A 56370-nucleotide genomic window follows, 5' to 3' on the forward strand; every position below is an offset into this window, starting at 1 on the left:
ACAGGATGACGATGGGCACGACCATGCCACCAGAGCGCCAGCGTCCGAGCAGCTCCAGCCCGGAGATATCGGGCAGTCCCAGGTCGAGGATGACGAGATCCGGACGTAGGGTCTCGATCGCCTGACCTGCCGTCCGCCCGTCTTCGGCCTCATGCATCTCGTAGCCCTGGGTGCCGAGGCCGGCGCGCAGCAGCCTGCGGATGGGCGGCTCGTCGTCGACGACGAGAATGCGCACGGCCGGCGCGCTCATGGGATTGCTCCGGGGCGACCCGGCTGGTCTGGGACCGGCATCCGGATCGTGAAAATGGCTCCGGTCCCGTCGGTGCGGTTAGCCGCTTCGATGGTGCCGCCCATCGCCTCGATGAAGCCGCGACAGATGGCGAGCCCGAGGCCGGTGCCGGCCCGCACCTGGTCGCCCTTCTGCACGCGATAGAATTTATCGAAGATCTGGTCGACTTCGCCGGGCGGAATGCCCGGACCTTCATCGAGCACCTGCAGCAACACGTGGTTGAATGCGGCCCAGCTGCGCAGGCGGATGGTCGAACCCGCCGGCGCATATTTCGCGGCATTGTCGAGCAGATTGAAAAGCACCTGTTCGAAGAGCACGGGATCGAGCTTCAGCATCGGTAGCTCCGCCGCAAGGTCGAGCTCGACGCGATGCTGCTTCAGGATGCCGTCGGCGCGCCTGAGAGCGCTGCCCACGAGCTCTGAGAGGTCGTGCAGGCCGGCGTTGGGTGCAATGGCCCCGGACTCCAGCCTCGTCATGTCGAGAAGATTGGCGATGAAGCGGTTGAGGCGGCCGGCCTCCTCCTCGATGGTCGTGAGCAATTCCGTCTTGGTGTCATCGGCCAGTACTTGGGGAAAGTCGCGCAGGGTGCCGGCCGCCCCCATGATGGAGGAAAGCGGTGTCTTGAGATCATGCGAGATGGAGGTCAAGAGCGCCGAGCGCAACCGGTCGGTCTCGGCCGCGAGCTTCGCCCGTTCGAGATCCTCGACGAGATGCACGCGCTCGATGGCGAGCGCCGCCTGGTCGGCAAGCGCATCGAGCAGGCGTTTTTGTTCGGGCGTGAGCAGGGCGCCCTCCTTGTCGCGGTCGATGCCGATGACGCCGACGGCGCCGCGGCCCGTACGCATGGGCAGGAACAGGCGCTTGGCGCCGGGTAAGGTATCCGCGCCGCGCCCGGCGGGGCGATCGTTCTCGAAGGCCCATTTAGCGGCTGCGACATCGGCGGGCTCCAGCCTGTCCTCGGGCGGATAGCCCGCCTTGACCGTCACCGTGCCGTTCTCCGGCAGGAGCAGCACGACCCGCACGCGCAGCATGGAGGCGATCTGGAAGGCGGTCGCCCAGAGGAGATCGTCGAGCGTGCCGACGCCGGCGAGCTTCTTCGAGAAGAGATAGAGGTCTTCGGTCGTCTTGACACGCTGACGCGCGGCGAGCGCCTGGGCGCGGATGCGCGCCGTGAGATTGCTCGCAATCGCCGCGACGACCAGAAAGAAGAACAGCGCGACGACGTTCTCCGCGTCGGAGATGGTGAAGGTGTAGAGCGGCGGGATGAAGAAGAAATTGAAGGCCAGCATGCCTGCAACCGACGCATAGAGCGCCGGCCACAGGCCGAAGCGCACCGCCGCGACGAGCACGGCCGTGAGAAAGACGAGCGCGATATTCTGGAAGGCGAGGACGAGATGGAGCGCGAGCCCGACGGCCGTCGCGAGCGCAACCAGGACCGTGCTGCCGAGATAGGGCAGGAGGTCGATTCGCTCGGCGCTCGCCGGCGCCGTGCTGCGCGCCGCGGGGGCAGGCTGCTCCTCGCCGGCGATGACATGCACGCTGATCGAGCCGGAGCTGCGCACGAGGTCGTGCACGACCGAGCCGTGCAGCATCTCGAACCAGCGCGAGCGCGTGGACTTGCCGATGACGACATGGCTCACGTTGTTGCTGCGCGCGAAGGTGAGGACGTCCTCGGCGATTCGCGTGCCGCCGGGCACCGTCACGGCCTCGCCGCCCATGTGCTCGGCCAGGCGCAGCACGTCGGCGATGCGGTCGCGCTCGTCCTCACTGAGCTGATGGCTGCGCTGGCTCTCCACATAGAGCGCGGTCCAGGGCGCGCGCAGCCGGTCGGCAAGGCGCTTGGCATAGCGCACCAAGCCGTCGCAGCGCGGATCCTCGCTGATGCAGACGAGGACGCGCTCGCCCGCGGCCCAAGGCCCCTCGATGGCATGGGCCTGCATGTGGCTGAGGAGCTGCTCGTCGACGCGCTGGGCGGTGCGGCGCAACGCAAGTTCCCTGAGCGCCGTCAGATTGCCGGGCGAGAAATAATTTTCGACCGCCCGCCGCGCCGTCTCCGGCACATAGACCTTGCCCTCCTTCAGCCGCTGGATCAGGTCGCCGGGCGTGAGGTCGATGATCTCGATGTCGTCGGCGCGATCGATGATGGCGTCGGGCACCGTCTCGCGCACGCGCACGCGTGTAATCTGCGCGACGATGTCGGTGAGGCTCTCCACATGCTGGATATTGACCGTCGTATAGACGTCGATGCCCGCCGCGAGCAGCTCCTCGACGTCCATGTAACGCTTGGGATGTTGGCTTTCGGGTGCGTTGGTATGGGCGAGTTCGTCGACGAGCACGAGCTGCGGGCGGCGCGCCAGGATAGCGTCCAGATCCATTTCCTCGAGCCGGCGGCCCTTATAGGTGATCCGCCGGCGTGGGATGATCTCGAAGCCCTCGGTCAGGGCCTCCGTTTCCCTGCGGCCGTGCGTCTCGACGACACCGATGACGACGTCGATGCCCTCGTGCTTCCTGGCGCGGCCGGACGTGAGCATTTCGTAGGTCTTGCCGACGCCGGGGGCCGCGCCGAGGAAGATCTTGAGGCGCCCGTGCCCTTCCCGCGCCGCTGCCTCAAGCAGGGCCTCGGGTGTTGGTCTCAACTCCTCGCGCAGCTCCTCGGGCATCGCCCCTCTCGATCATCTGACCAAGAGCCCATCAGCGCGCCGCCGTCTGGTCAAGCGCCATGTTCAGCGCCAGCACGTTCACATGCGGCTCGCCAAGAAGACCGAAGCTGCGGTCTTGGACATGATCCTCGACGACGCGGCGGACCTGATCCTCCGGCAGGCCGCGCGCCTTGGCGACGCGCGGCACCTGGAAGAAGGCCGCCTCCGGCGAGATATCCGGGTCGAGGCCGCTGCCGGAGGCCGTCACCAGGTCGACCGGCACGGGCGCGTTCGGATTCTCCGTCTTCAGCGCCGCGACGTCCGCCGCCACGCGGTCGATCAGGGCCTTGTTGCTCGGGCCGAGATTCGAGCCCATGGAATTCGCGGCGTTATACGGCTGCGGTACCGTCTTCGACGGATCGGCCGGGTCGGAGCCCGTCGTCGCCGAGGGCCGGCCATGGAAATAGCGCGGGCTCGTGAAGGTCTGGCCAATGAGCGCCGAGCCGACCACCCTGCCGCCCTCTTCGGTCAGACTGCCATTCGCCTGCCGGGGAAAGAGGGCCTGCGCGAGACCTGTGATGGCGAGCGGATAGGCGAGGCCGGTGACGGCCGTCAGCACGACGAGGACGACGACGGCCGGGCGAAGTTCTCTCCACATGGGAGCTCTCCTCAGGCGAGGTGAAGGGCGGTGATCAGAAGGTCGATGGCCTTGATGCCGATGAACGGCACGACGAGGCCACCGAGGCCGTAGATCAGGAGATTGCGCTTGAGCAGCGCGCCGGCCCCGATCGGCCGGAAGCGCACGCCCTTCAGCGCGAGCGGAATGAGCGCCACGATGATCAGGGCATTGAAGATGATCGCCGACAGAATGGCGCTCTGGGGCGTTGCGAGAGCCATGACGTTGAGCACGCCGAGCTGCGGATAGAAGGCGACGAACATCGCCGGAATGATCGCGAAATATTTCGCCACGTCATTGGCGATGGAGAAGGTGGTGAGCGACCCGCGCGTCATCAGCAGCGCCTTGCCGATCTCGACGATCTCGATGAGCTTGGTGGGGTCGGAATCGAGGTCGACCATGTTGCCGGCCTCGCGCGCCGCGACGGTGCCGCTGTTCATGGCGACGCCCACATCGGCTTGAGCGAGCGCCGGGGCATCGTTGGTGCCGTCGCCGCACATGGCGACGAGCTTGCCCTTTGCCTGCTCGTCGCGGATGAGCTTGAGCTTCAACTCCGGCGTCGCCTGCGCAAGAAAGTCGTCGACGCCCGCTTCCGCAGCGATGGCGGCTGCGGTGAGCGGATTGTCGCCGGTGATCATCACCGTGCGGATGCCCATGCGGCGCAGCTCCGCGAAGCGCTCGCGGATGCCGCCCTTGACGATGTCCTTGAGATAGACGACCCCGAGCAGTCGCGCGTCGCGGGCGACGGCGAGCGGCGTGCCCCCTGCCTTGGCGATCTCCTCGGCGATGACCTGGATCTCACGCACCGTCTCGTTGTCGCGCGCAGGGCGGAGCGCCTGCACGGCGCCGCTCGTCATCATCGCATGTGCGGCGGCATTCACATGGGCGAGCACCGCATCGACCGCGCCCTTGTGGATGCTCGATCCCTCGATATCCACGCCGCTCATGCGGCTCTGGGCGGTGAAGGGAATGAAGGTGGCATTGAGGCTCGCCATGTCCCGCCCGCGGATGCCGTAGGCCTCTTTGGCGAGCACGACGATCGAGCGGCCCTCCGGCGTCTCGTCGGCGAGCGAGGCGAGCTGCGCGGCATCCGCCAGTTCCTCCGCGCTCACGCCCGTGACGGGCCGGAACTCGGCGGCCTGGCGGTTGCCGAGCGTGATGGTGCCGGTCTTGTCGAGGAGGAGGGTGTCGACGTCGCCCGCCGCCTCCACGGCCCTGCCGGACATGGCGAGCACGTTGAAGCGCACGAGCCGGTCCATGCCGGCGATGCCGATGGCCGAGAGCAGCGCGCCGATGGTCGTCGGAATGAGCGTCACGAAAAGCGCGACGAGCACGATGACCGGAATGGAGCCGCCGGCATAGGCCGCGAAGCTCGGGATGGAGGCCGTGGCGAAGACGAAGATGATCGTCATGCCGGCGAGCAGGATGTTGAGCGCGATCTCGTTTGGCGTCTTCTGCCGCTCGGCGCCCTCGACCAGCGAGATCATCTTGTCGAGGAAGGTGGAGCCTGCGGCGGCGGTGATGCGCACCTTAATCCAATCGGACAGGACCTCCGTGCCCCCCGTCACCGCCGAGCGGTCGCCGCCGGACTCGCGGATGACCGGCGCCGACTCGCCGGTGATCGCCGCCTCGTTGACCGAGGCGACGCCCTCGATCACCTCGCCGTCGGAGGGGATGATGTCGCCGGCCTCGACGAGGACGATATCCCCTACCTTGAGGCTCGTGCCGGGCACGAGCGCGAAATCCCGCCCGCCCGCGCCGGTGAGGCGCTTCGCCTGCGTCTCGGTTCGCGTCCGGCGGAGCGAATCCGCCTGCGCCTTGCCGCGCCCCTCGGCCACGGCTTCCGCGAAATTGGCAAAGAGCACGGTGAACCACAGCCAGAGGATGAGCTGGAAGGAAAAGCCGAGGTCTGCTCCACCCCGCGCGAGATCGCGCAGGAAGAGAACGGTGGTCAGCGCCGCGACGACCTCGACCACGAACATGACCGGGTTCTTGACCATGAGCCGGGGATCGAGCTTGCGAAAGGCCCCGGCGACCGCCGGGCCGAGGATCGCGGCGTCGAAGAGGCTCGTTTTATGGGATTTGCCCATGGTGCGTCTCACACGTGGGAAGCAAGGCATCACTGCGCCAGAAAATGCACGAGCGCGGTGATGCCGAAATCGAGGATGAAGGCGACGGCGAGAACCATGCCGGCGATGGCGAAGGGATCCGGCCGGGGCCGCCGCGGCGGACCGAAGAGCGGCCCGCCCGGTGGAAATCGGCCGCCGTCATCGAGCGGCATGCGATGCAGGATCACCATGGTCAGCCTCCCGGAGAAAAGCTCTGGCCGGCGATCATCGCGAGATGCTCGACGATCGGCCCGAGCGAGAGCGCGGGAAAGAATGTGAGGCCGCCGATAATGAGGATGAGGCCGACGAGGAGGCCGACGAACAGGCCGCCCGTCGTCGGGAAGGTGCCCGCCGAGGCAGGCACCGTCTTCTTGGCGGCAAGCGAGCCGGCGATCGCCATGGCCGGCACGATCATCAGGAAGCGGCCGACGAGCATGGAGAGGCCGAGCGTCAGATTGTAGAAGGGTGCGTTGCCGGAGAGACCGGCGAAAGCCGAGCCGTTATTCGCCGTGGCCGAGGTGAAGGCGTAGAGGATCTCCGAGAAGCCGTGCGGGCCGGGATTGGCGGTTGCAGCGACCGTCGAGGACAGCACCGTCGCAACAGCCGACCAGCCGAGAATCATGAGCGGCAGGACGAGGATGGCGAGCATGGCCATCTTCACCTCCTTCGCCTCGATCTTCTTGCCGACATATTCCGGCGTGCGGCCGACCATGAGGCCCGCCACGAACATGGCGATGACGACGAAGATGAGCATGCCGTAGAGGCCGGCGCCCACGCCGCCGACGATGATCTCGCCGAGCTGCATGTTGATGAGCGGGATCATGCCGCCGAACGCGGTGAAGCTGTCGTGCATCGCATTGACGGCGCCGCAGGAGGCAGCCGTCGTGATTACCGCGAAGAGCGCCGAGGCGGCGATGCCGAAGCGCACCTCCTTGCCTTCCATATTGCCGCCGCTCAGCCTGAGCGCCTGCAGGGCTGGCGTGCCGGACGCTTCCGCCCAGTAGCAGGTGATGACACCCGCGACGAACAGGACGCCCATGGCGGCGAGGATCGCCCAGCCCTGGCGCTGGTTGCCGACCATGCGGCCGAAGACATTGGTCAGCGCCGCCCCGATGGCGAAGATCGCGACCATCTGCACGAAATTCGCGAGCGCCGTCGGGTTCTCGAAAGGATGCGCCGCATTGGCGTTGAAGAAGCCGCCGCCGTTGGTGCCGAGCATCTTGATGGCGACCTGCGAAGCGACCGGGCCGACGGCGATCGTCTGCCGGGCCCCTTCGAGCGTAGTGGCTTCGATGGAGGCACTGAGCGTCTGCGGCACGCCCTGCCAAACGAGGAAGAGCGCGAAGACGACGCAGATCGGCAGGAGCAGGTAAAGCGTTGAGCGGGTGATATCGACCCAGAAATTGCCGACCGTTTGTGCGGAGGCACGGGCGAAGCCGCGGATCAAGGCCACGGCCAGCGCAATGCCTGTCGCCGCCGACAGGAAATTCTGAACGGCGAGCCCAGCCATCTGCGAGAGATAGGACATCGTCGTCTCGCCGCCGTAATTCTGCCAGTTGGTATTGGTGAGGAAGCTGACGGCGGTGTTGAAGGCGAGGTCGGGCGCGACTGGGCCCATGCCCTGCGGATTGAGGGGGAAAAGCCCCTGCAGCCTGAGCAGCGCGTAGAGAATGACGAAGCCGCCGACGTGGAAGAGGAGCATGGCGATCGTATAGGTCAGCCAATGCTGCTCGCGCCGTTCGTCGACGCTGGCGAGGCGGTAGATGCCGGTCTCGAGCGGCCCCAGAACGGGCGAAAGCAACGTCCGCTCGCCGTTGAAGACGCGGGTCATATAGCCGCCGAGCGGCTTGACTAGCGCGAGAACGACGAGGCCATAGACGAGGATCTGGAGGGCGCCGTTGAAAGTCATGGCCGCGCCTCAGAACCGTTCCGGCCGCACGAGCGCGACCGTCAGATAGGCGAGAAGCCCGGCTGTCACGAGACCGCCGAGCACATAGTCGAACAGCATGGATTGCTCCTCAGAGCATGATCCCGAAAAGTGGACGCGGTTTCGGAGAAGGTCATGCTCATTAAAAGGGTTGGAACGGGGGATGGCTCGGGAGACATCATCCCGCTCTAGAGCCGCGCGCAGAAAAAGCCGTAGCCGATCGTCAGGGCGAAGAAGCCGAGGCCGATCGCCAGCATCAGAAGGTCGGGCATGGAGAATTGTCCCGTTCCGTGGCGCCCCGCGCTGCACCGCCGGAGGCGTGTGCGGCGCGTCGTTCAACACCGTGAATCTGACGAAACGGGCATAAAGATTCGAGACGGCGGATAACCGGGCGGTATAAAAATCTCATAGTAACGACGGCTTTGCCGCGGTCGTACCCGATCGTCAGCACCCGGCGGATAAGGCGCTACCCAAGCGAACACGCGCCTTGTGTTCTATAATTGTGCGGTTCGGCCGAGCGCCGACGAGAGGAGCGAAGGCGATGCAGCGCGCCGACTTCATGAGCCAGGACTACTTCCGCGACCCTGCCATTGCGGTCGCCAAGCTGCGGGCCGCTGGGCCGGTGGTCCGGACCCGATTCCCGATCATCGGCAAGGTCTGGATGACGACGACGCAGGACCTCGCCGCACATGTCCTGAAGGACAGCGACAGCTTCACCTTGCGCAAGAACGGTGGAGTTGCCGGGCTCAGGTGGTGGATGCCGGGCACGATCCGCGCCATCGCCGACAATATGCTCACCATGGACGAGCCGGATCACACGCGGCTGCGCAGCCTTGTGGACGAGGCCTTCCGGCGCCGGGCGGTTTTAGACATGGAGCCGCGCATCATGGCAATCGCCGGGGAGCTCGCCGATGGGCTTTTCCGTGACGGCAGCCCCGCCGACCTCGTCGACGGCTATGCGCGCCAGCTGCCCTTGTCCGTCATCTGCGAATTGCTCGGGTTGCCCGCAGCCGACCGGCCGCAGTTCATGGCCTGGACCGGGCGCTTCACGCGCCTCACCGGCATGCTTGGGCTTCTGGGCATAGTCCCGGCCATGATGTCCATGCGGCGCTATCTGGAAATGCGCCTCGATATCGCGCGCCGGGATGGCGGCGAAGGGCTGATCGCCGAGCTGGTGCGCGTCGAGAAGGACGGCGCCCGCATCAGCCCGCGTGAGATGGTCTCCATGGTGTTCCTGCTGCTGGGCGCAGGCACCGAGACAACCACCCATCTCATCAGCGGGGCGGCTTACGAGCTGCTGAAGCGGCCGGAGCTGCGCGGCTGGCTCGCGGCGGATTGGAGCCGCGCCAATCTCGCCATCGAGGAGTTCCTGCGCTTCGTCTCGCCCGTGCAGTTCTCGAAGCCGCGCTTCGTGCGGCGGGACATGGAGCTCGGGGGCGTGCGGGTGAAGCGTGGCGACAAGATCATGGCGATGATCGCGGCCGCCAATATGGATCCGGAGGCGAACCCGCATCCCGAACAGCTCGACCTGACGCGGCACCCCAACCGGCACCTCGCTTTCGGCACCGGCATCCACTTCTGCCTCGGCCACCAGCTCGCGCGCATCGAAGGCAAATGCGCCCTGCAAGCCCTGTTCACGCGCTGGCCCGATCTCGCGCTCGCCGTGCCGGCCTCGCAGATCCAATGGAGGGAGAGGCCCGGCATCCGGGCCATCGCCAGCCTGCCGGTCGCCGCCCATTGATCTGGCACGTCACTCCCGGCCGTGGGGCGCTGCGACTTATCCGGTAGACCGGTCTGCGGTTCGGAGTGCGCGAACCGCGATCACGTCAGCTTTGTGCCGTTCCCTGCGGCAACGATGTCTGAGATCATCGGCACATAGGCCTCCGCATGCCCGCTGGCAACGGCAGCGGCAAAGGTGTTCTTGACCGCATTGCCGACCGGATTGGCGATGCCGGCCGCATTGGCCATGGCCTCGAGATAGCGCATGTCTTTAGCGGCATTGGCGAGCGAGAACTTGTGCGCGTTCTCGTCGCGCTCCAGCGCATATCGCATGAAGGTCTGGTAGAAGCCGCAGTCCATTCGGCCGCCGCGAATGACGCTGTCGAAGGTTTGCGGCGAGATGCCGGATTTCTGGCTGAGCGCCAGCGCCTCTGCATAGAGGGCGGCGTAGCCCATGGCGATGAAATTGTTCAAGAGCTTCATCTTATGACCGTCGCCGAGCCCGCCGACGTGAACGATCTTCCCGGCCCAGGTCGAGATGACAGGCCGGACCCGCTCGAAGGTCGCAGTGTCCGCGCCGACCATGCAGTCGAGCGTGCCCTCCCAAGCCTCTTTGGGCGTGCGCGAGAGCGGCGCATCGATGAACGTCACGCCGAGGGGCGCGAGTTCCGCGGCGAGCGCCAGGGTGGAGTTGGGATCGGAGGTGCTGCAGTCGACCACCACCAGGCCTTCGTGAGCGCCTGCTTTGAGGCCGCTCGAACCGCGCACGACCGCCTCCACCTGCGGCGAAGCGCTGACGCATAGGAAGACGATCGTCGCAGCCTGCGCCACCTCGGCCGGCGAGGTCAGTTCGGTCGCGCCACGCCGCACGAGATCCTCGACGGCGGTGCGGCTGCGATGTCCGGCAATGAAGAGCGGATAGCCCTTCTCGACGATGTTCTTGGCCATGCCGTGGCCCATCATGCCGAGCCCGATGAAACCGATCTTCTCGACCGCCATGGCGACCTCTCCGTTGGGTTGCTTCTAGAACAAGGAATGACGCCGCCGCGCTACGGACACGGCGGCGCCGGCGGCGGCCACCGCATCCGATGGTAGCGGGCAGCTTCAGACGGGATAGGCCGCTGCTTGCCGCTTCACCGCCTCGACGTCGAACTTGCTGATATCGCCGATCAGATCCGTGCGCACGATCGATGCGACGGGCGGAATCGTCAGGCCGAGGAAGGCGGCCTCGCGTTCGAGCTCGTCTCCGTGGATGAAGCCCATCGGCGTGTCGGGATAAGGCGCACGGAAATGCTCCATACGGCGCTTGATCGGATAGAGCAGCGTCTGGACGGCATCAGCCTCGCTCACGCCGCGCGGCGCCAGTTCCGGGTACATCTTGAGGAAAACCTTGGCCCCGGCAGTGGGATTGGCGAGAATGAACTCCGAAGCACGGGCGATCGAGCGTCCGAAGCTGACCGCAAGGGCGCGGTTCTTGTCGATGAAGTCGCGGTTGGCCGAAACGTAGAGACCGCCGATCATCGGCGTCTTTTCCGGACGCGGCAGGATACGGATCGGGATGCCGGCGGCCTCCACCTGCCCGAAGCCCGTATCGAAATAGGCGAGCGCGTCGATCGTGCCGCGCTGCAGAGCGACACCCGCCGGCACGCCGGCGCCGGTCGCGATCCAGGAGACATCCTTGTCGGGGTCGACGCCTACATTGGTCAGAGCGGCCCGGGCGATGGGATAATCGGTCGTGCCGAGCGCCGATACACCGATCTTCTTCCCCTTGAGGTCCTGGTAAGTCTTGACCGGCGAGTCCGGCAGCACGGCGATGTCCCAGCGATAGGGATAGCACCACTCGTAGAAATTCGCGATCGGCGGCAATTGATCCTTGGCAAAGAGAGGAAGCTGGAAAGGTCCCGTTCCAACGCCGAAGTCCACGTTGCCCTTGTCGAGGGCGATCTGAACATTGGAATTCGTGCCCAGCATGACCGGCTCGAGCTTGAATCCTTCCTCGGCATTATAGCCGAGGCCTTCGGCAATGATCGAGTTGACCACGGAGACATTCATCGAGGTCACGCTGATGCCCCAGCGGACTGTCCGCAATGCGTCCTTGGCGAGCGAGGGGCGAGCCAGCGCGGCCGAGGCGAGCGCCGCGCCGGACAGCTTGGCGAAAGTACGTCTGTTCATTGTCATTGATTGTCCTCCCGGTTTTATTGAATTTGACCTGTATTCGTCTTGTTACCAGCGAATGACCTTCGCTTTGATCGCGCTGATCGCGAGATGCATGCCGACGCCGACGAAGCCGAGAATGACGAGCACGGCAAAGACGGTCGGCACATCCGTCACCGCCTCGGCTTGCATGATCGTCACGCCGATGCCTTGCTGGGCGCCGAGATATTCGGCGACGATCGTGCCGAGCAGCGCATAGACGATGCCCATCTCGAGGCCGGCGAAGATAAAGGGAGCGGCGGATGGAAGCTTGACGTTCCAATAGGTCTCGAGCCGCGACGCGGAGAGCGAGGCCATCAGGTCGATCTTGCTGGATTCCGTCGACTGGATGCCGGCGAAAGTGTTGACGAGCACCGGAAAGAAGGTCAGCAGGGCGGCCATGGCGATCTTCGAGCTGTCGCCGAAACCGCACCAGATCACGATCAGCGGGGCGATCGCTACCTTCGGCAGCGACTGCAGCGCGAAGGCATAGGGCATCAGCAGCTTTTCGACTGCCCGGAATTCCGCCATCAGCGAGCCGAGGACGATCGCGAGCACGGTGCCGATGACATAGCCGATCGCGGTGTTGGACAGCGTGCTCCACAGCGGCAGGTAAAAGCCGGTGCGATCGGTGGGGCTGACCAACAGGCCCGAGGCCAGAGACCGGACGACGTCTTCGATCGAGGGCAGCACATAGCTCGGCACATCGAGCCAATGCACGGAGAGTTCCCAGGCAAGCAGCACGATCACGAGCCCGGCAATGCTGATGATGCGGCCGCTGCCGGGAACGAGGTGCCGAAACATGCTGCCTGATCTGCTGTTTGGTGCCGGGGCTGCCTCGCGTTCCACCGGCTGGGCAATCGCGCCTTGAACGTTATCGGTCATGCTTCCCCTCCCGTAAGCAGGCCCCGCACCTGGCGCGAAAGCGCGATGAAAGCGGGGTGGCCGAGCGTGTGATCGAAGCTGCGCGGCCGGTCGAGCGGCACCGGCAGGTCGGCGATGACCCGACCGGGGCGCGGCGACATCACGATGACCCGGTCCGCCAGGAACACCGCCTCGGAAATGCTGTGCGTGATCAGCACGACGGTCTTCTTCGTGGCGAGCCAGATGCGCTGGAGCTCGACATTCATGTGCTCGCGGGTCAGCGCGTCGAGCGCGCCGAAGGGTTCGTCCATCAGCAGAACACGGGGCTGCCGGATCAGCGCCCGGCAGATCGCCGCGCGTTGCTGCATGCCGCCGGAGAGCTCGGAGGGATATTTGTCTCCAAAGCCCCTGAGCCCCGCGATTTCGAGGAGGTCGTTCGTGTCGAGGGAGGGCGCCTTCGCCTTGCCGCCGACCCGCAGAGGGAGGCTGACATTGGCGGCGATCGTCAGCCAGGGCAGCAGCGTCGCGCTCTGAAACACGACTCCGACGTCGCGCGATGGGCTCGCGACCGTGTGGCCATTGAGTTGAATATGCCCCTGGTCGGGCCGGTCGAGCCCGGCGAGCAGCCGCAGCAGGGTGCTCTTGCCGCAGCCCGAAGGGCCGACGATGGAGATGAACTCGCCATCCTTCACCGCAAGGCTGGTGTCGGCGAGGGCCGTGACCGAACCGCCGTCCGCGGTGCGGTAGATCCGCTGCAGGCCGCTGATCTCGATCATCGGCCGGTCGGAGGACGGGACGAGCCCGGCGGCAAAGCCGGCCGGCGCGTCCGTTCGGCTCGAAAGCTGGACTGCCATGACGCTTACGCCCTCTGTTCTCTGACGTGGGATTGCATCGTGCCGTTGAAGTTGAGCGGCGCGCCCGGCCGCGGCCAGGGGAGCGCGACGATGGCGCCCACGCCGGACAAGGTGACATAGGCGGTCGTCAGATCCGGGCCGCCGAAGCAGATATTGGTCGTCTGATCGTCCGGCATGGCGACCTGTTCGATCAGCCGGCCTTGCGGCGATATCACGGTGATCACGCCGCTGATCATGGTGGCGACACAGACATTACCCTGCGCGTCCACCGCCATGGAGTCGAAATGCTGGTAGCCCGGCAGGCCGATCAGGAGCTGGCCCGCGTCGCGGCTGTCGAGTTGGCGGGGCTCGATCTCGCCCGGTCCACGGAGGTCGAAGGCCCAGACCCGGGCGGTGCTGGTCTCCGCAACATAGAGCCGGCTTTCGTCCGGCGACAATGCGATGCCGTTCGGCTGAACCATGGGATAGACGACTTCGCGGATCGAGCGTCCATCCGGCGTCGCATAATAGACGCCGCCCCGGTCCATGTCGCGGGCACGCCGTTTGCCCATGTCGGTGAACCAGAAGCCGCCGGAGCGGTCGAACACCAGGTCGTTCGGTCCGCGCAGCGGTCCGCTCGACCCACGGTCGTAGATCACCTCGACGGCGCCGGTCCTGAGATCGATGCGCTCGATGCGCCCGCCGCTGTAGCTGTCGCTCTGGCCGAGGGCGAACAGCCGGCCGTTCTCCCTGCGCCAGTTCTGGCCGCCGTTGTTGCAGACATAGAGCTTGCCGTCCGGGCCGAGCGCGAGGCCGTTCGGACCGCCGCCGGGTTCCGCGACGACCGACTTGCTTCCGTCGCGCTCGATGAGGGTGACCCGGCCGCTCGCCATTTCACCGACGAGAAGGCGGCCGTCGCCCAGCGCGACCGGACCTTCCGGAAATGCGAGATCGGTCGCGACATAGCGCGTGCCGGTGCACGCCAACGGACTCCCCACGGGATCCTCCCTGTTGTTCTTGGTAGGGGAGGTTGCAGGGATCGGGTATAATGATCCAATACAAAATAGCTTGTTAGGTATTACTCGCAGTCATGCTCACATTCCGCCAGATGGCCATTTTCCGCGCGGTGATGGAATCCGCCACGCTGACGGAGGCGGCCGTCGCGATGCAGCTGTCGCAGCCCGGCGTCAGCAAATGCGTCCGCGACATGGAAAACCTGCTCGGCTTTCCGCTGTTCAGGCGCGAGAGCGGCCGGTTGACGCCGACGAAGGAGGCGCGCTCCTTCTATGATGAGGTGCTGGTGGCGCTACGTGCCATGGAATCCGTGGCGCGCGCCGCCGAAAACTACCGTGACGCGCGGTCGGGCTTCGTCCGCATCGCGGCGACCTCGACCCTCGCCCACAGCCTGGTGCCGGCAACGATCGCCCTGTTCCGGCGTCGCCGTCCCGCCGCACAGGTCCTGCTGCATACGGCCTTGAACCACGAGGTCGTGCGCATGGTCTGCGACCTGCAGGCCGATTTCGGCCTCGTGCTGATGCCGACCAACCACTCTGGGACCATCGCCCGCGATCTCTGCGCCACCGAACTCGTCTGCATTCTGCCGGCGGATCATCCGCTCGCGGCTCACGAGTCGCTTTCGCCTGCGGAGATCAGTCGTTATCCGCTCATCAGCTACAACCGGAACCAGCCCATCGGCCTCGTCGTCGACGAGCAGTTCGAGCATGCCGGCGTGCCGCGTGTCGTCGCAACGGAGATCACCCAGTCCGCCGCGGCTTGCAGTCTTGTCATGGCCGGGGCGGGCATCGCTGTGGTCGACGGCTATGCCATGATGAACCGCGCCTACCCCCAGCTCGTGCGGCGGCCCTTCCGACCGGCCGTCGAGATGGTGTCGCGCCTCATCACGGCGCCCGCGCAGGAGCCAACCCGCCTCACCAAGGCGTTCGTGGAGTGCCTGGAGATGGTCATCGTCCAGGCCTGCGAGCGTGGAGAACTGACCGCCACCGTCCCGCAGCATTGCGATCACCGGGGCTAGACACCGGCGGCCCGCCGACCGGGCCGTCCTCACATGCCGAGCAAATCGTAGATGCGCTGTGTATAGCGACCGAAGGCTTCTGTGGTCTTCACGTTCAGATTGCGGGGCAGCGGAAGATCGATATCGAAGCTGTCGGCCATGCGCGCGGGGCCGGCGGTGAGCACCGCGCATCGCGAGCCGAGGAACACGGCTTCCTGAATGGAATGGGTCACGAAGATGATGGTCTTGCGGCTCTCCTGCCAGATCCGCAGCATTTCGAGATTCATCTTCTCGCGGGTCAGCGCGTCGAGCGCCCCGAAGGGCTCGTCCATCAAGATGAGCTTCGGATCGTGGACGAGCGCCCGCGCGATCGCTGCGCGCTGCTGCATGCCGCCGGAGAGCTCGTAAGGATACTTGTCCTCGAAGCCCGCCAGACCGACCATGGCGAGGAGGTTGCGCGCCCTCTCGCGCGCTTGCCCGAGCGGCAGGCGCAGGATTTCCGCGGGCAGCGTGACATTCTCCAGGATGGTGCGCCACTTGAGCAGCAGCGCCTGCTGGAAGACCATGCCGACGTCGCGGCCCGGCACGAAGGCTGAGCGCGCGTTGCCGATGACCACCTCGCCCTCGTCGGCGTCGTGCAGACCGGCGAGGATCTTCAAAAGCGTGCTCTTGCCGCAGCCGCTCGGCCCGACCAGCGAGACCATGTCGCCCTCGGCGATGTCCATGGTGACATCGGAGATCGCCACGAATTCACGCCCGCCGGTGCGATAGACCTTGCGCACGTTGCGCAGGCGGATCATCGGCGCGGTGGTCGCGCTCTCCGGCTTTGCGGCTGCGGATGTCGCGGTCATGAGAGCCAGCGCTCCAGGTTCGCGGCGACGAAGGCGTCGTCGGAAAGATCGGCGTGGTCGCGGAGCACGCGGTCGATCTCTCCGGCCTGGCCGGGGCTCAAGCCCTCCTTCGGGTCGATGCACCAGATGCCTTCGAGCAGCCCCTGGCGACGCAGCACCTCGTGGCAGCCGGCGATGCAGCCGTGGAAATTGTTGGCCACGTCGAAGAAGGCGGCGTTGCAATCGGTGATGCGGGAATCGAGTGCCAGGACCTCGGGCGGGATGGGGCCAGCGGCGACGGCTGCCTGCAGCCGTTCGAGCAGCTCAACCGCTCTGCGGGCCCATACCGACCAATGGCCGAGGAGCCCGCCGCGAAACCGCAGCGTCACCGGCGCGCCGTCGCGCATCACGGTGAAGGGCGTCACGAGGTCGAGCAGGATATGGTCGTCGTTGCCGGTATAGAGCGTCACCCGCTCCTCTGCCCGCGCTGCCGCCACCCCGCGCATGACGTCGAGCGTGCGATAGCGGTTGAAGGGCGCGACCTTGATCGCGACGACATTGTCGATAGCCGCAAAGCGCTCCCAGAAGGCGGCATCGAGCGGCAGGCCGCCGACGGCTGGCTGCAGATAGAAGCCGACAAGCGGGATTTCCTCCGCCACGCGCCGGCAATGGGCGATGACGGTGTCCATATCCTCGCCCTTGAAGGCCGCGAGGCTGAGAAGGCCGGCGTGATAGCCGAGGCGGACGGCGGTGCGCGCCTCCTCGATTGCCTGTTCGGTGCGGCCGCAGACGCCGGCCACCATGACGAGCGGCCGGCCCGTCCAGGCGCGGCTGTCTTCCATCGCGGTAGCGAGCACCGGCTCGTAGAGGCCGATGTCGCGAATGGCGAACTGCGTCGTGTGGACGCCGACGGCAAGTCCCCCGACCCCGGCATCGACATAGTAGCGGGTCAGCGCCCTTTGGCGGCGGCGATCGAAGTTGCGCCCGGCATCGAGGGCGAGCGGATGCGCCGGAATGGCGGCACCGCGCCGCAGGCTCGCGAGCACCTCTTGCGGCAGATCGGAATGATGCAGGGCCATGCGATTGATCCTTTCAGCGCGTGCTAGCCGAACTCGGGTCCGGCGGCCACGAAGAGGTGGTCGGGATCGCCGAACGGGGCGGCGCGGCCGCGGACCATGCGCAGGAACGGCCGCTCGCGGGCAAAGCCCCGCGCCTCCAGCAGTCCCGCGAGCCCCGTCCAGCGGTCGGCGAGATCGACGATGACGGCGCCCGCGACGCGGCCGAGCGCGGTCTCGAGCAGGGCGGCGGCGCTCTCTTCGCTCCCGGCGACGATGGGGCCGATCTGGGTTGCCGTGCGGCCCGACCGCGCAAGGGCGAAGCCCGTCCCGTCGGCGCGCAGGAGCGCCGCGTCGCCGGCGCGCCGAAAGAGGTTGTCCAGCAGGAAGCGCCGCTCAGTGCCGAAGGCGACGGCATCGAGGGCTACGGCGGCGGCGAGGTCGTCCTCGGTCATCGCTCGCATGCCGTTCGGCAGGCCTCCGCCCGTCGCCCCGCCGCTGCCGCGCCAGCGGGTCAGGCCGAGGGTGTCTTCAAAGCCGAGCGGGCGGTAAATCTCCGCACCGGCGGGTGTCGCGTCGAGAAAGGGCACGAGCCCGCGGTCGTCGAGATCGGCGAGGCAGGCCTCGAGAATGCGCGTGCCCAAGCCTTTCCGCCGGCAGGCCACCGTCACGAGCACCATGCCGATCCAGGCGAAGCCGCCCGCATAGGGCAGCACGGCGCCGGTCGCCTGCGGCGCGCCCGCCGCGTCGGTGATGCCATAGACCTTGCCGTGCGCGAAGAAGACCGCCCAATCCTCGTCCGTCTGATTCCAGCCCGCCTCCGCCGACAGCGCCACGCAAGCGCCGATTGGGCGAGACGCGAGAGGCTGCGGCCGAGGCTCAGTAGGCGCCATCGCGCACCTCGAAATGGGTGGGCTTGCCGAGGCTCGGGCGGTTGTCGGCGACCCAATGCGCCACCCAATCCACCATCTGGCCGAGCGTGATGCGTGGATAGCCGAAGAGCTTGGCGGCTTCGCTGGTATTGACGAGCCAGGCCGTCGGCGCCTCCTGGCCGACGATCTCGGGCGTCTTCCCGAGCCGCTCGCCGAAGGCCTTGGCGAGCCAACGGATCGAGACCGTCTCCGGGCCGGAGACATTGAGCGGGCTCGTCGGCGTGGTCGCGGCCTTGAGGCAGCGCAGCGCCTGGGCATTGGCATCGCCCTGCCAGATCACATTGACATGGCCCATGGTGACATCGACCGGCTCGCCGTCGCGCACCTTGGCGGCGACATCGGCGAGAACGCCATAGCGCAGGTCGATGGCATAGCTCAGGCGAAAGAGTCGGCCGGGGGTCTGATGCACGCGCGAGAAATGCTCGAAGATTCGCTCGCGGCCGATGCAGGAGAAGGCGTATTCGCCGGGCGGGTTGAGGACGCTGTCCTCCGTCGCGCCCTGGCTGCCGATGTCGACGAAGGGATAGACGCATGCCGTCGAGAAGGCGACGATGCGCGACGTCGTGAAGGCCTCGGCGACGATGGCGGGCACATGGGTGTTCATGGCCCAGGTCAGCGCCTGGTTGCCCTGGGCGCCGAACTTCCGCCCCGCCATGAAGATGATGTTGCGGGCGCGCGGCAGCGCCTCGACCGCTTTACGGTCGGTGAGATCGCAGGCGATCGTCTCGACGCCGGCCGCTTCGAGCCCCTCGCGCAGCCCGGGTTCGCTGAAGCGGGCGACGCCGATGACGCGCTTCTCGGGCGCGGCGTTGCGGGCAAGGCGCGCCAGCGTCGGGCCCATCTTGCCGCTAACGCCGAGCACCATGATGTCGCCGTCGAGCGCCGCAAGATCATCGCCGAGCGCGCGCGAGGGCGTGGCCATGAAGGCATCGAGCTCCTCCGGCCCATCGAAGCGGGCGGGCAGGAGCATGTCGTCGAGCCAGGCGGTCATTGCATCCTCGCGTCTTTGGGAACCCACAGATGCTCCGCGACAAGGACGGCGCAATAAAGCGCGATGCCGAGGAGCGTGAGCAGAACGACGGCCATGAACATGGCGGGCGTGTCGAGCGAGGCCTGCACTTGGATCATCAGGTAGCCGAGCCCACGTTCGGAGGCGATGAACTCGCCGACGACCGCGCCTGCGACCGCGAGGATCGCCGCCACCTTCATGCCGGAGAAAATGTAAGGCAGGGAGCCCGGCAGCTGAATGTAGCGGAAGGCTTGCCAGCGCGAGCCCTTGAGCGAGCGCACGAGATCGAGGATGTCGGGCTCGACTTCGTTGAGGCCGCGGATGGTCGTGAGAAGAATGGGAAAGAAGCAGAGCGTGAAGGTGATCAGGATATTGGTACCGATGCCGTAGCTGAACCAGACGATCACCAGCGGCCCGAGTGCCACCTTCGGAATCATGTTGAGGGTGACGAGCAGCGGGAAGATGAGGAGCGTCAGCAGCCGCGACCAGGAGAACAGCAGCGCGAGCGCGACCCCGAGCGCCGCGGCCAAAACATAGCCGCCGAAAATCTCCGCTGCGGTCACCAGCGTATTGTCGAGCCAGGCATAGGTCGGCGTGGCGAGCGAGGCGAGGATGGTCGTCGGCGCCGGCAGCACGAAAGCCGGGATGGAAAACACCGTCACCAGCGCCTGCCACAGGAGCACGACCGCGACATGGACCGCGATAATCGCGCCCCAGCGGCGATAGGCGAGGGTGGGCTCGCCCGTGGTGGGCAAGCCCTGACGGCCGGAGGTGTCGGCGCTCACGGTCATGGCGGCTTCTCTGGCGGCTCTCGCGTTCCCGGCGGGAGCTTAGCGCGCTGCAGTTCGCTAATCAACCATCCGGTTGGTTGATTCAATCGACTGGCCGCAGTGCCGCCAGCGCGAAATCGACCACATGGCGTCGGCGCCCCGCCACCGCCTTGGCATGGCCGAGGTCCGTGCCGAAAATCGCCGAGAGCGTGCGGTTGTTGGAGAAGAAGAAATAGGAGAGGCCAGCGATCGAGATATAGAGGTTGAGCGGGTCGAGATCGGCGCGGAACACCCCCTCGCGGATGCCGCGCACCAACGTCTCCTCGATCATGGCGACGAGCGGCGAATGCATGGCGCGGACCGTGCCCGACCCGTCGAGATGGACCGCGCCGTGCCGGTTCTCATCATTGAGCAGCGCGATGAATTCCGGGTGCTCGGCGAGATAGTCGAAGGAGAAGCCGACCAGCACCTCCATGGCGCGGAGCGGCGGCAGGTCGGCGAGATTGAGAGTCTTTTCGCGCGCCCGGATCTGGCCGTAGACCTCCTCCAGCGCCGTGCGGAAGAGGTCATCCTTGTTGCCGAAATAGTGGTAGACGAGCTGCTTGTTGACGCCGGCCCGGCGCGCGATCTCGTCGACGCGTGCCCCCGCCCGGCCCTTGGCGGCGAATTCGGCGATGGCGGCATCGAGCAGCGCCCGCCGGGTGCCCTGCGGGTCGCGCCGGCTGCGCCGATCCAGCGGCATCTCCACCCGTGCCCTCTCCGCCTGTGCCGTGTCGTTCATCCGAAATCCCGTCTGCAGCAATCAACCAACCGGTTAATTGATAGTTGATCTGTCGTACGCGCCAAGGCTAGTCTTTTTTCGCATCTCGCCCAGCAAGGGCGATAGCGGAGGGGATCAGTGCCATGTTGAAACTCGCGTCGGTGGCCGTCTGCGCGGTCGCCCTCATCATTCCGGGTGTCGCCGCGGCCGAGGAGGCGGTCAAGGAGAAGGTCAATCTGGTCTTGAATTGGGTGCCGACCGCCGACCATTCACCCTACTACTATGCCAAGGCGCAGGGTTGGTATGAGGCCGCCGGTATCGACCTCACCATCGAGACGGGCAAGGGCTCCGGCATCTCGGCGCAGCGCGTCGGCGTGGGCACCTCCCAAATCGGCATCGCCGATCTGCCAACAGCCATGTTGGCGCGCGGCAAGGGTGCCAAGCTTACCGCGGTGATGACCGTCTATGCCAATTCCCCGCAGGGCTTCTATTGGCTGAAGAGCAGCGGCATCAACGGCCCGAAGGACTTCCCCGGCAAGAAGATCGGCAACCCCCCAGGCGACGCCTCGCGCGTCATGTGGCCGGCCTTCGCCAAACAGGTGGGGATCGACCCGAATTCCGTAAGCTTCGTCAATGTGAGCCCGCAGGCGAAGGTGCCCTCGCTCAAGAGCCACGCCATCGACATCACGAGCGACTTCTACAACGAGCACGATTTGAAGGTGCGCGAATTCGGCGCCGATCTCGGCTTCCTCGCCTGGCGCGACATCGGCATCAATCCTTATGGCAACTCGATCATCGTCAACAGCGATTATCTCGCCGCGCATCCCGACGTCGTGAAGGCCTTTACGGAAGTCAGCCAGAAAGCCTTCGCCGCCTGCGTGAAGGATGTGTCGCCCTGCCTCAAGGCCCTCATGGCCAGCGTCAGCGGCCTCGACGAGGCCAATCAGCGCGACCAGTGGAACCGCATCAAGGAACTGATGCGCGATCCGACCACGACAAGCGTGGCGCTCGGCGCCTTCAACGCCGACCGGGTGGGAAGCGACATGGAGATGGTGAAGACCTATTTCGGCCTGGAGCACGCCTTCGAGGCGAAAGAGATCTTCACGAACGACTATCTCGATCCCTCGATCAAGATGTCCAAGGAGTAGGCCGGACCGATGGGGCCGCAACGACCGAGGGTAACCGGGCGATTAGCGACGTTCCGCTCAGGGGCAAGTTAGATGGGCACGCCAGATATCGTGCGAATGTCTGGAACGCCACAGCCACGTAGCCGCCCAGCAAAGGCGGGCCTCAGCCCGCTTGGTCAAGCGATCTCCACAACCGGAGCGTCGGCATCGAGCCCTTCCTCGCCCTCGCTCACGTGAACGGCCGTGACGGTGCCGTCGACCGGCGCCTCATGCGGTACTTCCATCTTCATGACTTCGAGGATGAACAGCGTGTCGCCGGCTTTGACCTTGTCGCCCACCTTCACCAGAACCTTCCAGACATTGCCGGGAGTTTGGGTGCGAACCGCTGTAGGCATATGATTGTTTCCTCTTGAGAAGTGCGCGGGGGTGGAGCGGACGACCGGCGGATGTGCGGGTCACCTGATCATTCAGCCTAGAAGCTCGGCCTTGTAAGCATCAACGAAATTGGTGAGGGTACGCCCGGCGGTGAAGGCGGGATGGTCGAGCGTCTTGGCGAGGAAGGACAAATTGCTGACGAAATCGCCCATCTCGAGCGATTTCAACGCCGCCTTGAGACGGGCAATCGCCTCATCGCGGCTGGCCCCGTGGCCGATCACCTTGGCGATCATCGGATCATAGTGGGGGGTGATCACGTCGCCCTCCCGGACGCCCGTGTCGATGCGCAGGCCGTCGGTGCCTTCGGGGAAACGCAGATGGGCGAGGCGGCCCGGTGAGGGCAGGAACATGCGGGCCGGATTTTCCGCATAGATGCGCAATTCGATGGCATGGCCGGCGAGTTTCACCTCATCCTGCGTGAGATCTTCAACACTCGGATCGCCCCCGGCGAGCTTCAGCTGCATGGCGACGAGGTCGAGTCCCGTCACCGCCTCGGTGACGGGATGCTCCACCTGGATGCGCGTATTCATTTCAAGAAAGAAGAACTCCTGCGTGTCGGCGTCGACGACGAATTCGACCGTGCCGGCACTACGGTAGTTCACCGCTTCGGCGAGTGCGACGGCGGCCGCCGTCATGCGCGCGCGCGTGGTGGCCGAAATGCCGGGCGAGGGGCTTTCCTCCAGGATCTTCTGGAAGCGCCGCTGGACCGAGCATTCACGCTCGAAGAGATGCAGCACACGGCCGTCGCCGAAGCCGAAGACCTGCACCTCCACATGCCGGGCATTGCGCACATAGCGTTCCAGAAAAATCGTGCCGTCGCCGAAGGAGCGCGCCGCAAGACCCTGCGTCGCCTCCGCCACCTGGCGCACGGTATCGACGCTCTCGACGAGGCGCATGCCGATGCCGCCGCCGCCGCCGCTCGCCTTGACAAGCAGCGGAAAGCCGACCGCCTCGGCAGCCGCCTCAATGCCGTCGAGCTCCCCTTGCGGAAAGCGCCGGGTGCCCGGCAGCACCGGCACGCCGGCGTGGTCCGCGAGCTCCCGTGCGCGAGCCTTGTCGGCCATGGCCATCATCGAATCCGGACGGGGTCCGACCCAGACCAGCCCCGCCGCCTCCACCGCCGCCGCGAAAGTCTCGTTCTCTGCGAGGAATCCGTAGCCAGAATGAACCGCATCCGCGCCCGTGGCTTTGGCCGCGGCCAGGATGGCGTCGACCGCGAGATAGCTCGCCACCGGCTTCGGTGCTTCGATCAGTACGGCCTCGTCGGCGGAAGCGACATGCAGGGCATTGGCATCGACTGCCGAATGGACGGCTACGGTGGCAAGACCGAGCGATTTGCACGAGCGCATGATGCGGCACGCGATCTCGCCTCGGTTGGCGATGAGGACCTTCCTGATCATGTCACCTTCAGCATTCTGGAGCTCACACGGCCTTGCGATGTCCGGCCAGGCGCGTGGTATATGATGCATGACACATCACGCGCTTGCAACCGGACGCGGCGGCGTGTTTGATGGAAGAATGCCGCATGCAGGCGCCCCGCGGTGCGCTTGGCGGTGCAGTTGCCCGTCGGCGTGGATTGGAGGATCAGGCGATGTCGAAGGTCACCATCAACTGTGACATGGGCGAGGCGTTCGGAATCTACAGCTTCGGCGACGATGAAGCCTGCATGCCGTTCATAACCCATGCCAATATCGCCTGCGGCTTTCACGCCTCGGACCCGGTCGTGATGCGCCGCACCGTGCAAACTGCGAAAAAGCATGGCATTGCCATCGGCTCGCACCCCGGCCTGCCGGACCGCGAAGGCTTCGGTCGCCGCGAGATGAAGCTCACTCGCGAGGAGGTATCGGCGCTCGTCATCTACCAGACCGGTGCGCTGAAAGCCTTCGTTGAAACGGAAGGGCTGAAGCTCTCGCATATCAAGCCGCATGGCGCCCTGTTCGGCATGGCGCAGCGGCAAGAAGCGATCGCCGAGGGCATCGCCGACGCGGCACTTGCTTTCGACCTGCCGGTGATCGCCTATTCCGACTGCGCCATGTCCGACGTCTTCAAGCGCCGCGGCGTGCATTTCACTTGCGAATTCTACGCCGATCTCGACTATGACGATGAGGGGCGCCAGATCATCACCAAGGAACATCATGCAGTCTCGTCCGCCGAGGTCGCCGAGAAGGTGCGGCGGGCCGTCCTCGAGGGTCTGACCCGCTCGATCAACGGCCGCGATGTGCGTGTCGTCGCGCAGTCGATCTGCGTGCACAGCGACACGCCCAATGCAATCGAGGTCGCCAAGACCGTCCACCAGGCGCTGGCCGACCATCTGTGACCTGCGAAAGATGAGCGGCGAAGCTCACCGGCGGAACGGCACATTTGGTTGAGATCTACACGGGTCAAGCCGCCCGGCGTCTCATGGCTAGCTCGCTCGTCTCCGCCTTGCGCGCCATTGCCGCATCGCTTGGGCCGCATGGACGGGCTTGCCTGGTCGACGGCGGACCTGGCCCTGTCGAGCAGGCCCTGACCGGCGCGGCCATCGCGCGCGCCATCGCCGGGGAAAGCGGGCCCCGCAGCGTTGCTCAGCGCATCCTGAAGGACACCTTGTTCGATGCCGAGCGGGACCTGGGCGACGGCACGGCGCGGCTTGCCGTCATCTTCGGTCATATTCTCACCCAGGGTGTCCGGTTCATCGCCGCCGGAGTGCCGGCTGGGCAACTCGCCGATGCCCTCCTGGCGCTCATGCCGGAGATCGACGAGCAACTCGCAAGGGAGCGCGTGCCCGATGCGCCGCTTGCCCGTGTAGCCGCCACGGCGGGCGCCTCGACGGCCCTGGCGGAGGCCGTGGCCGAGGCCATCGAACGTGTTGGTCCGGAGGGCACGCTCGAGATCACGACCGGCTCACGGCCGGGGATCGCCACGCGGGTCGGCTCCGGCTTCATCGCCGACGCGACGCTCGTGTCCGAGGCCTTCCTGCAAGGGGCTCCCGCGGCTGGGTTGGTTTTCGACCCCGTTCATGTCCTCGTGGCCGACGAAATCATCGAAGACTTCGGCCCGCTCGTGCCCGTGCTCGAAGGTTTCGCCACCCGCGGCAAGGCGCTCGTCGTCGTGGCGCGCGCGGTTACGGGGGCAGCGCTTGCGGCGCTCCTGCGCAACCGCCAGGAGAACGGCCTGCGCGTGGTAGCGCTAAAGCCGCGCGAGGTGGCGCAACATGCCGCCGACGTGCTTGAAGATCTCGCGCTCGCAACCGGCGCAACCCTCGTCGCGGACCGATTCGGAACGAGCGTGGCAGCCCTCAGACCCGCCATGCTCGGCCGGGCCGGCAGCTTCCGGTTTCACCGGGCGCGTGCGGTCTTCGCCGAACCGGCGGGCGAGGCGGTGGCGGTTGCCGCCCGCGCCCGGCTTCTGGCTGCGGAAGCTGATCGGCAGAGATATCTGGCGCTCGACCGCGAGCGGCTTCTACGCCGCAGCGCGCGGCTCACCGGCCGCTGGGGGGAGATCGAAGTCACCGGCGCGCATGAGCGTGACGGCGCCAGGCTGTTGACGGCCGCCCGGGCGGCCCTGGCCGCGGCCCAATCGGCCGGGGCCGGCGGTGCGCTGCCCGGCGGCGGTGCCGGGCTCGGGCGCGCGGCGCGGCGCCTGGCGGAGCAGCACCGCCATCCGCCCCTCTCTGCGCGGGGCGCCGCAACGGCCTGCATCCTGTCCGGTCTCTGCGCAGTCGAGCTCCAGCTCCTGCGCAACTGTGACGAAGGTTTTAGGCAGATCGCGCAGGACGGGACCCTGCTGGACCCGCTTCCCTTGACCCAAGCCCTTGTCTCCCGTGCGATTTCTTCGGCGGCGACGATGCTGCGCGCTGACGCAATTATATGCAGCTGAAGCCTTGGCATCCTTCCTTGGGATGTCGTATATGATATCACAAGCCGGAGCGGCAGGATGATAGCCGCGGTTCAGAGGCGGGATTGCGGATGGCAGAAGACGCATCGCCGATGCTTGAAATCGTCGACGTCGTTCACCGCTACGGCAACACGGTGGCCCTCGACCATGTGTCGCTCAGCGCTGCGCGCGGAGAATTCCTGACGATTCTCGGGGAAAGCGGGTCGGGCAAGACGACGCTGCTGCGTGTCGTCTCAGGGCTGGAGCAGCCGTCATCGGTGGTCCGGCTTGCGATCGACGGAGAGGATGTCGCTGGCAAACCGGCCGCCAAGCGCAATTGCACCACCGTCTTTCAGAGCTACGCGCTCTTTCCCCATATGTCGGTGGCGGAGAACGTCGCCTACGGCCTCAAGGTGCGCGGTATTCCGCGGGAGGAGGCGGCGAAAGCGGCGCAGCGGGCGCTGGACCTCGTCCGGCTCGGCGACAAGGGCGAGCGGCGCATCGCCCAACTCTCGGGCGGGCAGAAGCAACGCGTGGCGCTCGCCCGCTCGCTGGTGACGCGCCCCGCCATCCTGCTGCTCGATGAGCCACTCGGGGCGCTCGATGAAAAGCTGCGCCTCGATATGCAGACAGAGCTCGTCGAGATCCATCGCACGCTCGGCACGACCTTCATCTATATTACCCACAGCCAGGAAGAAGCGCTCACCATGAGCAACCGCATCGTTTTGATGCGGCACGGCAAGATCGAACAGAGCGGCACTCCGGTCGAGCTGTTTGACCAGCCCGCCAGCACCTTCGCGGCCGAGTTCATGGGGTTCGAGAATCTGCTGCAGGGCGTGGTCGCAGAGATCGGGGCCAACGGCATCCGCCTTGCCCTCCCGGGCGGTGAAATGCTGACCGGCCCCTGCATGAGCGCTGCACCACCGAAGATCGGCGCGCCGGCCTCACTCGCCGTTCGCGCCGAACGCATCACGCCGCTGGCCCCGGACGCGCCAGCGCCCGAAGGGGTGAACCGCTTGGCGTGCAAGCCCGTGCATGAGACCTATCGCGGCAAATATGTCGACCTGACCGCCGAGAGCGCAGCCGGCCGGATCAAGCTGCGCCAATGGGACCGCACCGTCGCGAGCCAGACTTTCGCGGCGGTGGCATGGCGGCCGGAGGACTGTGTCGTCCTGCCATCGTGAAGCCAAATCATAAGGGGAACGAGACCATGGCTGACAAATTTTCGACCACCTCGCAGGTTGAACTGACACGGCGCGACATGATGAAGGCTGCCGCAGCCACGGGGGCGGCAGCACTCGTGCCGGCTTTGGGGTCGCGGACTGCAGCAGCCGCCGGTGAGCCGGTGGTCCGCGGTTATGGTGTGACGACCGCGCAACTCAAGGACTGGTCCAACATGACCAAGTCCATCGGCGTGCAGATGGACTTTTCCGGCACCAACAACTCCGTCGGGGTTTTTCTCCGCGACGTGGTTGCTTCCCAGCTCGGCGACAAGGTTGACATCTTCATCTTCGAATCCGGCACGGAAGATATTCTGGGCCCGCAGGGCGTCTATCTGGAGATCGACGAGAAAAACCCCGAGCTCAAGCTGTGGGGTCGCACCGCGGACGAGTGGAAGCGCTCGGAGGTCGTCCAGGGCAAGGATGGCAAGCAATATGGCGTGCCGGTGATCGGCAACGCCGACAGCTTCGGCTACTTCCCGGACAAGATCGGCGTCGACCCGAGCGGCCAAGAGGACATCTCCTGGCAGGTGATGTTCGAGAACGAGAAGACCCGCGGCCGCGTTGCCTATGATCAGACCTGGACCTATTCGATCGGCTCGGCGGCGCTTTACCTGCAGGGCCAGGGTAAGGCCAAATTCGCCAATATCGCCGATATGACCCGCGACGAAGCGAAGACCGTCGTCGACTTTCTCATCGCCCGCAAGAAGGCCGGCCAGTTCCGGACGCTGCATTCCGCCTTCGAGGAACAGGTGCAACTCCTCACCAATCGGGAAGTGGACGTCATCAACTGCTGGGAACCGGCGACCCGCGACGCCAACATGAAGCTCGGCGCCAATACGGTCCGCTACGCCTATACGGTCGAGGGCTATTTCAAATGGGGCCACGGCGCTTATATCGCCGCCCAGGCGAAGGACCGCGGCAATCTCGACACCATCTACAAGGTGCTGAACTATTTCCTCGACGGCGAGTATCGCGCTCTGCAGGCCCGCGACCGCGGCTATGCCGGCCCGAACATGGACCTCGGTGTCGCCTATGCCGAGAAGAACGGCTGGTCGGCCGAAGACATCGCCAATCTCAAGGCGACCGACGAGAAGGTGACCCGCAAGTTCAAGAAGCCCTTCGTCAGCACGACGACGCCGAGCAACTCGGACGCCATCGAGGAAGAGTGGCAGCGCTTCCTGAATGCGTAAGGACAACCGGACGGGAGATCGCTCGCAGAAGCGCGCCGTGACAGGCTCGGTCGAGCGACCGTGCGTGAAGCGCGGCGCGGGCGCACCCGAAGTCCCGCATCTCTTGCGAGCCGAATGATGTCTGAGGCAGCCATGACGCCCCCCGGCAGATCCGCAGGAGCCGCTTCCCGGCGGCTCTTCGGCGATGACGGCTGGGTCATTCCGGCCTTTCTCGTTGTCTGGTGCGGGCTCGTCGTCGTGCCGCTGCTGGTGCTCTTCGCCTTCAGCTTCTTCGAGACGAAAACCTTCGTGACGATCTATCGACCGTCGCTGAATACTTGGTATTCCTTGTTCGAATCAGGCCGGTTCGAGGTGACGCTGCGAACATTGCGCATCGCGCTGACCGTCACGGGGATCGAGTTCCTCATTGGCTTTCCCTTTGCGCTGTGGCTCGCCAAAGGCGGCGCCGGCAAGACCACCAAGGCTATGGTGCTGGCCTTGCTCACCATTCCCTTCTTTCTCGACATGTCGTCGCGCACCATCATCTGGCGCGCCATTCTCGGCGAGAACGGACTGGTAAACACGGCGCTCACTTCGCTGCACCTCATCGACGAACCGCTCCGGTGGATGCTCTTCACCGAATGGGCGGTGCATTTCGGCATGATCGTGACTTATTTCCCGACCATGGTGCTGCCCATCTACATGGCGATCAACATCATCGACGATGCGCTCATCGAGGCGAGCGGCGATCTCGGAGCCTCTCCGGCGCAGACCCTCTTCAATATCATTCTGCCGCTGTCGCTTCCGGGAATCATGGCCGGCATCGTCTTCACGCTCGGCCCGGCGCTTGCGGCTTGGGTGGAGCCCAGCATGCTCGGCGGCGGCTTCGTCAATCTGCTCAGCAACTCGGTGGAGAGCGCCTATACTGCGCTGCGATATCCGGTGGTCGCCGCTCTTTCCACTTTCGTGATCGCGCTGCTCGCCGCGCTTCTCCTCGTCCTCATCCTGCTCGGCCGGCGCTTCGGCGACCTGTCGTCGGCTTTCCGCGTGCTGAGGGGCTGAGCCGATGTCCCTCGCCATCGACCTGCCGGCAAAAAACGGCAAGGCCGACACTCTCGGCTGGAGCTACTGGTCGGGCTGGAAGACGCTCGCCAAATGGGGCGGCCTTCTGCTGATCGCGCTCATCTATTTTCCGCTCGGCTGGCTGGCGCTCATGTCGGTCAGCGAGCAGCCCCTCTCGGGCATCCCGTTCCCGCTCTCGCTGGAGCACTATGCGGCGCTGTTCGAAGATACGCGATGGCTACAGCCCTTCGGCGCGAGCATCGTTATCGCGACCCTCGTCGGGCTCGTCTGCGCGACGACCGCGACGCTCGTCGGGCGGGCGCTGCCTCATGCGCGGCGGCCGGGGCCGATCCTGCTGACGCTCGTTCTGCCGCTCTTCGTGCCGGGCATGTCGATGGGGGCTGCGCTCTTCATCTTCCTGCGCTCGTTCCTGGGGCTGAAGCTCGGCTTCTGGTCGATCTTCCTCGGCCACCTTGTCTGGGCCTTCCCCTTCGCGCTCCTCATCATTCTCGTGCTGACGACCCGCTTCGATTACAGGCTCGTCGAGGCCGCCGCCGACCTTGGCGCGTCGCGCTGGCGAACCTTCTGGGATATCGAATTCCCGTTGCTCCTGCCCGGCATCGTCGGCGCCGGCCTGTTCGGCTTCCTGTTGTCTTTCAACGAGGTGCTGAGAACCATCTTCCTGCGTGGCACGGAGACCACCATGCCGGTGTGGAACTGGATCATGGCCGCGTCCCAGCAGTCGCAGGTGCCGATCATCTTCGCGCTGGCGACGATCGTGCTGCTGGTGACGCTGCCGCTCCTCGCCGGTGCGTTCTGGCTGCTTTTCGTGCGCTTGGACAAGAACTGAGGAAGTGCCGTGCCTGCCCTGAGGCCAAGCTCAGGCGTGCATGGCCTCGGTTGCGTCGTACTGCTCCGACACGACCTGCTGCAGGCGCGGCATCAGGGACTTGGCCGCACTGGTGATGTCGCTCACGATATGGAGGCGCACGGCCGCGGCATCCCCCTCCGCCAGCGCCTTGCAGATGGCGAGATGCTCGTCATTGGCCTTGGGCACGTAGCTTTCGTCGTCGAACAGCCGGTTGAAGAAGGGACCGACCTGGCTCCAGAGGTCCTGGATCATCTGCAACAGGAGCGGCGAGGCGGCATTGTCGTAGATCAGGAAGTGAAACTTCTGGTTGATCGCCACATAGGCACGGCCGTCCTTCGCGGCGATGGCGTCGTCCGCATCTTTGACGAGCTTGCGCAGCCGCTGCAGGTGCATCTTGCGGATATGGGCGGTCGCGAGCTCTCCGGCCATGCCTTCGAGAGCCGTGCGAATGCGCACGAGCTCCGTGAACTTATCGACCGAGAGATGGGGAACGGCGATCGACCGGTTCGGCAGCATCTGCAAAAGTCGCTCTGCTACCAGGCGCTGGAGCGCCTCGCGCACCGGCGTCGTGGAGATGCCATAGGTTTCCGCCAATGTGCGAATGACCAGCACCTGACCGGGGCGGAAACTGCCGGACATCAGCCCTTTCCGGATCTCGTCATAGGCCCGATCGTTCAGAGTGCGATATTCGATCTTGCTCATGATTCGTTTTTCGTCATGCCGGCCTCCAGCCCGATGTTTCATATACCATGGCCGGGGCCTCACCAAGCTGGCGGGCGGCTCTTGCACAACTTCGCGCTTGACCGTTAGCCATGGTATATGATGTATCTTATCCCAATGGCTTGTGCGGCTCGAAACAGGGACTTCGACGTTCCGTAGACGCCCGGACGAGAGAGCAGCATGATTTACGACGAGCCCCGCTTCTATCCTGGCGGTGATCGCTACATCGAGGTAGAGCTGGGCGACGAGATGAGCTTCGAGCTCAACTTTCGCGTGCACAGCCTCTCGGCGGCGATCCGGCAGGCGGAGATCCGCGGGGTCGTTGAGCTCATCCCGGAGATGGCCTCCCTCCAGATTTCCTACGATCCGGATCTGATCAGCTTCGAGGACGCGACTCGGGAGACCGCGCGCCTCTATGCCGACGCGTCCGACGGGAGCGATGTGGAGCTCGAGAGCCGGCTATTCTACGTCCCCGTTCTTTATTTCGATCCCTGGACCGAGGCTTGCGTCAAGGAGTACCGGGAAAAGGTCACGGATAAGGTGCCGGATCCCGACTTCCTCTGCGAGCTCAACGGGCTTCCCGATCGCGCGGCACTGAGGCGCATGCATACCGGGACCGAATATTGGGTCGCGGCGCTCGGCTTCTGGCCGGGCCTCTGCTCCCTGATGCCGCTTGACATGCGGCACCGCCTCATCGCCCCGAAATACAACCCGCCGCGTACTTGGACACCCAAAGGAACCATTGGCATCGGCGGCGGCATCACTTGCATCTATCCGGACCAGACGCCGGGCGGCTACCAGATTTTCGCGCGCACGCCGATGCCGATCTGGGACCGCGAGCAGCGGCTGTCGGCCTTCCGCGAATCGCTGGCGCTGTTTCGCGCCGGAGACCGCGTGCGCTTCATACCCATCGACCGCGAGGAATGGGATCACATCGAAGCCAAGGTGGCGGACGGAACCTACGAGCATCCCGAGATCGGCTACCAGAAATTCTCGATCAAGCGGTATCGCGACTGGGCCGCCCGGCTCGGCGCGCAATAGGAGCGTACGGTGTTCGAGGTCATCAAACCGGGTCTCGAAACGTCGGTTCAGGAACTGCCGGGGCGCATAGGCTTCTGGGAGCAGGGCTTTCCTCCCTCCGGACCTGTCGACACCTGGTCATTCCGGCTGGCCAATCTCCTCGTCGGCAATCACGCCGATCGGGCAGCCGTCGAGTGCCAGTTCATCGGCCCGACGCTGCGCCTCGCCCGTGACGGCTGGATCGCAGTCACCGGTGCCGACATGGCGCCGACGCTCGACGGCGAACCGATGGCCATGTGGCGCACGATTTCCGTCCGCAGTGGCCAGGTGCTGGCCTTGGGTGGGGCGCGTACCGGCGCCCGCGCCTATATCGCTTTTTCGGGCGGCATCGATACACCGCCGGTGCTAGGCTCCCGCGCCACCTTCCACATGGCCGGTGTCGGCGGCGTCGGCGGCTTCGCCTTGAAGGCCGATCAGCAGATACCTCTAGGCCCCGCGCCTGCCGCGGTGCCCCTCCGCGAAGTGCGCGAGGGCGAGCGGCCGCATATCGGCAACGTGCGTGAATGGACGATCGAATGCGTGCCCGGCCCCAATGACGACTGGCTCGACGAAGCCGGCATCCGCATGTTTCTCGCGAGCGATTGGACCGTGCAGGCGAAAAGCAACCGGACGGGCATTCGCCTCACCGGCCCGCAATTCACTTTCTCCAAGCGCGCCCACGAGAAGCGGCCGGAGCACGGGCAGGATCCGTCGAATATCCTCGATCACGGCTATCCGCTCGGGGCCGTAAACCTCGCCGGTCAGACGCCGATCATCCTCATCAATGACGCGCCCAGCACCGGCGGCTTCATCAACCCCTTCACGGTGCCGAGCGCTGCCTTCTGGAAGCTGGGTCAGGCTCGCCCGAACAACATCTTGCGCTTCAAGGCGGTCACGGTCCGTGAGGCGCAGGATTTGCGGCGTGCACTCGATGCGCGCTGCAGCGCCGCCAGCCTGCGCCTTCTCTAAGCCGTCCCGGGAGTGCGGCTCGACGTCCGCTTCGGTCGAACTTGCCGGTTCAGCGCAGCCCGGCAACGCCGTCGCCGATGAAGATCGTGGTCATACATATCCGCAGGCTTACCGCTGCGCCAGTTCAGGAATAGGGAATGTCCGCGATCACTTCCACGACCATCAGCGCGCTGCTGACGACGACGGCACCGGCGTGCACGATCGTAGAAGCGCAGGACATCGCGCGAACCCATTTCGGGATCGACGCAACAGCGCGCCTTTTGACCAGCGAGCGCGACCAGAATTTTCATCTCGCGACGAGGGACGGCGACGGCTATCTCCTCAAGATCACCAATTCGGCCGAGGACCCTGCCGTCACCAATCTGCAAACCGAGGCGCTGCTGCATGTGGCGGCAACCAGTCCGGCGCTGCCGATCCAGCGGGTGATTCCGACACTGGACGGCCGCTATGAGTTGCAGCGTGCCTTCGGCGCCGATGCCCCTTCTGTGGTGCGGCTGCTGTCCTATGTGCCGGGTGAGCCGCTTCACAAGACGTTGCGCACGCCCGCTCAGGTGCGACAGCTCGCCCGCTGTCTCGCCGAGCTCGATCTGGCCTTGCGCGGCTTCTTCCACCCGGCCGCCGGGCATGAACTGCTTTGGGATCTCAAGCATGCGGCACGGCTGCGCGATCTGGTCGAGGCTCTGCCTGAACCTGACCGCCGAACCATCGCCTCACGCTTCCTGGACCGCTTCGAGCAGCATGCCCTGCCTATCCTGCCGAAGCTGCGGGCCCAGGTCATCCACAATGATTTCAACCCGCACAACGTACTCGTCGATCCGGACGACCATGAGCGTGTCACCGGGATCATCGATTTCGGCGACATCGTCCACGCGCCGCTCGTCAACGACGTGGCGGTCGCGGCAGCCTATCAGGTGCCCGTCGAGGGCTCACCGCTCGATGCGGCGGCTGAATTCGTCGCGGCCTATCATGCCGTGGTGCCGCTCGAGCCCGCGGAGGTGGACATCCTGTTCGATCTCATCGCCGTCAGACAGGTCCTGACGGTCGCGATCACCGAATGGCGGGCCAACCGCTACCCGGCGAACCGCCCCTATATTTTGCGCAACAACCCACGGGCTTGGACCGGGCTGGAGAGCTTTTCCTCCATCCCGCGTGCCGACGCGCAAGCCCTGCTGCGCCGCGCCTGCGGTATGGAGTGAAGCTGATGGCAAATGCCCCATTCGTTCCCGGTATGGTCAATGCCTTCGTGCCGGGTGCCGCGTCGCTCTCGCCCCGCGAGGCCGAACTCGTCGCGCGACGCGAGCGCCTCCTCGGCCCAGCCTACCGACTGTTCTACCAGGAGCCGGTCCATATCGTGCGCGGCGAGGGCGTTTGGCTCTATGACGCCGAGGGACAGGCCTATCTCGACGTCTACAACAATGTTGCGTCGGTCGGGCATTGCCACCCGCATGTGGTCGAGGCGCTGAGCCGGCAAGCGCGCATCCTCAACACGCACACACGCTATCTGCACGAGACGATCCTCGATTATGCCGAGAAGCTCATCGGCACATTTCCTGCCCCGCTCGGCCATGTGATGTTCACCTGCACCGGGAGCGAAGCCAACGACCTCGCGCTGCGCATCGCCAAGGATCACACGGGCGGCACGGGCATCATCGTCACCTCGCTCGCCTATCACGGCATTACGGATGCGATCGCGGCGATGTCGCCGTCGCTCGGCGGCTATGTGAAGCTGGGCGATCATGTGCGCACCGTGCCGGCGCCGGATCTCTATCGCAGCGGCGGCCGGGACGTGGGCCAGACCCTCGCCGGTCATGTTCGGGACGCCATCGCCGACCTGGAGGCGAAAGGCATCAAGCTCGCGGCGATGTATTGCGACACGATCTTTTCGAGCGACGGCGTATTCTCCGACCCGCCGGGCTTCCTGGCCGAGGCGGTCGAGGTGGTGCGTGCTGCGGGCGGCCTCTTCGTTGCGGACGAGGTGCAGCCGGGATTTGCGCGCACCGGCGAGCATATGTGGGGTTTTCTCCGCCACGGCCTCGAGCCCGACATGGTGACCATTGGCAAGCCCATGGGCAACGGCCAGCCCATCGCCGGCGTCGTCGTGCGGCCGGACGTGGTCGCCGATTTCGGCCGCCGGGCGCGCTATTTCAACACCTTCGGCGGCAATCCGGTGTCCTGCGCGGCCGGTCTTGCCGTGATCGAGGTTATCGAGCGGGAAGGCCTTCTGGAGAATGCCCGCACGGTGGGCGCCTATATGCGCGAGGGGCTGCGCCAGCTCGCGACCCGCCACGAAGTCATCGGCGACGTGCGCGGCGCCGGGCTCTTCATCGGCGTCGAGATGGTCCGTGACCGCTCGACCCGAGAGCCGGACGCCGAGACGACCGCCAATCTCGTCAATGGGCTGCGGCGAAAGCGCGTGCTCATCAGCGCGGCCGGCCCCAATGCCAATGTGCTGAAGGTGCGCCCACCGCTCGTCTTCTCCAAAGCGAATGCGGACCAGTTCCTCGGTGCGGTCGACGAGGTCTTGTCCGGGCGCTGACGCAACACGATCGTATCGGCGACCCGCCCGTCATCAGGCGTCACTGACCTCGTCAGAGCACCTGGAAGCCGTGCGCGTAAGGGTCGCGGTCGTCGATGAAGATGGTGTTGTAGCCCGTCATGCGCGCCCAGCCGGCGATGGAGGGAGCGATGGCGGGCTTGTTGCCCACCGTCGTCGCTTCTTCGACGCGGCCGCGGAACAGCGAGCCGATGATGCTCTCGTGGACAAAATCATCGCCCACCTGGAGCCGGCCGGTGGCGGCCCATTGCGCCATGCGCGCCGAGGTGCCGGTGCCGCAAGGGGAGCGGTCGATCGCCTTGTCGCCATAGAAGACGGCGTTGCGCGCCGTGGCCTCCGGATGTTGCGGCGCCCCCGCCCAGAGGATGTGGTGAAGACCACGGATCTCCGGCTTTTCAGGATGGGCGAAGCTATAGGTCTCGTTCAGCGCGCGGCGCAGGCCCTGGCTGAACTGCACGAGTTCTGAAGCCGAGTAATCGGCCATGTCGCGGAAGTTCTCCTGAGGATCGACGATCGCATAGAAATTGCCGCCATAGGCGACATCGACCGTGAGGCGACCGAGGCCGGGACAGTCGACGGCAAGACCCTGCGCTTCCAGGAAACACGGCACATTGGTGAGCCGCACCTCCTCCACATGCTGGCCCTCTTGCCGGTATTGCGCCACCACGAGGCCGGCCGGTGTGTCGAGCCGGAGCATGCCTTGCTCCTTCGGCGTGACGAGCCCGTGCTCGATAGCCATGGTCACCGTGCCGATGGTGCCGTGGCCGCACATGGGCAGACAGCCGGAGGTCTCGATATAGAGGATGGCGATATCGCAATCAGGCCGGGTCGGTGGATAGAGGATCGCGCCGGACATCATGTCGTGCCCGCGCGGCTCGAACATCAGCCCCGTCCGGATCCAGTCATACTCCGCCATGAAATGCGCGCGCTTCTCGATCATCGTCGCGCCCTGGAGAATTGGCCCGCCACCGGCGACGAGCCGCACGGGATTGCCGCAGGTATGTCCGTCGATGCAGAAGAAGCTGTGACGCGCCATGAAGGCCTCCAATGACGTCAGAAGCGGCTCGGCCGGAAGGCCTCGATGGAAATGGCCGGCGACCGCCCAGCCAGGAGATCGGCCACGAGCCGCCCGGTGGCCGCCGACTGGGTGAGCCCGAGATGTCCGTGCCCGAAGGCATAGACCACGTCGGGGCTCGCCGATGAGTGCCCGATCACGGGCAGGCTGTCCGGCAGCGACGGGCGAAAGCCCATCCATTGCCGCCCGCCTTCGGTCTTGAGACCGGGCAGGAAGGCGGCCGCCTTGCGCAGCATCACCTCCGACCGCCTGAAATCGGGCGGCCGCGCGAGCCCGCCGAGCTCGACCGCGCCGCCGACGCGAATGCCGCTCGACAGCGGCGTCACGACGAAGCCGTGGCCGCCGAAAGTTAGCTGCCGCCGCACGTCGAAGGACCCCGGCGGCAGGGTGGTATTATAGCCGCGCTCGGTCTCGAGCGGTATCCGGTCGCCCAGCCCGAGCGCCAGCGGGCGGGACCAGGCGCCGCAGGCGATCACCACCTGCCGGGCACGAAGCGTTGTTCCGTCCTTCAGCGCCAACTCGACACCCCAGCCGAGGGGCCTGAGAGCCATCACCTCGGCCCGGCGGAAGCGGCCGCCGCGCTTCTCGACCCGCCTCGCCAGCGCCCGCGCGAAATCGAAGGGATCGGCGATGTTCTTCCAGCCCGGGACGAAGGTCGCGACTTTGAAGCGCGGCGACAGACCCGGTTGCAGCGCGGCGATGGCCTCGCCACGCAGATGTTCGAATTCGATGCCTTCGGCCTTGCGCGCCTCCCAGCCGCGCAGGGCGGCGGTGAGTTCCTCGTCGCTCTCGTAGAGCTCGAGATTGCCGTTCGGCCGGAGCATGGCGGTGAGCCCGGCCCGGCCGATCAGCGCCATCGTCTCGCCGGCTGCGAGCCGCATCAGCGCGATCTGTGCGTGCATGCTTTGGTTCGCCCGGTCCGGTCGGCTCGCGCGCCAGAAGCGCAGCAGCCACGGCGCGATCGCCGGAAAATAGGCGGGCGGGATGGACAAAGGACCGAGCGGGTCGACGAGCCATTTCGGCGCCTTGCGCATGATGCCGGGCGAGGCGAGCGGCAGCACGTCGGAGAAGGCGAAAGCGCCTGCATTGCCGAAGCTCGCGCCCATGGCGATCTCGCCGCGATCGATCAAGAGGACGGAGCGGCCGTCGTCCTGGAGATAGGACGCCGCCGCGATCCCGATGATCCCCGCGCCGATGACGATGACATCCGCGGTCGCCTCGCTGTGGCCCTCAGTCATAGCGCCCGCAGATCATCCGGTGAGTGCATCCTGTAGCTGGGATATGATATCCAATCCGTTTGAGCAAACAAGCATCGCCGTCGCAGCGGTCAATCGGGGCAGAGCCGGGTGAAACGCCCCGCGACCGCGCTCATCAGGCTTTCTGCCGTGAGCGTAGGAACTCCCGCAACGACCGGCCGACATGCTCGATGTGAGACTTCAAGAGGGAGCAAGCCGCGGTCACGGCCCCGGTCTCACAAAGCCGTACGAGTTCGCCATGCTCTGCTTCCGCCCGTTCCATGCCGCCCGCGAGTGTCAGCTGCAGGCGTGTGTGGCGATCGCTCTCCTGAAGAAGATTGCCGACGATCGCGAGCGATCGTGGACTTTCCGCACGGCGATACATCAACATGTGGAAGTTCGTATTGAGCTCACCCCATCGCGCGATATGATCGGCCCTGAGTTCGGCACTGTATTCGGCGAGTATCGCCCGCAAGCCCTCATAGTCCTCATCGGTCAGCCGCGACGCCGACCGTTTGAGAAGCCGAGGCTCGAGCAGCTTGCGCAGCTCGAAAAGCTCGTCAATTTCGTCAATCGACAGGCCGGAGACGACGGCACCGCGATGCGGCAGGATCTTGATGAGGCCCTCGGCCTCGATCTGGACGAGGGCTTCGCGGACCGGAATGCGACTGACCGCAAATTCCTCGGCCAGCGCATCCTGCCGCAGCTGGAATCCGGCTGGAAATTGCCCATCGAGAATGCGGCGGCGGATCTCTTCGGCTACGGCGGCACTCATGGTTCTGTGTCGCAAGCCTTTTTGGGCGACCATTTTGAAGCGTCTCTCTTCCCATCGATCGGCGATGCCAGCGTTACAGCCTGAACTATCGTTGTTTTTCAAGATCCGGCATCCATTCTCGCCGGGAAAGGCGCAAGATCTCCCCCAGTTATGACCGGACGATGCGCCGCAAGCCGACGATCCTCTCCATCACGATGACAAGCGCCGCTATGAGGCCGACCTGAACGGCCGAGGCGGCCGCAATGACGAGCTGCCCGCCCTGGAATTGCAGATAGCTGAAGATCTCGATCGGCAAGGTGGTCACGCCGGGCCCGGTCAGGAAAAGCGCGGTGTTCAATTCGCCGAAGGAGAGGATGAAGGCGAACATGCCGCCGGCCAGGATCCCCGGCCAGATCAAGGGAAAGATGATGAGCGAGAATGTCCGCCAAGGACCGGCGCGCAGGCTCTGGCTCGCTTCCTCGAGCACCGGATCGACTGCCAGCACGCTCGCGCTGACGGAGCGGATGACGAAGGGCATGCCGAGAATCGAATGAGCGATCACCAGCCCTGCAAATTCCGGCATGCCGCCGATGAGCTTGAAAAACAGGAGGAGCGCCAGACCGAAGACGATTGCAGGGAAGATGAGCGGGGCCAGGAAGAGGCTCTGCAACAGCGTCGCGAACCATCCACGCCGTCGCGCGACGAAGAGCGCCGCCATCGTGCCGAAGACGGTCGCGACCAGGCTCGACGCAACCGCGAGCTCCAGGCTGCGCAGCAGCGCGCTGCGCAGGCTTTCCGTCTCGAAAAAGGTGACGAACCAGCGCAACGACAGACCAGGCGGTGGAAAGACGAAGAATTCCGTGGGCGAGAAGGCGGTGACGAGCACGATGACGATCGGCCCGAGCACCAGAAGATAGGTGAGACCCGCAAGGGCGATGAGGACGATCTGCGCCATCTCAGCCTCGCCCTTGGATGCGCTGCGGCCTGAGCACGGCGATGATCAGGGCCGATACGACGAGTGCGAGCCCCAGGAGAACGAAGGACAGGGCCGCCGCGAGCGGCCACTGGAACGCGCCGACCGCATCGAAGACCAGGCTGACGAGCAATTTCATGCGCGGGCCGCCGAGCAGCGTGATCGTCACATAGGCGCTGAGCGTCAGCAGGAAAACGAGCAGCATGCCGGAGGCGACGCCGGGGCTCGACAGCGGCCAGGTGACATGAATGAAGGTGCGCACCGGATTGGCGCGCAGCGACTGCGCGGCCTCCTTGTATTGCGCATCGATGGTCGACAACGCATTGGCGACCGAAATGATCATATAGGGCAGCAGGATCGTCATGAGACCGAAGGACACCGCCTCGAAGGAATTCAGCATCAGGAGCGGCCGGTCGATGACGCCGGCGTCCCGCAGGACGACATTGACGAGCCCCTGTCGGCCGAGAATGGCGATCCAGCCGTAGGCGCGCACCACGTTGCTCACCATCAAGGGCGCAACGAGCAGCAAGAGCATGATCAGGCGCTTGCGCGGCGGCATCGGCGCCAGAACATAAGCCGTGGCGTAGCCGAGAACGAGGCATAGCGCCAGAATGACCGCGCCGGTACTCAGAGTGCGCGTAAGGATCGTGTAATAAAACGGATCGCTCGCGATCTCGACATAGTTCGCAACCGTGAGGCTGTCGCCGTAGAGCTCGGTCTGCGAGGCGCCATGAAAGCTGGCCCACAGCAGCGTCGCGAGCGGGCAGATGAAGAAGATGAGGAAGACGGCGAGCGGCGGCGCGACGAGCGTCCAGGCCGCCAATTTGCGCGTTAACCGGAAGTGGCGCTCAACCATGGGCGCCTCGCGGAAAGGCGACGATGCTCTCGGCCGGCAGGGCGACGCCGACCTCGTCGCCAGCCCGCCACTCCATGGCTGCCGCCTGCGAGTTCTGGACGAAGGCGATGAGAGGCGTGCCGTTGCTCTCCAGGAAAATATGGGCCGTCATGCCGCGATAGACCACGTCACGTATGGTGGCGGAAAGGTCTGAATGCCGGCCCTGCTGAAGCTGGACGCGTTCCGGGCGGATGGCGAGGCGAACCCCTTCACCCACGGCCTGCACGCCGGTGAAGGCGAGCTCGCCGAAGGCCGAGCGCGCGATGCGCCGGCTCGAGTCGGCCGCGATAATCTCCGCGTCGATCAGGTTGCTCGCGCCGAGAAAGGTCGCCACGAATTCGGTCGCCGGCCGCTCATAGACCTCGCGAGGCGCGCCGAGCTGCTCGATGACGCCGTCGCGCATCACGGCGATCTGATCCGACATGGTCAAGGCTTCTTCCTGATCATGCGTGACGAAGACCGTGGTGATGCCGAGCTCGCGCTGCAGGCTTCGGAGCTCGACCTGCATGGACTCACGGAGGTTCTTGTCGAGCGCTCCGAGGGGCTCGTCGAGAAGCAGCACGGCCGGGCGCATGACGATGGCCCGGGCGATCGCGACGCGCTGTTGCTGCCCGCCGGAAAGCTGTTTGGGATAGCGGTCTGCAAAGCCCGAGAGCTTCACCATGACGAGTGCCGCCGCGACCTGGCGGTCGCGATCGGCCCGGCCGACACCGCTCATGCGCAGGCCGAAGGCGACATTCTCCGCGACGGTCAAATGGGGAAACAGCGCGAAATTCTGGAACACCATCGCGAAGTCGCGACGATAGGGCGCCACATGGGTGACGCGCTGGTCGCGAATGAAGACATCGCCCGCATTGGGAATCTCGAAGCCTGCGATCAGCCGCAAGGTTGTGGTCTTGCCGCAGCCGGACGGCCCGAGCAGCGAAAAGAACGAGCCGCGCGGAATGGCCAGAGTGAGGTCCTTGACCGCAATCGCCTCGCCGTAAGCCTTCGTCACTTGCTGGAAGCGAACATCCGAGGTCTCGTGGGGTGCCGGTTCGAAATCAGACATGCTCACCAATGGTGTTGTGCAGATGAGAGAGGCGCGCCCAGGCCTCCATGAGCAGCAGGGCGAGTTCGAGCTCGAGGAGGAGCTCCGCCGGCCGGCGCGGTGGCAGCGGGACGGCCCATGCGGTCACGGCGTCGCTGGCGAGGACGGCAAAGGCAGCCGCCAGGCGAGGCCCGTCGCCATGGGACTTGGCGGTGGTCGGCAGGTTGTTCCGGAGTGCGGCGAGCGCCGGTCCCAGGCGACGCTTCAATCCGTCGAGCACATGCCGCTCTATGGCGCCGAGTTGCGAGGCCGTGCGAGGGATGCCGGCCGCGCGCTGCTCCCAGGCCGCGGCGAAAGCATCGGCCTTGTCCGCCGCGGCCCCCGCCTGTGCCCTTTCCTCGTCCGTCGCATGCGGCTTGATCGCTCTCGCGCCGCCGCTCAAATCCTCGACGGCATTGAGGATCATGAGGAAGGCGCGCGATTCCTCCGGCCGGTAGGTATCGAGGGTTTCACGCATGACGAGATCGCCGCGAATGGGCAGATAATGCGGCACATAGCTTTCCAGTGCCATGTATTTGACCAATAGATCTCCCATCTCCGGATGCGGCGAGAACAGTATCGCGTGTCCACGCGGGCTCTCCACTTTCATCACCGCTATCCGGTCGCGCATATAGCTGTCGAAGGTCTCGGATGTGAGCGGATTGTCGATGAAGAGCCTGCCCGTCATCGTGAGGTCACGGAAGATGGCGAGCGGCTCGCAGCCGGCACCCACCTCGTCGAAGGCGGGGCCGTGGAAATAGGGAACCTCCAGGGTAGGCGGCAGACCGAGCCGCTGCCGGCCGTCGGCCAGCCGGCAGGTCACGACGCCGACGCCCGTCCTGAGGTAATCTTGCGTGATGACGGGTTTCGCATCGGCTACGCCGAGCCAGGTCGGCCGGCCCTTGGCCAGGTAATAGGCCCCCCCGCAGGAGGCGAGGGCCCGGCCGCCGTCGAGAAGAAAGGCGCGAACGGCATCGTCGGCGCCGCTCGTCTCTTCCTTGGCATCGAGGCTCCAGTTGGAGAAGCCGCCGGGCAGGACGAGCAGGTTTTCGCCCTGCAACGCCGCCCCGGCGATCTCTTCGCCTGAAACAGATCGGAAGCTATAGCCGAGACGCGTGAGCGCGAGCGCATAGTAACCGTAATAGGGATAGGCCGAGGCACGGCCCGCCAATACGACCGCGGCCACGGGGGCGAGCGGCTCCATGTCCGTCGGTCGTACTGTGGTCCATTTCGCCATGCGAAGGCCCATATGACGAAGGGCTTCGGCCAATGCCGGCGACAGCTCGACCAGGTAATCGCCCGCGTCCGCTCCCTCGACCGCAGCCGGGAGGCGGAAGCCGGGCACGCCCGCGGCGACGAGCCTGTTGACGGCGGCCGCCACATCTAGGCGGTCGCCGTTCTGGTACCAGGAGATATGGTATAACTCGGTCATCGGCCGTTCGATCAACCAGCCGCGATGATGCGGTTCCAGCGGCTCGTCCAGTCGGGGCGCTTCGCTGCCATGCTGGCATGGTCGAGATCGATCAGCCGGTCCATTTCTCCCGGTGCCGCCCGCACCCGCGCCTGCAGCTCCGGTGGAAGCAGCGCCTCCGTCTGTGTGTTGGTGCCGGGATAGTTGAATTTTTCAGCCGCTGCGATCTGCACCTTCGGATCGAGCGTCAGGTTGAGATAGGTCTCCGCAAGCTCCAGGTTCTTGGTGCCCTTGGCGATGCCCGTTCCGGAGGTGTAGAGAATGGCGCCTTCCGACGGGAAAACCCATTCAACGGGCGTATTCCAGCCTTGCACCGTGAAGGTTTGCGACTTGTAGAGCAGGCCGATAACCGCCTCCTCGTTGCGCAGCGAGTTCATGATGGTGTCGGTGTCCTTGGCCCAGATCGGCTGCTGATCAGCCATCTTGCGCAGCATCTCGAAGCCCGCCTCTTCGTCACTCGGGGCTTTGCCGGCCGCGATCGCACCGATCGGGATGATATAGGGCCCGATGGAATGCGTAATTTCGGGCAGCACGATGCGCCCCTTGAACTCCGGACGCCAGAGGTCGGCAAAGGACTTCGGCGGCTCCTTCACGAGCTTGGTATTGTAGACGATGCCGAGCGGTGAATAGATCATCGCCACCCAATGGCTCTGGATGAAGCGGTCGGGCACGTTCTTGAGGTTCGTGAGACGCGGCGAATTGCGGTTGATCGGCTCGAGCGCACCTTGACTGACGGCGAGCGGCACAATGCCGTCATGGAGCTGCACCAGGTCGAACTTCTGGTCGTCGACGCTCACCTTGATCTTGGTGATGCGCTCGGGAGGGCTCGATCCGCGGTCCTGGATGATTTTGACGCCGGTTTCCTTTTCAAAAGCGGCGTCGGCGCTGTCGCGCATGCAATCGCCCCACAGGCCGCCCCAGGTCATCAGCACCATCTGCGAAGGCTTGGTCTGCGCGAAAGCGGACTGCGCCCAGGGGCCGACGAGGCCCCCCGCACCCACCAGCGCGCCGGTGCCGATCAGAAAATGCCGTCTGTCGATCGTCTTCGTGTCCATGTCTTTTCTCCTCTGGTCTTGCCGTCCTCTGGTCTTGTTATGACGGGTGGAAGCTCACCATCCGGCCACGCCGGTGTTGCGCCGCGGATCGGCGGCGGCGATCTTCAGGCCTGACGGCGCGTGATGGAGAACGGCACAGACCGCGCCGCTCTGGGCCGTGAAGGCGGGCCAGGGGCGAGCGTCGTGGCCGAGATCGCGTAGCGCCGCGATCGTTCCGTCTTCCACCCGATCCTCGATCATGAGTCGGCCGGGCAGCATCTGATGCGGCTCGAAACTGTTGGGAAAGCTGTAGGTCGCGAAGCGCGGTGCTTCGACCGCCGCAACCAGATCCATATCGAACACGGCGATATTCAGGAGGACCTGCAGCATGGACTGGGTCTGCACGTCCCCGCCGGGCGTGCCGAAGGGCATGACGATCTCGCCGTCGAAGATCGCCATCGCCGGGTTTGGCGTCAACCGCGGGCGCTTGCCGGGCTGAACTTCGCTCGGATGACCGGCGACCGTGAAGCCCTGCGAGCCGCGGGAGGAGGGGCATAGCCCGGTTCCTGGAATGAGCGGCGTATCGCAGGAGGTATCGCTTGGCGTTGCCGAAAAGGCATTGCCCCAGCGGTCGACGACGGCGACATAGGACGTATCGGGGCAGGCCGGCGGCGCATCCTGCCCCGTCGGGAACGGCCCATCGACGCCCCGCGCCAAGTCCGACGGCGGCATGCCGGGAAAGACGCTTGCCGCATCGATGCGGCGCCTTTGCCGGGCGCCGTAGTCGCCCGACAGCATCTGAGCGAGAGGCACGGCGACGACGTCCGGATCGCCATAGGTCGCCTCGCGATCGGCGAAGGCAATCTTCATCGCTTCCGCCAGAAAATGAATATAGGCGGGTGAGTTATGCCCGAGTGCCGCTACATCGTCATGGCCGATGATTGTCAGTATTTGGGCGAGCACAGGCCCCTGGCACCACGGACCGCAGGTGAAGATCTCCGCGTTGCGCCACGATGTCTTGACAGGTGCCGACAGGCGAACGTCATAGCTTGCCAGATCGTCCCGCGTCATCCAGCCACCGGCGGATGCATGGTGGGCGGCAATCGTCTGAGCGATGTCGCCGCGATAAAACGCATCCTTTGCCGCTTTCAGGCCAGCGATGCGCCCCTCGCCGGCGCTCGCCCGCTCCTCAGCGGCCATATGGGCGAGGGTCGCACCGAGCTCTGCCTGCACGAAGCGGTGTCCGAGCGCAGGCGGAGCGCCATGGGGCAGGTAAAGCGCTGCATTATCGGGAAAGAGCGCATAATCGGCGGCATGCGCGGTGATGTAGTCGGCCATCGTCGGATGAACCGGGAAGCCCTCGGTGGCAAGCCGGATGGCGCTTGCCGCTACGTCCGAGAAGCTCATGGTTCCAAAGCGGGCGAGGGCCGTGAGCCAGGCGGCCGGCGCAGCCGGTGTGACCGTGCGCAACAGACCGGGCGGTATTGCGCCGCCATGCTCCTGCCTGAAGTATGCCGACGATGCGGCGGCGGGCCAGACGCCCAGTCCGTCGATCGTGACGATATCGCCGGTTGCGCCGGAGCGGATCATCATGGGCGCCACGCCGGCGACATTCACGATGTCGCTTTGCACGACGCCGAGAACGAGGCCGGCCGCGACCCCGGCATCGACCGCATTGCCGCCCGCCTCGAGGACAAGGAGAGCGGCGGTCGCCGCGGCAGAATGGCCGGCGGAGACCATATGGCGATCGCCGGCCACGAGGCGCCCGTGGCTTTGATCTGAACGGCGCTGGGCGATCTTCATCGATGAAACTCCAGAAGAGGCGAGGTTGGACATGCGGCACGGGGTGCGCATAGACAGCCGACGGAAGTCCAGATCCTTGCGAAGTCTATCTTCATCCCCCTGGGACACCAACACGAACGATTTCACGAGCGGGCGAGCACGAGCGGCAGAACGAGCCCGGCGAGAATCCTTGCGACCGGAAAATCGGCTTCGGTGAAACGCCCGGCGTCATGAGAAATATTCAGCGTTCCGATGCACCGGCCGCCGAATACGATCGGAACATTGATCATGCCCGTAATACCGAGACTGGCGATGAGCTCGTGATCCGAAAAAGCCCACTTGATGTCGTCCGGGTCCTTGGCGATATAGAACTCGCCACGGTCGAGCACGCGTTCGCCCCAGGGCGTCCCCTTCTTTTGCTTGCGTCCACCGACAGGATAGGCCTGCGTGTTGCTTGAATAGAGCCGCTCGACTTCCACGGTCTCTGGGCGGAAGACGAGCACGGTGAGCAGCTTATGGCCAAGCACGCGCTGCGCGAGCTCGTCGATCGCGCGATAGGCCTCGTCCGGCGAGGGACCGGCGATGCACGCCAAGACATGTGAAACATCGGCGAGGGTAATGGCCTCTTTTGCTTGCGACATGACGGTGACCTTTCAAGGGAGATCATGTGGAGGCGCGCGCGAGCGCCGCGGGCTTGGGAAGCAGGAGGTGGGACTGGGCTTCGGGGATGAGACCGCGCGCCCGGAAGCGCAGGATAACGAGGAGCGAGCCGCTGATGATCAGTTCGCGAAGCGCCGCCCCCTGCACCGGCGAGATATAGGGGATCAGTGGCACGATGAAGCGCGTGCTTTCGAGGAAGAAGACGACCACGACGGCGCCGATGATGGCGCCCTTACTGTTGCCGACGCCGCCTGCCAGCAAGGCAAGCTTGATGTAGAGCGTGAGCAAGGGGACGAAAATATCGGGGGCAATATAGGACGTATAATGCGCATAGAGCGCGCCGGCGACGCCCAGCGCCAGGCTGCCGAGCGCGAAAGCCTGCACCTTATAGGCAAGTACGTATTTGCCCGCGACCGCCGCCACCTGTTCGTCGTCGCGGATCGCTCTGAGCACCCGCCCGAAGGGCGAGTAGCTCAGGCGCTCCACCAGGAAAAAGGCGATGGTGACGACCGCCGCTACCAAGACCAGATAGAAAGTGTTGAATTCGATGGGGGTCAGCGCCGCCCGAAACGGTCCGGGAATGCCGGAGATTCCGTCGCTCCCGTTCGTCAGCCAGGTCTCGTTATTGGCCAATACGCGGATCGTCTCGGCGAAACCGAGCGTCACGATGGCGAGATAGTCGCCGCGCAGCCGCGCCGTGGCGAGCGACACGACGACCCCGACGAGGGCGGCGAGCACGCCGCCTGCCGCGATGCCGACGATGATCGGAAAGCCGAGTTTCACCGTGAGGATCGCCGAAGCATAGGCGCCGACGGCGAAGAAGCCGACGAGGCCCAGGTTGATGAGCCCGGCCATGCCCCATATCACGTTGAGGCCGAGCGCCATGAGCGCGTAGATGCCGGCCGAGACCCCCATGGCGATGATGTAGTTTTCCATCGGCAGCCTTCCTCGCGACGTGGCGTTCTAATAGGCCCGCTGGCCGAGAATGCCGCGTGGCCGCAGCACGAGGACCAGCAGGATGGCCAGAAAGCCGATCGCACTGCGGTAGTTGGGCGTAAGAACGAGCAGGCAGAGTTCCTCGCCGATGCCGATGACGAGAGCCCCGACGACCGCACCGGGGATACTGCCGAGGCCACCGACCACGGCGGCGGCAAAGATGGACAACATCGAACGGAAGCCGGTGAGGGGATCGATGGTGGTGTCGAGCCCGATGAGCATGCCGCCGAGCCCGGCAAGCCCCATCCCGGCGAAGGAGACGATCCGTCCCACGGTCTCGGCATTGATACCCTTGATATCGGCGAGCATCGGGTTGTCGGCGACGGCGCGCATGGCCTTGCCCATCCGCGTGAAAGCAAAGAAGAGGAAGACCAGGAGCATGATGACGACCGAGATTGCGAGGTTTTCGACTTGCTGCGGCCCGATACGCAGGCCCGCGACCTGCCAGTCGCGGCTGATCGGCAGATCGTAGCCACGCAACTCGTTCGCGAAGACGAACCGGACCACGTTTTCAAGTGCCACCGTCAAGGCGATCGAGCCAATGGCGGTCGTGATGGCGCCCATCGCGCGAAAGGGCTTCAACACGGCCTCATCAGTCGCGACGCCGAGGAGCCCAGCGACCAGAAAGGCCGCGGCGAGCGAGGGGATGAGCGGCAGTCCGAAGGTGACATTGGCCACATAGCCAGCGAAGGCTCCGGCTGTCGCATGCGACGCCAGCGCAAAATTGGGAAATCGCAAGACGGCGAACATCGCCGTCAGGCCCATCGCCGGAACGGCGAGGATGGTGCCGGCCATGATGCCGTTGATGACGAGTTGCAGAACTTCCGAGACGATCGGCGGCATTGCAAGTGTCATCTCAAAGGGGGAAAGAGGTTAAGCACCGATTCCATTCGGATTTCCATGGCTCTGCTTATTGCTTTCCAGGTAGACGTCGCTACCCACCGAGAAAAACCCGCCTGATTTCGCTATCGGCGGCTATGTCGCTCGCGACGTCGCTGCGGTGATTGCGCCCGTCCACCAGGATATAGGCGCGGTCCGAAATCGCGAGCGCATCGCTGGCGTTCTGCTCGACGAGCGCGATTGCTACGCCGTCGCCGTTGATGATGCGGATGTGCTCGAAGAGCCCGGCCGCGGCGAGGGGCGACAAGCCTGCCGAAGGTTCATCGAGCAGCAGCACCTTGGGCTCGACCATCAAAGCCATGCCCATCGCGAGGATTTGTCGCTCGCCGCCGGACAGCGTCCGGGCGGCCTGTCGGCGCTTGCGGCCGAGCACCTGAAAGCGTTGCATGATGCGGTCCATGCGCTTGGCCGCGTGGTCGCGATCGACATAGCCGCCCATCTCCAGATTCTCGGCAACGGTCATGCTCGGGAACACATTGTGCTCCTGCGGCACATAGGCGAGGCCGAGCCGCGCGATCTCACGCGGCGGCCGGCCGTTGATCGCCTCGCCATTCAACCGGATGCTGCCGCGCGAGGGCTTGATGAGGCCGGCGATTGCCTTGAGCAATGTGGACTTGCCGGCACCGTTCGGCCCGATGATACAGGCGATCTCATTCGCGGCGAGCGAGAAATCAACCCGCTTCAGGATCTCGTCGGCCGCGGAATAGCCAGCGACGATGCCCTCGACCGCGAGCACACTCATGAGCGCCGCCCCATATAGGCCTGCTGCACCTCGAGGTTATTGGCGACCTCGTCGAAAGAGCCCTCCATCAGCCGCTGGCCTTCGGCCATGACGATGACATGGTCGCAGAGCCGCGCGATGAGATCCATCTGATGTTCGATCAGAAGCAGGGTGATGCCGCTTGCGACGATCGCTCGCAACCGCTCGCCGATCTCGCGGACGAGAGTGGGATTCACGCCTGCCGCCGGTTCGTCGAGCAGAATGAGCTTCGGTTCGCTCATCAAGGCCCGTCCGATTTCAAGAAGCTTCTTCTGGCCGCCTGAGAGATCCGATGCCTTGTTGTTGAGGACGCGCGTCAGGTTGAGCATCGCGGCGATCTCGAACGCCCGTGCCATGATCTGCCGCTCGCGCGCGAGCGCGCTCCTCGAGCGTGTCAGCGCCGCCATCACATGTTCGCCCGGCTGATCGGGCCCATAAAGCAAAAGATTTTCGAGCACGGTCAGACGCGGGAAACCGCGGGCGATCTGGAACGTCTTCACCAAGCCGCGACCCGTCACCTGGTCCGGACGCATGTGAGTAATCTCGCTGCCGTCGAAGCGAATGCTGCCGCCGTCAGCGGGAATCAATCCGGAAATACAGTTGAACAGCGTGGTTTTGCCGGCGCCGTTCGGCCCGATCAAGCCTGTGAGCTTGCCGGCCTCGACGTCAATGTCCACGCCGTTCAGGGCGTGAACGCCATAGAAGCTGCGCGTTACTCCGCGAACTTCCAGCAAAGACATCTCACCTCACCGTCAGTAGGCGGCTCTGGCTCGGAGAGCACCGGGGCCACGGCCATGTGCAAGCCAGAGGATCGCAGAGCCGCAGACCATGGCCGGGCAGGGCCCTCATGCGACCTTCAGGAACTTGAACTGCCCCTTATCCACGATCTGATAGCGGAACTTGCAATCGATGATATCGCCGATATCAGTGAAATCGCAGGGACCGCTCGCGCCTTCGTAATTGATGGGGCCGCCGGCCGCCAGCGCCCTCAGCCCGTCCACGGCGCTATACACTTTCTGGCCATCGCCTTGCGAGATCTTGCGCATGGAGTCTCTGATACTGGTGCCGGTCGCCTGTTTGCCGTGAGCGATAGCGAGCGAAACGAGACTGATCCAATCGGTTGCCTGCGTCTCGTAGGAATCAGGTTCGTTGCTCTTCAGGCGCTTGGCCGCCAAATCATAGGCCGGCGAACCAATATCGGAGGATGGTGCCACCGTGTACACGCCCTCCGTCACCTCCTTGGGAAGCGCTTCAAGAACTTTATTCGTTACCGAATAGGACTGGGCGAAGCGCGGCCCGTCGAAGCCTGCCCGGTAGAGATCACGTAGGATCACCGTCACGTCGGGTGCATAGCCGTTGATATAGATGATATCCGGCTTGGTGCGCAGCGCCTGATCGACTTCCGACCGGTAAGTGGTCTTGTCCTTCTCATAGATGAGATTGCCGCTCATGACGCTGCCACCCTTCTGCACCACTTCGGCGAGCTTGGTTTGCGTCGGTACTGCAAAGGGGGACTGAATTGACATGATGAAAACGCGCTTTGCCCCGAGGCCGAGGATGAATTCGGCATGTTTGGCGGCTTGGAGCGCATTGTTCGGCTGGGTGCGGATGAGATAGCCCTGATGCGGGAGCTTGGTGATGGTATCCGCACCGGAAACGGTCGTGAGAAAGGTTTTGCTCTCCCAGCAGACGGGAGCGACTGCGGTGGTGACGGCAGAGGCCCAGGTTCCCATGATGACCGGGACACGATCGACATCGATCAATTTGCGTGCCGCCCGTACCGCCGCTTCGGGATTGGTCTGGTCGTCTTCGACGACGAGTTCGATACGTCGGTCGAGCAAACCGCCGGCGGCGTTGATCTCGTCGGCAACCGCCTGCATCGCTTTCAGCATGCGCGGGCCGTCGAAGCCGCCTGCGCCGGTGAGCGGCGTGAGGATGCCTAGGCGCAGCGGTTCCGATTGGGCACGCAGGACTGAAGGCAAACCCAGCATGCCCGCAGCGCCGGAGAGCACCTTTAGGGCCGACCGTCGAGAGAATGCTCGCGAAGAGATTGTCATCTTTGATCCCCTTGGCTTGTTGGCGCCAATGATTTGGACTTTGCGAACCTGGCCGGCGTTTTGGGGCGCATCATCAGCTCCTGCAGCTCTACAAGAACTGCCGGGCTTTCACTTGCCTCATGTCACGAGAGCTTTCTTGCGCGCTTCCTTGAATCGCGAAAGGAGCCATCCCGGGACTATAGCTCGTCGTGGCAGCAATAGGCGGCTGCGGCCCTGCGAGCCCGCTCCATGAATGTCATCTGCTCTACCCCTCTAGCCGCTTTACTAGCGCCTTTCATTTTATACAATCTGCATTTGGCTGGGGATGCAAGCCGTCATATGCATTTTTTTGTGGTCCGATGCTCAAGCTTGTGCCGCGGCGCTGCAGCACCGTCCCGATACCTCGAGGCGCCAGCTGAAATAGGCAGTCGTCGGCGCATGCCCCATGTTCAGCTGCCACTAAAACTGGCGGCCGCGCTGGTTGACAGCTGTGCATATTGTATATTCAATCCAAAAGGCAGCTCGCCAGAATGAAGGATTCCCGCATGGCCTCTTACCTTTTCACCGGCGGTCGGGTTCTGGAGCGAAACGCGGAAGGTCTGCTCGACGGTGTGGACGTCCTGATCGAGGACAACCGCATCAAGGAGGTGTCGGACACCCCTATCAAGAGCACCACGGCGGAGCGCATCGATCTCAAGGGCAAAACCTTGATGCCGGGGCTGATCGATGCCCATGTCCATGTCGTCGCCTCCATGGTCGATCTCAGCCAGAACGCAGCGCTTCCGTCCTCGCTCGCGGCTCTGCGTGCCGCCCGCATCATGAACGGCATGCTGATGCGTGGCTTCACGACGGTGCGCGACGTGGCCGGCGCGGACCTCGGCTTGAAGCGCGCCGTGGAGGAGGGCCTCATCGAGGGTCCGCGGCTCGTCATCTGCGGCAAGGCGCTCGGCCAGACGGGCGGGCACACGGATTTCCGCGGCCGCTCCGACGATCGCGGCGCCTTCGAGGGCCGTCTCGGCGCACTGGGGCGTATCTGCGACGGCGTATCCAGTGTACGCCGCGCGGCGCGTGAAGAAATAAAGGCCGGCGCCGAATTCATCAAGATCATGGCCAATGGCGGCGTAGCCTCGCCCAATGATCCGATTCACGCGCTCGGGTATTCGCGGGACGAAATCAAGGCGATCGTCGAAGAGGCGGCGAATGCCGGTACCTATGTATCCGCTCATCTTTATACCGACGAGGCCATTCGTCGCGCGGTCGAGTGCGGCGTGCATTCGCTCGAACATTGCAATCTCATCAAGCAGGAAACGGCGGGGCTCGCAGTGGAAGCGGGTGCTGTCGCCTGTCCGACGCTCGTCGCCTATGAGGGGCTCGCCCTCGAGGGCGCCGCATTCGGGCTCGGCCCCGAGTCCATCGCCAAGATCGAGACGGTGCGTCGCGGCGGCATGGAATCGCTCGACATCATGCGCAAGGCCGGCCTGCCGATGGCTTTTGGCACCGATCTTCTCGGCCAATTGCACAAATTTCAATCCATGGAGTTCGAGATCCGCGCGAGGGTCCTGCCGATCAGTGAGATCCTCGTCTCCGCCACCCGCATTTCAGCGCAGCTCTGCCGCATGGACGGCGAGATCGGCGTCATCACCGCAGGCGCTTTCGCCGATCTGCTCGTCGTCGATGGCGACCCGACCAAGGATCTGCGCGTTCTGCAGGACGAGGGCCGTCATCTCGCTGCCATCATCAAGGATGGCCGCTTCTACAAGAACGCACTGATGTGAGCGGCCGATCGCTGGACATGGCATGTCGCGTCCTGCAAGTGCCTGCAGGATCGGGCAGTGATGCTGCGAGAGTCTGTCCGCGGGGAGGGGCACCATGAGCAATATTGCCGAAGTACCTCATCGTGCACTGAGCGCGTGACGGCGTGAACCCCTCACGTTGTCGTCGGCAGATTGTCTGGAAGGATTCTGGAGTTAGATGATGAAGAAACAAGATTTTCGCGGTGTTCTTCCAGCGATGACGACCAAGATGACGGCCGATCAGCAGGTCGATTTGGCCGGAGTGCGACAAGACATATCTTTCCTGATCGACGGCGGTGTCGACGGCGTCATCGTCTGCGGCTCGCTAGGCGAGGCGAGCACGCTGACCGCTGACGAAAAGCTCACCATTCTCAAGGCGGCGATCGCCGAGGCAGGCGGGCGCGTGCCGATCATGCTCACCATCGCCGAGGATTCGACGGCCGCCGGCTGCGCCTTGGCGGCCGCGGCGCAGAAGGCAGGCGCCGAGGGTCTCATGGTGCTTCCGGCGATGCGCTATCTATCGGATCCGCGCGAAACAGAGACACATTTCCGGACGGTCGCGAGGGCGAGCGATCTGCCCATCATCGTCTACAACAATCCCGTCGCCTACGGGGTCGATGTCACGCCGGAGATGTTCGCCGGCATGGCGGATGAACCGAAATTTGCCGCCATTAAGGAATCATCGGCGGACCTCAGGCGCGTTACCGATATTCTGAACCTGGTCGGCGACCGCTACCAGATCCTCACGGGGGTCGATGACCTCGCGCTCGAAAGCCTGATCCTCGGCTGCACCGGCTGGATTGCCGGCCTCGTCGTCGCTTTCCCCCATGAGACGGTCGCCATCTACAGGCTCGTGCAGCAGGGCCGGATCGAGGAAGCGCGTGCCATCTACCGTTGGTTCATGCCGCTGCTCCACCTCGACATCGGACCAAAATTCGTTCAGCGGATCAAATTGGTGGAGGCGATCGTGCGTGGCACCTCGTCCATGGTGCGGGCGCCGCGCCTGCTGCTCGAGGCGGAAGACGAAGCCCGCATCCGGCAACTCGTTGGCGGGGCTCTCGAGACGCGGCCCGATCTGTCGAAGCTTGATTCCCTCGGCCCGTCGCCGGCAGAGACGGGCATGCGCGTGGGGGTAGGGGCGTAAATAATCATTTGCGGGGCTTGGCCGGTGCGGGCCAAGCGGCCCGACGGACAATAGACTCGCACCATATGGACCGGCTTTGCGGGCAAAGAACAGAGATCGTCTAAAAGACGCCGATGATCCGAAAGGATCGCTACCACATCTGTATGGGAACGTGATGCGGGATTTCGCCGTCCGGTGTTCGTGAGTGAACGACTTTGCTGCGGTTGGCGTCTTTGCCTGACTTATGAGCGAGACAAGCCATGGGTGTTCCTTTCGTGAACGCAGAAGAAAGCGCCGGACGCAGGGCTGCCCTATGCGGGCGCTGGCCGGACCGAAAAGGCTGCGACGTGAGCAGCGCCTGGCGCGAGAACGGGCTTGTCCGTGGATATAATATAAAGTAGCCTCGTATTATGAGCGATATTGTCCGACATTCGTTCTGCGCAAAGCATCGAGCTGCGTGATGTCTGTATCGGCGCCCGCAACAGAACCTCTTGCCGGCGCATCATCCGCGCGCATAGGCGAGATCGCCGATCGGACGGCGCGGTTCGGGGCAAATGTTCTAAGCCTGATTGGAGCAGTGGCCATCTTCTTGCCGCTACTGCTCACATTCTACTTGAGTGTTTTCGACGAGACGCTGATCGCCTTTCCACCGCGCGGCTATACCTTGAGCTGGTACGGCCAGATCCTGGACAAATTCGGCGAGCCGATCTGGACGAGTTTCAAGGTCGCCATCACCGCCGTCGCCTTGGGCTTGTGTATCGGCGTACCGGCGGGCATCGGCCTGTCGCGTTATCGTTTTCCCGGGCGCGATGCCCTGAATACGCTTCTTCTTGCGCCGCTCACGATCCCGGGTGTCGCCCTCGGCCTCGGGCTTTACGTACTGGCGATCGCGATCGAAATCGCGAGTGGCGCGCCGCTCAGCGGATCTCTCGGTCTTCTCGTGGGCGGGCATGTATTGATCACTTTGCCATGGGTCGTGCGCCTGTGCCTTGCCGGGCTCGTCAACCACGACCGCGCGACGGAGGAGGCTGCCGCAAGTCTCGGTGCCTCACCCCTGCGCGTCATTTGGCGCGTGACGCTGCCGGCCATGCGTCCCGGCATCGCCGCCGGCGCGCTCTTTGCCTTCGTGGTTTCCTTCGAAAACCTGGATATGACGATTTTCTTGGTGAGCCCCGGAATGAATACATTGCCCAATGCCGTGCTCCAGTATCTCACCTATCATATCGATCCGCTCGTCGCGGCCGTGGCGGTCGTGCAAATGGTGATTATCGGCGGGCTGCTCCTGGTGCTGGACCGCTTCGTGCGTCTCGTGGAAGTGGTGCGATAATGACCGCGCTCAGCCTGCGCGGCGTCAGCAAGCGCTTCGGATCCGCGATTGCGGTGGAATCCGTGACGCTCGATGTCGCTCCTGGCGAAATGGTGGTGCTGCTCGGCCCCTCCGGATGCGGCAAGACCACGACGCTGCGCATGATTGCCGGCTTCGTGGATGTCTCGGGGGGCGACCTTCTGCTCGATGGCGTGAGCATTCGCGGCTTGCCGGCGCATCGCCGCGGCATCGGCATCGTATTCCAGAGCTATGCGCTCTTTCCGCATCTGACGGTGGCGCGAAATGTCGCCTTCGGCTTGGAGATGCACGGCGTAGCGCGTGCGGAACGCGAGGCGCGGGTCATGGAGATGCTGCGTCTCGTGAAGCTCGAGGCGCTCGCCGGGCGGCTGCCCCGCCAGTTGTCTGGTGGCCAGCAGCAGCGTGTTGCCGTCGCCCGTGCTCTTGCCATCCGGCCGCGGCTGCTACTGCTCGACGAACCGCTTTCCAACCTCGATGCGGCCTTGCGCCAGGAGGTCGGGCGCGATCTGCGCATCCTGCAGCGCGAGAACGGCCTCACCACGATCATGGTCACCCACGATCAGCGGGAGGCGATGGCCATGGCGGATCGTCTGGTCGTCATGCGCGAGGGCCGGGTCGAGCAGATCGGCACCCAGGAAGATCTCTACGAACGACCGACGACACCCTTCGTGGCAAGCTTCATCGGGCGCAGCAATATCTTTCCCGGGACCTTGAGCGGTGGCGAGGTGCTCGACGTGCCGGGCAGTCGGATTGCGCTTGCTTGCCGCTATCGGCTGAGCGGCGGCGCTATTCTAGCGGTGCGCCCGGAAC

53 protein-coding genes (2 of these 53 running past the window's edge) are annotated in these 56370 nt (G+C 65.0%); 17 read left to right on the forward strand and 36 right to left on the reverse strand.

What is annotated here, in order from left to right; all coding sequences use genetic code 11:
* The 7 genes in view from ACFQU1_RS12440 to ACFQU1_RS12470 are tightly spaced (at most 31 nt apart) and all read right to left on the reverse strand, a layout consistent with a single transcriptional unit that may run on beyond the window.
* On the reverse strand, positions 1-250 hold the start of the coding sequence (locus tag ACFQU1_RS12440) for a response regulator transcription factor (protein ID WP_378132905.1). The gene continues 443 nt to the left of window position 1, outside the view; only the first 250 of its 693 coding nucleotides appear in the window; it begins with the start codon at positions 248-250; the stop codon falls past the left edge of the window.
* Positions 247-2949 carry a DUF4118 domain-containing protein gene (locus ACFQU1_RS12445; RefSeq protein ID WP_378132907.1) on the reverse strand — a complete coding sequence of 901 codons (2703 nt, stop codon included), beginning with the start codon at positions 2947-2949 and terminating at the stop codon, positions 247-249. The genes ACFQU1_RS12440 and ACFQU1_RS12445 overlap by 4 nt, the downstream gene beginning before the upstream one ends.
* A gap of 31 nt (positions 2950-2980) precedes the next feature.
* On the reverse strand, positions 2981-3586 hold the full coding sequence (locus ACFQU1_RS12450; protein WP_378132909.1) for a K(+)-transporting ATPase subunit C: 606 nt from the start codon (positions 3584-3586) through the stop codon (positions 2981-2983).
* Positions 3587-3597: 11 nt separating this feature from the next.
* Positions 3598-5694, reverse strand: coding sequence for a potassium-transporting ATPase subunit KdpB (gene kdpB, locus ACFQU1_RS12455; RefSeq protein WP_378132911.1), 2097 nt, complete (start codon positions 5692-5694; stop codon positions 3598-3600).
* A 29-nt stretch (positions 5695-5723) separates the two neighbouring features.
* Entirely contained in the window at positions 5724-5903 is a 180-nt protein-coding gene (locus ACFQU1_RS12460; protein ID WP_378132913.1) for a hypothetical protein, read from the reverse strand.
* A gap of 2 nt (positions 5904-5905) precedes the next feature.
* The gene (gene kdpA / locus ACFQU1_RS12465) at positions 5906-7621 is read right to left on the reverse strand and encodes a potassium-transporting ATPase subunit KdpA (RefSeq protein WP_378132915.1); all 1716 of its coding nucleotides are present in this window, start codon (positions 7619-7621) and stop codon (positions 5906-5908) included.
* A 9-nt stretch (positions 7622-7630) separates the two neighbouring features.
* Positions 7631-7720 carry a K(+)-transporting ATPase subunit F gene (locus ACFQU1_RS12470; protein WP_378132917.1) on the reverse strand — a complete coding sequence of 30 codons (90 nt, stop codon included), beginning with the start codon at positions 7718-7720 and terminating at the stop codon, positions 7631-7633.
* Between the two features lie 460 nt (positions 7721-8180).
* Between ACFQU1_RS12470 and ACFQU1_RS12475 the strand changes: the two genes are divergently transcribed.
* The gene (locus ACFQU1_RS12475) at positions 8181-9380 is read left to right on the forward strand and encodes a cytochrome P450 (protein WP_378132919.1); all 1200 of its coding nucleotides are present in this window, start codon (positions 8181-8183) and stop codon (positions 9378-9380) included.
* Between the two features lie 80 nt (positions 9381-9460).
* On the opposite strand, the gene ACFQU1_RS12480 is transcribed toward ACFQU1_RS12475, so the two are convergent.
* The 5 genes from ACFQU1_RS12480 to ACFQU1_RS12500 form a co-directional block, all read right to left on the reverse strand.
* Entirely contained in the window at positions 9461-10357 is an 897-nt protein-coding gene (locus ACFQU1_RS12480) for an NAD(P)-dependent oxidoreductase (RefSeq protein ID WP_378132921.1), read from the reverse strand.
* Between the two features lie 105 nt (positions 10358-10462).
* Positions 10463-11536, reverse strand: coding sequence for an ABC transporter substrate-binding protein (locus ACFQU1_RS12485; RefSeq protein WP_378132923.1), 1074 nt, complete (start codon positions 11534-11536; stop codon positions 10463-10465).
* 45 nt (positions 11537-11581) lie between these two features.
* On the reverse strand, positions 11582-12436 hold the full coding sequence (locus tag ACFQU1_RS12490) for an ABC transporter permease (RefSeq protein ID WP_378132925.1): 855 nt from the start codon (positions 12434-12436) through the stop codon (positions 11582-11584).
* Positions 12433-13269 (reverse strand): ABC transporter ATP-binding protein, encoded by an 837-nt coding sequence (locus ACFQU1_RS12495; protein ID WP_378132927.1) that lies wholly within the window; start codon positions 13267-13269, stop codon positions 12433-12435. Before ACFQU1_RS12495 ends, ACFQU1_RS12490 begins: the two co-directional genes overlap by 4 nt.
* A 5-nt stretch (positions 13270-13274) precedes the next feature.
* On the reverse strand, positions 13275-14246 hold the full coding sequence (locus ACFQU1_RS12500; protein ID WP_378132929.1) for an SMP-30/gluconolactonase/LRE family protein: 972 nt from the start codon (positions 14244-14246) through the stop codon (positions 13275-13277).
* 92 nt (positions 14247-14338) lie between these two features.
* Between ACFQU1_RS12500 and ACFQU1_RS12505 the strand changes: the two genes are divergently transcribed.
* Complete coding sequence (locus tag ACFQU1_RS12505) at positions 14339-15280, forward strand: LysR family transcriptional regulator (RefSeq protein ID WP_378132932.1); 942 nt, start codon at positions 14339-14341, stop codon at positions 15278-15280.
* A 29-nt stretch (positions 15281-15309) separates the two neighbouring features.
* Here the strand turns inward: ACFQU1_RS12505 and ACFQU1_RS12510 are convergent, their stop codons facing one another.
* The 6 genes from ACFQU1_RS12510 to ACFQU1_RS12535 form a co-directional block, all read right to left on the reverse strand.
* Positions 15310-16110, reverse strand: coding sequence for an ABC transporter ATP-binding protein (locus ACFQU1_RS12510; RefSeq protein WP_378132934.1), 801 nt, complete (start codon positions 16108-16110; stop codon positions 15310-15312).
* Positions 16107-17162 carry a dihydrodipicolinate synthase family protein gene (locus ACFQU1_RS12515; protein ID WP_378134038.1) on the reverse strand — a complete coding sequence of 352 codons (1056 nt, stop codon included), beginning with the start codon at positions 17160-17162 and terminating at the stop codon, positions 16107-16109. The genes ACFQU1_RS12510 and ACFQU1_RS12515 overlap by 4 nt, the downstream gene beginning before the upstream one ends.
* A gap of 29 nt (positions 17163-17191) precedes the next feature.
* On the reverse strand, positions 17192-17980 hold the full coding sequence (locus tag ACFQU1_RS12520; RefSeq protein ID WP_378132936.1) for a GNAT family N-acetyltransferase: 789 nt from the start codon (positions 17978-17980) through the stop codon (positions 17192-17194).
* Between the two features lie 43 nt (positions 17981-18023).
* Complete coding sequence (locus ACFQU1_RS12525; RefSeq protein WP_378132938.1) at positions 18024-19067, reverse strand: NAD-dependent epimerase/dehydratase family protein; 1044 nt, start codon at positions 19065-19067, stop codon at positions 18024-18026.
* A complete protein-coding gene (locus tag ACFQU1_RS12530; protein WP_378132941.1) occupies positions 19064-19876 on the reverse strand; it encodes an ABC transporter permease in 813 nt (270 codons plus the stop codon). Before ACFQU1_RS12530 ends, ACFQU1_RS12525 begins: the two co-directional genes overlap by 4 nt.
* Before the next feature lie 82 nt (positions 19877-19958).
* Positions 19959-20636, reverse strand: coding sequence for a TetR/AcrR family transcriptional regulator (locus ACFQU1_RS12535; RefSeq protein WP_378132943.1), 678 nt, complete (start codon positions 20634-20636; stop codon positions 19959-19961).
* A 122-nt stretch (positions 20637-20758) separates the two neighbouring features.
* Here ACFQU1_RS12535 and ACFQU1_RS12540 point away from each other — a divergent pair, with 122 nt between their 5' ends.
* Positions 20759-21763 (forward strand): ABC transporter substrate-binding protein, encoded by a 1005-nt coding sequence (locus ACFQU1_RS12540; protein WP_378132945.1) that lies wholly within the window; start codon positions 20759-20761, stop codon positions 21761-21763.
* A gap of 155 nt (positions 21764-21918) precedes the next feature.
* Here the strand turns inward: ACFQU1_RS12540 and ACFQU1_RS12545 are convergent, their stop codons facing one another.
* On the reverse strand, positions 21919-22137 hold the full coding sequence (locus ACFQU1_RS12545) for an acetyl-CoA carboxylase biotin carboxyl carrier protein subunit (RefSeq protein WP_378132947.1): 219 nt from the start codon (positions 22135-22137) through the stop codon (positions 21919-21921).
* A gap of 72 nt (positions 22138-22209) precedes the next feature.
* Positions 22210-23577, reverse strand: coding sequence for an acetyl/propionyl/methylcrotonyl-CoA carboxylase subunit alpha (locus ACFQU1_RS12550; protein ID WP_378132949.1), 1368 nt, complete (start codon positions 23575-23577; stop codon positions 22210-22212).
* Between the two features lie 191 nt (positions 23578-23768).
* Between ACFQU1_RS12550 and pxpA the strand changes: the two genes are divergently transcribed.
* From pxpA to ACFQU1_RS12580, 6 genes are all read left to right on the forward strand, one after another.
* Positions 23769-24494 (forward strand): 5-oxoprolinase subunit PxpA, encoded by a 726-nt coding sequence (pxpA, locus tag ACFQU1_RS12555; RefSeq protein WP_378132951.1) that lies wholly within the window; start codon positions 23769-23771, stop codon positions 24492-24494.
* 44 nt (positions 24495-24538) lie between these two features.
* Positions 24539-26035 carry a TCP-1/cpn60 chaperonin family protein gene (locus ACFQU1_RS12560; protein ID WP_378132953.1) on the forward strand — a complete coding sequence of 499 codons (1497 nt, stop codon included), beginning with the start codon at positions 24539-24541 and terminating at the stop codon, positions 26033-26035.
* A gap of 89 nt (positions 26036-26124) precedes the next feature.
* On the forward strand, positions 26125-27216 hold the full coding sequence (locus ACFQU1_RS12565; RefSeq protein ID WP_378132955.1) for an ABC transporter ATP-binding protein: 1092 nt from the start codon (positions 26125-26127) through the stop codon (positions 27214-27216).
* Positions 27217-27242: 26 nt separating this feature from the next.
* A complete protein-coding gene (locus tag ACFQU1_RS12570) occupies positions 27243-28445 on the forward strand; it encodes a twin-arginine translocation signal domain-containing protein (protein WP_378132957.1) in 1203 nt (400 codons plus the stop codon).
* 117 nt (positions 28446-28562) lie between these two features.
* Positions 28563-29486 carry an ABC transporter permease gene (locus ACFQU1_RS12575; protein WP_378132959.1) on the forward strand — a complete coding sequence of 308 codons (924 nt, stop codon included), beginning with the start codon at positions 28563-28565 and terminating at the stop codon, positions 29484-29486.
* Between the two features lie 4 nt (positions 29487-29490).
* Positions 29491-30336, forward strand: a complete 846-nt coding sequence (locus tag ACFQU1_RS12580) for an ABC transporter permease (RefSeq protein WP_378132961.1) — start codon at positions 29491-29493, stop codon at positions 30334-30336.
* 30 nt (positions 30337-30366) lie between these two features.
* Here the strand turns inward: ACFQU1_RS12580 and ACFQU1_RS12585 are convergent, their stop codons facing one another.
* Positions 30367-31059 (reverse strand): GntR family transcriptional regulator, encoded by a 693-nt coding sequence (locus ACFQU1_RS12585; RefSeq protein WP_378132963.1) that lies wholly within the window; start codon positions 31057-31059, stop codon positions 30367-30369.
* A gap of 198 nt (positions 31060-31257) precedes the next feature.
* Here ACFQU1_RS12585 and ACFQU1_RS12590 point away from each other — a divergent pair, with 198 nt between their 5' ends.
* The 4 genes from ACFQU1_RS12590 to ACFQU1_RS12605 all read left to right on the forward strand — a co-directional run bounded on the left by ACFQU1_RS12590 (position 31258) and on the right by ACFQU1_RS12605 (position 35641).
* Positions 31258-32118 carry an allophanate hydrolase subunit 1 gene (locus tag ACFQU1_RS12590; RefSeq protein WP_378132965.1) on the forward strand — a complete coding sequence of 287 codons (861 nt, stop codon included), beginning with the start codon at positions 31258-31260 and terminating at the stop codon, positions 32116-32118.
* 9 nt (positions 32119-32127) lie between these two features.
* The gene (locus ACFQU1_RS12595) at positions 32128-33105 is read left to right on the forward strand and encodes a biotin-dependent carboxyltransferase family protein (RefSeq protein ID WP_378132967.1); all 978 of its coding nucleotides are present in this window, start codon (positions 32128-32130) and stop codon (positions 33103-33105) included.
* 137 nt (positions 33106-33242) lie between these two features.
* Entirely contained in the window at positions 33243-34301 is a 1059-nt protein-coding gene (locus ACFQU1_RS12600; protein WP_378132969.1) for a phosphotransferase, read from the forward strand.
* Positions 34302-34306: 5 nt separating this feature from the next.
* Entirely contained in the window at positions 34307-35641 is a 1335-nt protein-coding gene (locus ACFQU1_RS12605; protein ID WP_378132971.1) for an aspartate aminotransferase family protein, read from the forward strand.
* A 52-nt stretch (positions 35642-35693) separates the two neighbouring features.
* Here ACFQU1_RS12605 and ACFQU1_RS12610 read toward each other — a convergent pair whose 3' ends face one another.
* The 15 genes from ACFQU1_RS12610 to ACFQU1_RS12680 form a co-directional block, all read right to left on the reverse strand.
* Positions 35694-36695 (reverse strand): 4-hydroxyproline epimerase, encoded by a 1002-nt coding sequence (locus ACFQU1_RS12610; RefSeq protein ID WP_378132973.1) that lies wholly within the window; start codon positions 36693-36695, stop codon positions 35694-35696.
* Between the two features lie 17 nt (positions 36696-36712).
* On the reverse strand, positions 36713-37972 hold the full coding sequence (locus tag ACFQU1_RS12615; RefSeq protein ID WP_378132975.1) for an NAD(P)/FAD-dependent oxidoreductase: 1260 nt from the start codon (positions 37970-37972) through the stop codon (positions 36713-36715).
* 133 nt (positions 37973-38105) lie between these two features.
* Positions 38106-38777, reverse strand: coding sequence for a GntR family transcriptional regulator (locus tag ACFQU1_RS12620; protein ID WP_378132977.1), 672 nt, complete (start codon positions 38775-38777; stop codon positions 38106-38108).
* A 115-nt stretch (positions 38778-38892) separates the two neighbouring features.
* On the reverse strand, positions 38893-39678 hold the full coding sequence (locus ACFQU1_RS12625) for an ABC transporter permease (protein WP_378132979.1): 786 nt from the start codon (positions 39676-39678) through the stop codon (positions 38893-38895).
* 1 nt (position 39679) lies between these two features.
* Positions 39680-40552 carry an ABC transporter permease gene (locus ACFQU1_RS12630; protein WP_378132981.1) on the reverse strand — a complete coding sequence of 291 codons (873 nt, stop codon included), beginning with the start codon at positions 40550-40552 and terminating at the stop codon, positions 39680-39682.
* Positions 40545-41642, reverse strand: coding sequence for an ABC transporter ATP-binding protein (locus tag ACFQU1_RS12635; RefSeq protein ID WP_378132983.1), 1098 nt, complete (start codon positions 41640-41642; stop codon positions 40545-40547). The genes ACFQU1_RS12630 and ACFQU1_RS12635 overlap by 8 nt, the downstream gene beginning before the upstream one ends.
* Entirely contained in the window at positions 41635-43092 is a 1458-nt protein-coding gene (locus ACFQU1_RS12640) for a hypothetical protein (RefSeq protein ID WP_378132985.1), read from the reverse strand. The genes ACFQU1_RS12635 and ACFQU1_RS12640 overlap by 8 nt, the downstream gene beginning before the upstream one ends.
* A gap of 11 nt (positions 43093-43103) precedes the next feature.
* A complete protein-coding gene (locus ACFQU1_RS12645) occupies positions 43104-44186 on the reverse strand; it encodes a PotD/PotF family extracellular solute-binding protein (protein WP_378132987.1) in 1083 nt (360 codons plus the stop codon).
* 54 nt (positions 44187-44240) lie between these two features.
* Positions 44241-45968 carry a gamma-glutamyltransferase family protein gene (locus ACFQU1_RS12650; protein WP_378132989.1) on the reverse strand — a complete coding sequence of 576 codons (1728 nt, stop codon included), beginning with the start codon at positions 45966-45968 and terminating at the stop codon, positions 44241-44243.
* Between the two features lie 122 nt (positions 45969-46090).
* Positions 46091-46588 carry a GAF domain-containing protein gene (locus ACFQU1_RS12655; RefSeq protein WP_378132991.1) on the reverse strand — a complete coding sequence of 166 codons (498 nt, stop codon included), beginning with the start codon at positions 46586-46588 and terminating at the stop codon, positions 46091-46093.
* A gap of 22 nt (positions 46589-46610) precedes the next feature.
* Entirely contained in the window at positions 46611-47543 is a 933-nt protein-coding gene (locus ACFQU1_RS12660; protein WP_378132993.1) for a branched-chain amino acid ABC transporter permease, read from the reverse strand.
* Between the two features lie 27 nt (positions 47544-47570).
* Positions 47571-48446 (reverse strand): branched-chain amino acid ABC transporter permease, encoded by an 876-nt coding sequence (locus tag ACFQU1_RS12665; RefSeq protein ID WP_378132995.1) that lies wholly within the window; start codon positions 48444-48446, stop codon positions 47571-47573.
* A 91-nt stretch (positions 48447-48537) separates the two neighbouring features.
* On the reverse strand, positions 48538-49245 hold the full coding sequence (locus ACFQU1_RS12670) for an ABC transporter ATP-binding protein (protein ID WP_378132997.1): 708 nt from the start codon (positions 49243-49245) through the stop codon (positions 48538-48540).
* Positions 49242-50003 carry an ABC transporter ATP-binding protein gene (locus ACFQU1_RS12675; protein ID WP_378133000.1) on the reverse strand — a complete coding sequence of 254 codons (762 nt, stop codon included), beginning with the start codon at positions 50001-50003 and terminating at the stop codon, positions 49242-49244. Before ACFQU1_RS12675 ends, ACFQU1_RS12670 begins: the two co-directional genes overlap by 4 nt.
* 105 nt (positions 50004-50108) lie before the next feature.
* A complete protein-coding gene (locus tag ACFQU1_RS12680) occupies positions 50109-51254 on the reverse strand; it encodes an ABC transporter substrate-binding protein (RefSeq protein ID WP_378133002.1) in 1146 nt (381 codons plus the stop codon).
* Between the two features lie 590 nt (positions 51255-51844).
* Between ACFQU1_RS12680 and ACFQU1_RS12685 the strand changes: the two genes are divergently transcribed.
* From ACFQU1_RS12685 to ACFQU1_RS12700, 4 genes are all read left to right on the forward strand, one after another.
* Complete coding sequence (locus ACFQU1_RS12685; RefSeq protein WP_378133004.1) at positions 51845-53074, forward strand: amidohydrolase family protein; 1230 nt, start codon at positions 51845-51847, stop codon at positions 53072-53074.
* A 199-nt stretch (positions 53075-53273) separates the two neighbouring features.
* Positions 53274-54236 (forward strand): dihydrodipicolinate synthase family protein, encoded by a 963-nt coding sequence (locus tag ACFQU1_RS12690; RefSeq protein ID WP_378133006.1) that lies wholly within the window; start codon positions 53274-53276, stop codon positions 54234-54236.
* 556 nt (positions 54237-54792) lie between these two features.
* Complete coding sequence (locus ACFQU1_RS12695; protein ID WP_378133008.1) at positions 54793-55542, forward strand: ABC transporter permease; 750 nt, start codon at positions 54793-54795, stop codon at positions 55540-55542.
* Positions 55542-56370 carry the 5' portion of an ABC transporter ATP-binding protein gene (locus ACFQU1_RS12700; RefSeq protein WP_378133010.1) on the forward strand. 305 nt of this gene lie beyond the right edge of the window, so 829 of the gene's 1134 nt are visible here — the first part of the coding sequence; the start codon lies at positions 55542-55544; the stop codon falls past the right edge of the window. The genes ACFQU1_RS12695 and ACFQU1_RS12700 overlap by 1 nt, the downstream gene beginning before the upstream one ends.

The sequence above is a fragment of the Chelatococcus sp. GCM10030263 genome (genome assembly GCF_042666455.1).
Classification (GTDB): Bacteria; Pseudomonadota; Alphaproteobacteria; order Rhizobiales; family Beijerinckiaceae; genus Chelatococcus.

Bases quoted from the DNA above. Each gene is read 5' to 3' on its own strand.
- ACFQU1_RS12445 (WP_378132907.1), bottom strand. From the start codon at position 2,949: ATGCCCGAGGAGCTGCGCGAGGAGTTGAGACCAACACCCGAGGCCCTG.
- ACFQU1_RS12450 (WP_378132909.1), bottom strand. From the start codon at position 3,586: ATGTGGAGAGAACTTCGCCCGGCCGTCGTCGTCCTCGTCGTGCTGACG.
- kdpB (WP_378132911.1), bottom strand. From the start codon at position 5,694: ATGGGCAAATCCCATAAAACGAGCCTCTTCGACGCCGCGATCCTCGGC.
- ACFQU1_RS12460 (WP_378132913.1), bottom strand. From the start codon at position 5,903: ATGGTGATCCTGCATCGCATGCCGCTCGATGACGGCGGCCGATTTCCA.
- kdpA (WP_378132915.1), bottom strand. From the start codon at position 7,621: ATGACTTTCAACGGCGCCCTCCAGATCCTCGTCTATGGCCTCGTCGTT.
- ACFQU1_RS12470 (WP_378132917.1), bottom strand. From the start codon at position 7,720: ATGCTGTTCGACTATGTGCTCGGCGGTCTCGTGACAGCCGGGCTTCTC.
- ACFQU1_RS12475 (WP_378132919.1), top strand. From the start codon at position 8,181: ATGCAGCGCGCCGACTTCATGAGCCAGGACTACTTCCGCGACCCTGCC.
- ACFQU1_RS12480 (WP_378132921.1), bottom strand. From the start codon at position 10,357: ATGGCGGTCGAGAAGATCGGTTTCATCGGGCTCGGCATGATGGGCCAC.
- ACFQU1_RS12485 (WP_378132923.1), bottom strand. From the start codon at position 11,536: ATGACAATGAACAGACGTACTTTCGCCAAGCTGTCCGGCGCGGCGCTC.
- ACFQU1_RS12490 (WP_378132925.1), bottom strand. From the start codon at position 12,436: ATGACCGATAACGTTCAAGGCGCGATTGCCCAGCCGGTGGAACGCGAG.
- ACFQU1_RS12495 (WP_378132927.1), bottom strand. From the start codon at position 13,269: ATGGCAGTCCAGCTTTCGAGCCGAACGGACGCGCCGGCCGGCTTTGCC.
- ACFQU1_RS12505 (WP_378132932.1), top strand. From the start codon at position 14,339: ATGCTCACATTCCGCCAGATGGCCATTTTCCGCGCGGTGATGGAATCC.
- ACFQU1_RS12510 (WP_378132934.1), bottom strand. From the start codon at position 16,110: ATGACCGCGACATCCGCAGCCGCAAAGCCGGAGAGCGCGACCACCGCG.
- ACFQU1_RS12525 (WP_378132938.1), bottom strand. From the start codon at position 19,067: ATGACCGCCTGGCTCGACGACATGCTCCTGCCCGCCCGCTTCGATGGG.
- ACFQU1_RS12530 (WP_378132941.1), bottom strand. From the start codon at position 19,876: ATGACCGTGAGCGCCGACACCTCCGGCCGTCAGGGCTTGCCCACCACG.
- ACFQU1_RS12535 (WP_378132943.1), bottom strand. From the start codon at position 20,636: ATGAACGACACGGCACAGGCGGAGAGGGCACGGGTGGAGATGCCGCTG.
- ACFQU1_RS12540 (WP_378132945.1), top strand. From the start codon at position 20,759: ATGTTGAAACTCGCGTCGGTGGCCGTCTGCGCGGTCGCCCTCATCATT.
- ACFQU1_RS12545 (WP_378132947.1), bottom strand. From the start codon at position 22,137: ATGCCTACAGCGGTTCGCACCCAAACTCCCGGCAATGTCTGGAAGGTT.
- ACFQU1_RS12550 (WP_378132949.1), bottom strand. From the start codon at position 23,577: ATGATCAGGAAGGTCCTCATCGCCAACCGAGGCGAGATCGCGTGCCGC.
- pxpA (WP_378132951.1), top strand. From the start codon at position 23,769: ATGTCGAAGGTCACCATCAACTGTGACATGGGCGAGGCGTTCGGAATC.
- ACFQU1_RS12565 (WP_378132955.1), top strand. From the start codon at position 26,125: ATGGCAGAAGACGCATCGCCGATGCTTGAAATCGTCGACGTCGTTCAC.
- ACFQU1_RS12570 (WP_378132957.1), top strand. From the start codon at position 27,243: ATGGCTGACAAATTTTCGACCACCTCGCAGGTTGAACTGACACGGCGC.
- ACFQU1_RS12575 (WP_378132959.1), top strand. From the start codon at position 28,563: ATGTCTGAGGCAGCCATGACGCCCCCCGGCAGATCCGCAGGAGCCGCT.
- ACFQU1_RS12580 (WP_378132961.1), top strand. From the start codon at position 29,491: ATGTCCCTCGCCATCGACCTGCCGGCAAAAAACGGCAAGGCCGACACT.
- ACFQU1_RS12585 (WP_378132963.1), bottom strand. From the start codon at position 31,059: ATGAGCAAGATCGAATATCGCACTCTGAACGATCGGGCCTATGACGAG.
- ACFQU1_RS12590 (WP_378132965.1), top strand. From the start codon at position 31,258: ATGATTTACGACGAGCCCCGCTTCTATCCTGGCGGTGATCGCTACATC.
- ACFQU1_RS12600 (WP_378132969.1), top strand. From the start codon at position 33,243: ATGTCCGCGATCACTTCCACGACCATCAGCGCGCTGCTGACGACGACG.
- ACFQU1_RS12605 (WP_378132971.1), top strand. From the start codon at position 34,307: ATGGCAAATGCCCCATTCGTTCCCGGTATGGTCAATGCCTTCGTGCCG.
- ACFQU1_RS12610 (WP_378132973.1), bottom strand. From the start codon at position 36,695: ATGGCGCGTCACAGCTTCTTCTGCATCGACGGACATACCTGCGGCAAT.
- ACFQU1_RS12615 (WP_378132975.1), bottom strand. From the start codon at position 37,972: ATGACTGAGGGCCACAGCGAGGCGACCGCGGATGTCATCGTCATCGGC.
- ACFQU1_RS12620 (WP_378132977.1), bottom strand. From the start codon at position 38,777: ATGGTCGCCCAAAAAGGCTTGCGACACAGAACCATGAGTGCCGCCGTA.
- ACFQU1_RS12625 (WP_378132979.1), bottom strand. From the start codon at position 39,678: ATGGCGCAGATCGTCCTCATCGCCCTTGCGGGTCTCACCTATCTTCTG.
- ACFQU1_RS12630 (WP_378132981.1), bottom strand. From the start codon at position 40,552: ATGGTTGAGCGCCACTTCCGGTTAACGCGCAAATTGGCGGCCTGGACG.
- ACFQU1_RS12635 (WP_378132983.1), bottom strand. From the start codon at position 41,642: ATGTCTGATTTCGAACCGGCACCCCACGAGACCTCGGATGTTCGCTTC.
- ACFQU1_RS12640 (WP_378132985.1), bottom strand. From the start codon at position 43,092: ATGACCGAGTTATACCATATCTCCTGGTACCAGAACGGCGACCGCCTA.
- ACFQU1_RS12645 (WP_378132987.1), bottom strand. From the start codon at position 44,186: ATGGACACGAAGACGATCGACAGACGGCATTTTCTGATCGGCACCGGC.
- ACFQU1_RS12650 (WP_378132989.1), bottom strand. From the start codon at position 45,968: ATGAAGATCGCCCAGCGCCGTTCAGATCAAAGCCACGGGCGCCTCGTG.
- ACFQU1_RS12655 (WP_378132991.1), bottom strand. From the start codon at position 46,588: ATGTCGCAAGCAAAAGAGGCCATTACCCTCGCCGATGTTTCACATGTC.
- ACFQU1_RS12660 (WP_378132993.1), bottom strand. From the start codon at position 47,543: ATGGAAAACTACATCATCGCCATGGGGGTCTCGGCCGGCATCTACGCG.
- ACFQU1_RS12665 (WP_378132995.1), bottom strand. From the start codon at position 48,446: ATGCCGCCGATCGTCTCGGAAGTTCTGCAACTCGTCATCAACGGCATC.
- ACFQU1_RS12670 (WP_378132997.1), bottom strand. From the start codon at position 49,245: ATGAGTGTGCTCGCGGTCGAGGGCATCGTCGCTGGCTATTCCGCGGCC.
- ACFQU1_RS12675 (WP_378133000.1), bottom strand. From the start codon at position 50,003: ATGTCTTTGCTGGAAGTTCGCGGAGTAACGCGCAGCTTCTATGGCGTT.
- ACFQU1_RS12680 (WP_378133002.1), bottom strand. From the start codon at position 51,254: ATGCTGGGTTTGCCTTCAGTCCTGCGTGCCCAATCGGAACCGCTGCGC.
- ACFQU1_RS12685 (WP_378133004.1), top strand. From the start codon at position 51,845: ATGGCCTCTTACCTTTTCACCGGCGGTCGGGTTCTGGAGCGAAACGCG.
- ACFQU1_RS12690 (WP_378133006.1), top strand. From the start codon at position 53,274: ATGAAGAAACAAGATTTTCGCGGTGTTCTTCCAGCGATGACGACCAAG.